The following is a 57,671-nucleotide window of genomic DNA, read 5'->3' as shown; positions in this document are numbered from 1 at the left end:
GTCGAGCAACCCGTTCGGCAAGGCCCTGTTCAACATCCTCACCAAGGACAACCTCTCCGAATCCGACTGGGAGGACGTCGAGGACACGCTGCTGCTCGCCGACGTCGGCGCCGAGGCCTCCGGCCAGCTTGTCGACGATCTGCGCACCGACGCCCGCGTCACCGGCAAGGCGACTCCCGACGAGGTGCGCGCGGCCCTGAAGGAGAAGCTCCTCGATCTGGTCGGCCGTGACATGGATCGTCGACTGAACGCCGACAAGCCCGGCGCGAACAGGCCAAGCGTCATCATCATGGTCGGCGTCAACGGCACCGGCAAGACCACGACCGCCGGCAAGCTCGCCCGACTGTTCGTCTCCGAGGACAAGAAGGTCGTCATGGGTGCGGCCGACACGTTCCGCGCCGCCGCCGCCGATCAGCTCGAGACGTGGGGCGCCCGTGTGAACGTGCCGGTCGTGCGCTCCGACAAGGACGGCGCCGATCCGGCGTCGGTCGCCTTCGAGGCCAGCGCGAAGGCCAAGGAGATGAACGCCGACGTGCTCATCATCGACACCGCCGGACGTCTGCAGAACAAGTCCAACCTGATGGACGAGCTCGGCAAGATCCGCCGCGTCACCGAGAAGAACCTGCCCGTCGACGAGGTCCTGCTTGTCCTCGACGCCACCACCGGCCAGAACGGCATGACCCAGGCCAAGGTGTTTGCCGAGGCGATCGGCATCACCGGCGTGGTCCTCTCGAAGCTCGACGGCTCCGCCAAGGGCGGCATCGTGATCTCCGTACAGAAGGAGCTCGGCGTCCCCGTCAAGCTCGTCGGCCTCGGAGAAGGCCCCGACGACCTCGCCCCCTTCACCCCCGAATCCTTCGTCGACGGCATCCTCGCCTGACCCGATGATCTGACTCGATTAACAATCGCGTAACCTGCCGTAACGAACTCAAAACCAACCGGGCGTTCACTACCGAACTGTTAGCCCCGTTACAGGGGACGGCAATAACGAACAGAGACCCGATCCGTCGTGCGGCAGGCCGTGACATCAAGTCAGGGCGCGGCGCGCGCGGCCAGACCGGGAAGGACAAGAGAGGGAGGTAGACATGGATTCCGGAAACACCGCATGGATTTTGACTTCCGCGTCCCTGGTTTTCCTCATGACGCCGGGTGTGGCGTTCTTCTACGGTGGCATGGTCCGTGCGAAGGCCGTGCTGAACATGCTGATGCTCGAGGCGGCGGCACTGTCGGTCACCATGGTCATCTGGACCCTGTGGGGCTGGTCGATCGCCTACGCCGGCAGTGACATCGGCGGCATCTTCGGCGATCCGGCCTCCGGCTTCCTGCTGAAGGATTCGATGGTCGCCCAGGACGGCGTGTTCACCACGACCGGCCTGAACGCGAACAAGTACCCGGTGTCCGTCGACGTGGCCTTCCAGGCCGCGTTCGCGATGATCACCGTGGGCCTGATCTGCGGCGCCATCGCCGAGCGTGTCAAGTACAGCACGTGGATGATCTTCGTGGCCCTGTGGATCACGTTCGACTACGCTCCGCTGGCGCACATGGTCTGGAACAAGGGCCTGCTGTCCGGCACCGGCGCGATCTCCACCGCCATCGGCGCCGCCGCCCACGATTTCGCAGGTGGTACGGTCGTCCACATCAACGCCGCAGTCGCCGCGCTCGTGATCGTCCTGATCATCGGCAAGCGCAAGGGCTTCGCCGTGCAGCCGTTCCGTCCTCACAACGTTCCGTTCGTGATGCTCGGCGCGTTCCTGCTGTGGTTCGGCTGGTTCGGCTTCAACGCCGGTTCCGCGTTCGCCGCGAACGGCACCGCCGGCTACGCGTGGGTCTCCACCTCCGCCGCCGCGGCCGCCGCCATGCTCTCCTGGGGCTTCACCGAGAAGATCCGTACCGGCCACTACACCGCGATGGGTGCGGGCTCCGGTATGGTCGCCGGCCTGGTCGGCATCACCCCGGCCGCCGATGTGGTCTCCCCGCTGTGGGCGATCGTCCTCGGCGCGATCGTCGGCATCCTGACGTGCCTGGCCTGCGGACTCAAGTTCAAGCTCGGCTACGATGACTCCCTCGATGTCGTCGGCGTCCACGGCGTCGGCGGTCTGACCGGCACCGTCCTCATCGGCTTCTTCGGCGAGGGCACCGGCCTGCTGGCCGGCGGCGACTGGAAGCAGCTGGTCGTCCAGATCGTCATCGCCCTGTGCGCGATCGTCTACTCCGCCGTCATCACCGCGATCATCGCCTTCGCTCTGGAGAAGACGATCGGCTGGCGCGTCACCGAGGCTCAGGAGGTCGGCGGCATCGATCTTGCCGATCAGGGCGAGCGTGCTTACGATTTTGCTGGTACCGCCAGCTCCGTCCTCAAGGAGGTGAGGTGAGATGAAGCTCATCACCGCAATCATTCAGCCCCATAAGCTCGACGACGTCAAGGAGGCCCTCGCGGCCGCCGGCGTGCACGGTCTGACCGTCTCCGAGGCCAACGGCTACGGCCGTCAGCGCGGACACACCGAGGTCTACCGTGGCGCCGAGTACACCGTCGACCTGATTCCGAAGATCCGCATCGAGGTCCTGTCCGACGATGCGGACGCCGAGACCCTCGTCGGCGTGATCGTCAAGGCCGCCGGCACCGGCACCATCGGTGACGGCAAGGTCTGGGTCGCGCCCCTCGATTCCGTCACCCGCGTGCGTACCGGCGAGTCCGGTTCCGCCGCGATCTGACGATTGACAGTCGTCCGGACTTTTGCGTGACTTCGTCCACGGGTTCGGGCCATCAATAGACAGGGAGTCCCCGCACGCTGCTATCGGAGCCGTGCGGGGACTCTTTTGATACACAGGAAAAGAGCTGGCAATGACCTCAGCGGTGGATGGTCTCAAGCAACGATTCATGGAAATAAGCCGTCCGGACGACGACGGCGTGTACCGTAACGGCGCGGCCAAACGCAAGGCCCGCACCGAACTCGCGATGACGAGCCTCAAGGCCCTGTGGGCCGAGGCGACGGCCGCCACAAGCTTCCCCGTCCCCGATCACGGCATCGGATTCGCCGCGGTCGGCTCGCTCGCCCGCGGCCAGATCGGCCCGTCCTCCGACCTCGATCTCGTCATCATCTACGATCCGCATGCGATCAACGACCAGCAGCTCAACGAGCTCGCCAACAAACTGTGGTATCCGCTGTGGGATTCCGGACTCGACCTCGACCATTCGATCCGCACGCGTCAGCAGTGCGAATCGGTCACCGATCATGATCTGCCCGCCGCGATGGGCTGGCTCGACGTCGACCCGATCGCCGGTGACACCGTGCTCATCCGCGAAACCTCCGATTCGATCCTCGAACGCTGGCGCAAGGCTGCGCGCAAACGCCTGCCCGAACTGCTCGACTCCGCGAAGTCGCGTCTCGACGAGTTCGGTCGACTCCAATACCTGAACCAGCCCGACGTCAAGGAGGCGCGCGGCGGCCTGCGCGACTCGGTCCTCGTCTCCGCGCTCGCCGTCTCCTGGCTGGCCGATCGCCCGCACGGCGTCTACGACGAGGCCGTCGACCGTCTGCTCGACGTGCGCGACTGCATCCATCTGGTCGCCAACAAGGACACGAACCTGCTGCTCACCCCCTATCAGGACAAGGTCGCCGCGATGCTCGGCCTCGCCGACCCGACCCTGCCGGCCGGCGGCGAACGTGAGGCCAAGTCGATCGACGACATGCAGACGATGCTCGCACGCATCGGTCGCCGCATCGCGTTCTCGCTCGACTCCACCGCCTCCCGCGCCGAGCATTCGCTCACGCACGAGAAGCCGCGATTCGCGTTCTTCCAGATGTTCTCCCAGCGTGCCGGCGGCCACCGCGAGGCGCCGAAGTTCGACATCCTCGCGCCCGGCGTCGCCGAACACGAGCATGAGGTCGTGCTCGCGCCCGGCGTCGACCCGTCCGCCGACGCGTCGCTCGCCCTGCGCGTCGCGGTCGCGGCCGGACGCCACGGCCTGCCGATCAACCCGGGAACGCTCACCAACCTGCGCCGCTGCCCGATCCACTCGAACCGGTGGGATGATGCCTCGCGTGCGCTGTTCATCGACCTGCTCGCCTGCGGCCCCGCGCTGCTCGACGTGTGGGAGGAGATCGATTTCGCGGACATTCCGGGCAAATGGATGCCCGAATGGCTCGGCATCCGCAATCGCCCGTCCGTGTCGGCCGCGCACCGATACACGATCGACCGCCATACGATCGAGGTCGTGACGCGACTGGGGCGCGAGGTCGGATTCCCGTCGGCCGCCGCGCGGTCGGGCGAGGGGACGAACTCCGGCGAAATCCTCTCCGCCGATGGCACGGTCCGCTACGACGACCGCCACTACGCCGCGCTGCTGCTCGCGGGGCTCCTGCACGACATCGGCAAGCGTTCCGGCATCGCCGACCACGCGGCCGAAGGCGCACGCCACGCGCCGGTCATCGCCCGACGCATGGGCTTCGACGACGACACCGTGCGCATGGTCACGTTCCTCGTGCGCGAACACCTGACGCTGAGCGAATTCGCGACCGGCCGCGATCCCAACGATCCGGCGGTCGGTCGCGAGCTCGCCGATCGCGTGGATCACGATCCGGTCCTGCTCGACATGCTCTACGATCTGACGCGCGCCGACGGCTCGTCGCTCGGCGCGACCCCCGAGGAGACGATCACCAAGCGATACGGCTGGAGCAAGTGGAGGGAGACCCTCGCGCGCCAGATGGTCATGGCGGCCCGCGCGCAGATGTGACTGGCATCGCGACACGCGCGGGGAGGAATGTGGATAGAGAAAATAGTTATCCACATTTCGGGGATAACCTTGGGGATAATCCACTAAGTTATCCACAATATGGGGATAACTTAGTGGATAACTTGGGGATAACTTATCCACAGTGCACAGGCCGCTTGCGCAATCCGAAACGCCGTGGTAATCGAATCTGAACACACGGTGAACTGGACGCCATGATCGAATCGAGGAGACAGGGATGAAGGAAACGAACGCGCGGGAATCCTCGGCATCCTCGGCCCCTTCGGCATCCAGACGCATCCTCGCCCTGGCGCTGCCGACCTTCGGCCAGCTCATCGCCGAACCGACGTTCATCCTCATCGACACCGCCATCGTCGGGCATATCGGCGATGCGGCGCTCGCCGGCCTGTCGATCGGATCGACGATCATCCTCACCGCCGTCGGCCTGTGCATCTTCCTCGCGTACTCGACCACCGCGCAGGTCGCGCATCTTCTCGGCGCGGGCCGTCGCCGCGAAGGCATGCAGGCGGGCATCGACGGCCTGTGGCTGGCGCTCGGCATCGGCGTGATCCTCGCCATCGGCCTGTTCGTGGGCGCCGAACCGCTGTGCCGCGCGCTCGGCGGCCAGAGCGAGGTGCTCGATCAGGCGGTCGCCTACACGCGGGCGATCGTCCTCGGCGCGCCCGGCATGCTGCTCGTCTACGCCGCCAACGGCGTGTTCCGCGGCCTGCAGAAGGTGCGCATCACCCTGATCGCCGCGGTCGGCGGCGCGATACTCAACACCGTGCTCGACGTCCTGTTCGTGATCGTGCTCGGCTGGGGCATCGTCGGCTCCGGCACGGCCACGCTGATCGCGCAATGGTTCATGGGATTGTTCCTTGCGATTCCGGCGATTCTGTGGGCGAAGGCCGACGGTGCGAGCCTCAAACCCCAGCTCTCCGGTCTCGCCCGGGCCGGCGGCGACGCACTGCCGCTGTTCGTCCGCACGCTCGCGATCCGCGCGGCGATGGTCGTGACCGTGGCCTGCGCGGCGCGCATGGGCACGCAGGTGCTCGCCGGATTCCAGGCGGTCAACTCGTCATGGAACTTCGCGATGAACATGCTCGACTCGGTCGGCATCGCAGGCCAGACCCTGGTCGGCGCGGCCCTCGGTGCCGGTGCGGTCGGCCGGGCCCGTCGCCTCACCGGCGCCACCGGGCGTATGGGCCTTGCGGTCGGCGCGATCATCGGATTCGGATTCGCCGTAGTCGGCCTGTTCGCCGGCCGCTTCTTCTCGCCGAGCCCGCAGATCCAGCTACTGGTCGCCGCCGGCATGGTCACGATGGGCGTGTTCTTCCCGTTGCAGGGCTGGATGATGGCCCTCGACGGCATCCTCATCGGCGCGCGCGACTACCGTTACCTCGCCGCGACCTGCCTTGCGACGGCCGGCGTCTACATCGCCGTGGTCATGGCGCTCGCCGATCTCGCCCTGCCGCGCATCCCCGGCGACTTCGCCCGCACGATCATCCTGTGGACCGTATTCAACGTGATCCTCATGGGCGGCCGCGGCCTCGCCAACGGCCTGCGCGCTCGCGGCGACCAGTGGATGCGCGCATAGCGTCCACCATCTACCGCAGTTGCACGATGAACCTATACTTAGGGGCTATGGCTGAGGAACCTTGGGAAGATGCGCGGGCCGACGACGCGTTCGTCGCGGTCGCGGGAGGCGGAGACGACTACGCCGGCGGCGGGTCGCAGAACGGCGGTAGCCGCAACGGCGGCGCCCGCGGCAACCGCAACGGCGGCTACGTACCCGGTGCGACCGGCACCCCCGTGCGCGACGCGCTCTTCGACCGCGTGCCCCCGCACGACGACGACGCGGAGATGGCCGTGCTCGGCGGCATGCTCATGAGCAAGGACGCCATCGGCGAGGTCTCGCAGATGATCGAGGTCACCGACTTCTACCAGCCGAAGCACCAGACCATCTACGAGGCGATCATCAACCTGTTCTCCGCGAGCCAGCCGGTCGACGCGGTGCTCGTCGCCAACGAACTGCTGAAGCACGGCGACCTCGACAAGGTCGGCGGCGCCGACTACCTCCATTCGCTTGTCGCGGCCGTGCCGACCGCCGCGAACGCCACGTACTACGCCGAAATCGTGCATCAGCGCGCGATCCTGCGCAACGTGATCGCCGCCGGCACGAAGATCGCCCAGCTCGGCTACTCCGCGGAGGGCTCGCAGGCCGAGGACGTCGTCAACCTCGCGCAGGCCGAGGTGTACGAGATGTCCGTTGGCAAGGTGCGTCAGGACTATTCCGCGATCTATCCGGTGGTTCGAGACACCCTCGATCAGATCGACAAGCTCCAGCAGGGCCTGGTCAACAAGGGCGTGCCGACCGGATTCCACGACATCGACGACGTGACGCAGGGCCTGCAGCCCGGCCAGATGGTCGTCGTCGCGGGACGCCCGGCCATGGGCAAGTCGACGCTCGGCATCGACTTCGCGCGTGCCGCCGCCCTGCACCACAACCTCACGACGATCGTGTTCAGCCTCGAGATGAGCAAGGTGGAGCTAGCCCAGCGCATCATCTCCGCCGAAACCGATATCCCGCTCGGAGCGCTGCGCCGCGCCGACGAGATCACGCCGGAGCGGTGGAACACGCTCAATTCGTTCTGGACGAAGCTGGAGAGCGCGCCGTTGTTCATCGACGACAGCCCGAACATGAGCCTGATGGAGATCCGCGCGAAATGCCGCCGTCTCAAGCAGACGAACGATCTCAAGCTCGTGGTCATCGACTACCTGCAGCTCATGACCTCGGGCAAGCAGGTCGAAAGCCGTCAGCAGGAGGTCTCCGAGTTCTCGCGTGCGTTGAAGCTGCTCGCCAAGGAGCTTGAGGTGCCGGTCGTGGCCCTTTCGCAGCTCAACCGTGGACCGGAGATGCGCAACGACAAGAAGCCGCAGCTGTCCGATCTGCGTGAATCCGGTTCGATCGAGCAGGACGCCGACGTGGTATTCCTCGTGCATCGCCCGGACTTCTATGATAAGGAGGACAGGCCGGGCGAGGCCGACATCATCATGGCCAAGCACCGTAACGGTCCGACCGAGACGTTCCATCTGGCGTTCCTCGGAGCGATGTCGAAGTTCCAGGACATGCCGCAGGACTACAGCAATCAGGGAGTGTGAGATGACGAATCATAATGTCATGGGCGGTTCGTGGGGTGGCTCAAACGCCCCGAGCGGCCTGTGGTACTCCTTCGCGACGCCGCTGATCGGCAAGGGCGTGCGCTGGGCGTCGCGCATCACGCATCACGGTGGATCCGCGTTGCCCGGCAAGATCGTCGAGACGATCGACCCGACGTTCCTCGCGCGCACGCTCGCGCAGCTGCCGCTCGGTGTCGTGCTCGTGTCCGGCACGAACGGCAAGACCACGACCACGCGCATGGTCGCCTCGATGCTCTCCGATCTTGGCCTGAAGGTGTTCACCAATCCGACCGGATCGAACTTCACGCGCGGCGTCGTCTCCGCGCTGCTGCAGACCGTGCCGCTCACCGGCCGGCTCGACGCCGACATCGCCGTGCTCGAGCTTGACGAGGCGTACGCCGTGCATTTCGTGCGCCAGGTCAAGCCGCGGTACGCATTGCTGCTCAACGTGATGCGCGATCAGCTCGACCGGTTCGGCGAGATCGACAACACCGCCCGACTGCTGGGCCATGTGGCGCAGGCCACCACCGGCACGGTGGTGCTCAACCGCGAGGACCCGCGCATCGCCCGCCTTGCGGGGCTTGCGCCGGTCAGCACGACGGTCAAGTACTTCGGCCTGTCCGACGACTTGAAGCGGTTCTTCCCCTCCGACGACGACATGGCGACGACCGTGTCCGTCGAGGGAGCAGCCAAGGACAAGGGCAAGGCCGATGCGCCGGCGTCCGATAAGCCGAAGACGGTCGCATCCAAGTCCGGTGCGGCGGATGGAACCGACGCCGCGGCCAAGCAGGCCCCGGCAGCCGACCTGTCCGACACGCTCACCCTGCCTCCCGTGAACCCGGAGGCCCTGGCCATCGCCACGCTGCCGGCCGACGTCACCCTGACCGAGGTCGGCGACCACGCCGCCACGTTCCGTCTGTCCGGGGAACCGGGCAAACCGGTCAGGCCCGGCGCGTCCGACAACACTGCCATCGAACGCCACACCAAGGTCAGGCTCGAAGGCGTCTACAACCTCTTCAACGCCGCCGCAGCGCTCGCCGTCGTGCGCGCGGTGATCAGGGACGCGAACAAGGCGGCGGGCTCCGCCATGCTCAAATCGATGACATCGCCGAAATTCCAAGCCTTCCGCACCCGTCTGCAGCGTTTCGCCAACGCGAAGTCCGACGATCTGATCGCCGCCGTCTCCCGCGTCACCCCGGCGTTCGGACGCGGTGAGGTCATCGACGTGAACGGTTCGCCGACCGAACTGCTGCTCGTCAAGAACCCGATGGGCTTCCGCCTCTCGCTCGCGAGCTTCCCGCCCGAGGGCGCCGACACGATGATCGTCATCAACGACGAATACGCCGACGGCCGCGATATGAGCTGGCTGTGGGACGTCGACTTCACGTCGCTCAAGGAGACCGGCGTCGCGCAGGTCTCTGGCGTGCGCGCATGGGACATGGCCCTGCGACTCGGCTACGACCAGGTGAAGGTCGAGGCGGTCGACCCCGATATCGACGCCGCGCTCGCCGCGTTCGTCAAGCGCAATCCGGGGCATCCCAAGCACATCTACTGCACGTACACCGCGATGCTCAAGGTGCGCGCCGCGCTGGGCCGCATCGCCAACGTCGCCGACGCCGGCGTGGGCACGGGCAAATAAGCGGGCAGGTAAGGAAGGAACGATGGGCAAGACAATCGACGTGATGTCCCTCTACCCGAAGGACATGAACATCTACGGCGACTCCGGCAACGTGCTGACGATCCGTCGTCGCCTCGAACTGTACGGCTACGAGCCGGTCATCCACCAGTACAATCAGGGCGACGACTGGCCCGACCACGTCGACCTGATCCTCGGCGGCGGCGGTCAGGACAGCGGGCAGGGCAAGATCATCGACGACTTCTTCCGCCGCGCCGATCTCATCCGCGGACTCGCGTTCCACGGCACCCCGATGCTGATGATCTGCGGCATGTACCAGCTGTTCGGCGAGTACTTCGAAACCGCCGAAGGATCGCGACTCGAGGGCATCGGCGTGATCGGCGCGTACACGGTCGGCCGCAACGTGCGCATGATCGGCAACCTCGTCGAGCATTCCGACGATTTCGGCGACATCATCGGCTACGAGAACCACTCCGGCCAGACGTTCCTGCGTGAAAGCACGACCCCGCTCGGCACGGTCGACGCGGAGGGACGCGGCAACAACGGCAAGGACTACACGGAGGGCGCTCGCGTGTTCAACGTGATCGGCACGTACATGCACGGCTCGCTGCTGCCGAAGAACCCGCTGATCGCCGACTTCCTCATCCGCAACGCCGTCGAGCGCCGATACGGCGCGCTCAACGACGGGCGACTCGCCACGGATGATCAGACCACCGAGCAGGCCGCCGAACTGGACCGCATCGATACGGTCGCCGAACAGGCGCGCAAGGTGGCGGCGGCGCGCCCGCGGTAGCCAACCGTGCGATGCGCGGAGTGTCGACCAATAATCGCGTGCAGCCCGATGGAGTACGCTGGGAAGTACGAGCGCGCGGCATCATACGCCGCGCACCGGCCTCGACATCCGAGAAGGACATCCGATAAGGAGGGGTATCATGGCAGATTTCGATTTGGGTGACGGCCTGCGCAAGGTCGTGCTGGCGGGCATCGGCGCCCTCGCCACCGGCTACGAGAAGGGCAGCGAGCTCGTTGACGATCTCGTCAAGAAGGGCGAGCTGACCGTCGAGCAGGGCAAGAGCCTCAACACCGAGCTCAAGCGCAAGGTGGGGGAGTCCCTGGTCAACGACGCGAACAAGGACGACGAGAAGCGCGCCGCCGCCAAGGCGGAGGGCGAGACCGAGGCGACTGCGGAGGACGCCGAGGACAAGCCTTCCGAGGTCTGATTCACGGGACCTGACCCATCGGTCATTGTCCTGCACCGAACCCCGTCACGGCGTTCACTCGTCGTCCCGGGGTTCGTTTGCGATTACGGAAGGCAAAGGTACATAGGAGGCGAGTATGGAGCAGAACAGTGCGCGCGGAAAGTCCGCGAAGGCCACCACCGAGGACGTCTCGTCACGGTCCGCTGAGTCGGGATCTGCCGCACGTTCCGCCACAGGCACGCCGTCTTCCCCGGCATCGCGTTCCTCCGACCCGATGTACCCGTCGGGCGCCTACCCGGTCTACGCCGAAACCATCGGCCTGTTCGGCCCGCATCGCGACGACTTCTCCCAGCGCTACCACCTGACCCGTTGGGGCAAGGCCAAGCGACTTGCCCACATCACGCGCATCGTCAACCAGTTCGATGCGCTGAAGGGCCTCACCCCGGTCAAGATGCGCCTGATGTTCGAAGCGCTCGGCCCCACCTTCGTCAAGGTCGGTCAGATCCTGTCGATGCGTTCCGAGATCCTGCCGCAGAGCTTCTGCGACGAACTCGCCAAGCTGCGCGCCGACGCCGATCCGATGCCCTACCAGACCGTCATCGACACGCTCGCCGCCGAATACGGCCGGCCGATCGACACGATCTTCGAGCACATCGACCCGCATCCGCTCGGCTCCGCATCCCTCGCACAGGTGCATCGCGCGACGCTGACCACCGGCGAGGACGTTGCCGTCAAGGTCCAGCGACCCGGCGTGCGTGAGACGATGGCACAGGACGTCTCCATCATGCGATCGATCGCCAAGGTAGCCACCAAGGTGATCAGCACCTCGCAGATCGTCGACCTCAAGGGAGTCGTCGAGGAGCTGTGGGACACGTTCGAATCGGAGACCGACTTCCTCGTCGAAGCGCGCAACCTCGCCGAATTCAAGCGATTCGCCGCACCGTTCAAATACATGGACTGCCCCAAGCCCTACCCGGACCTGTGCACCGAGCACGTGGTCGTCATGGAGTACGTGGAGGGCATCTCCGTCTCGCACGCCGGCGAACTGGTCGCCGCCGGCTACGACCTGAAGGACATCGGCACCAAACTCGTCGACAACTACTCCACGCAGATCCTCGACGACGGCTTCTTCCATGCCGACCCGCACCCGGGCAACATCATCATCCGCGGCGGGCAGATCGTCCTGATCGACCTCGGCATGACCGGCCGGCTCGACGCCAAGACGCGCGCGGTCATGAAGGACATGATCTTCGCCGTCGCCAAGCAGGACTCGCCCGCGCTCGCCGACGGCCTACTGCGATTCGCCGGCGGCGAGGCTGATCCCGCTGACTATCCGGCCCTGCTCGCCGATCTCGACGTGATCGTCAAGGAGTACGGTACGGTCGATCTGGCCGATCTCGACATCGCCGCGTTCCTGGCCGCATTGACCTCGCTTGCGCAAAGGCACGGCATCGAGGTGCCGAGCACGATCACGACGGTCGGCCGTGCGCTGGTCACATTGGAGGGACTGCTCGACGAGTTCATCCCGGACGTGAACATGATCGAGATCATCTCCCAGCACATCGCCACCTCGCGCACGCCCGACCAGATGGTCAAGGACGAACTGAAATCGCTGGGTCTTGAGGGGCACGAGGCTCTGCACAGCGCGCTCGGCGCGATGAGCGAGCTCAACGTGGCCGCCCGCATGCTCACGCGCGGCCAACTGCGCATGAACATGGAGCTCGTCGGCTCGCAGGAGCCGTTCCAGCTGCTCTCCGATATGGTCAACCGCCTGACGATGGCGCTGATCGTGGTCGGCCTGTTCATCGGCTCGTCCATCGTCTACTACGCCGGCATGAAGCCGATCATCTTCGGCATCCCGATCGTCGGCTTCATGGGCTACGTCGTCGCCTTCGTCCTCGGCTGCTGGATCGTCCTCGACATCTACCTCAAAGGCCGCAAGTCCAAAAAGCGGTAGTGTATAGCCCCTCCATCGGCCAGCCCGTAGTGCCGGACCAACGTTCGGTCGCCCCGTGGTCAAGGGACGTACGTTGCCATCATCATGTACGTACGTTCCTCGTGGCTAACCGGACCCATCTCCCAATGGTCGTACGCCATTCCCGGCTTGTCCTTGGTTGCAGGATGTAGTTGGTTACGTTCTCCGTGGTTGTAACGGTGCATACCACAATGGGCGTACGCTGCGGTCGCCTCAGCATACGTTCCTCGTGACTATCGAGTCTCTATCACCCGTATTCGTATGCTGACTGACTGGGAGCGTACGAATACGGGTGATTCCATCGCCCAAGCCCCGTTCCTCGTACGCTGAGTCGACCTGAGCGTACGGAGAACGGGGTTCCCTTGTTGCTAGTCCCGATATGCGTACTCACATTCGGGACAGATCATCCACCGTGTTATGCACACTATCCCCATGGCCATCAATCGGTGTGGCGGTCTCACGTCGGACCTCCTACCGTGAAGACATGAAACAGCACAAGGTAGTGAATACGCTGATCCGTGAGTCCGAGGAACAGCGGCGATGTCTGTACGGTGGTGATGACGCGGTACGGCGCGCCCTGCGTCGACGGTATTCGATCGGGGAATTGGTCTCCCCATATCCGAACATCTACTCTCGTCCTGAATACTGGAAGGGACTGAATGCGTGTCAACGCTCCCTGTCTGTGGCGAGAGCATTGCACCTGATGCATCCGAAATGGGTGTTCACCGGTCTGACGGCTCTTGACGCTTACGGCTTCGATCACACATGGCGATTGCACGGCGAGACGGTGATGATCGCGGACAATCGTGGACGTGGCGACAGAGTGATGGCGAATCAGGGCTCCTACACACTGCGACGCGTGTTCGTTCCGACGATCCGGTCGTCCATGATCGCCGGGATTCCAGTCACCGATGCCGGTCGGACACTGGTGGAATGTGCCAGGCGGGTCTCTTTCATCCAGGCCCTGCCGATGTTCGATTCGGCCATCCGCAAGGGAATCGCCATGGATGATGTGCATGCCGCATGCCGTGGGGCCCGGTCCGATCTCACCTCGGTGCTACGGGTGCTGCAATACGCCAATGGCAAGTGCGAAAACGGCGGTGAGTCGATGGTCTACGGGGTGATCGTGTCCGGCGGGTACGCCGTTCCCGAATTCCAGGTGGAGTTCCGCACGGCCGATCGGATGTATCGAGTCGATTTCCTCTGGCGACTCCATGACGGGCGCATCATCGTGTTGGAATACGACGGCATGCGTAAATACTCCGATCCGTCCATGGCCGGCCGTCGATCGGTGAAACAGGTGGTCAGCGACCAGCTGACCCGTGATCAGTCGCTGCGTTCGCTCGGCGTCACGACGATCGTTCATTGCGATTACGACGATGTGGCGGCCCAGAAACCATTATTGCGCAAACTGTCCGACGCCGGAGTCCCGTGGATCGGCCGCCCGTGGTGATCCCGGGATCCCTGTCTGGTCGTGTACGTTCCCGGGGACATCTCAGCCCAAGCTTCCTGTACGCTCCCCGAGGTCATTTCGACCCGACTCCCGGTCCCCGTACGCTGGCCCTTGCTCAGCGTACGTCCCCCGTGGCTACCCGATCTCTATCACCCGTATTCGTACTCTGACCGATTGGAGGCGTACGAATACGGGTGACATCGTCGGCCAAGCCCCGTTCCACGTACACTGATCCGACCTGAGCATACGGAGAACGGGGTTTCCATCGATTATGCCTCGTTCTTCGTACGCCAGAGGTCGGCAGAGGTCGCCAGAAGTCGGCAATGGAGGTTGGATAGCCTCACCAGTCCTCGGCGAGCAGGAATTCGTCGATGCGGCGGTGCTCGATGCCGTTTCGCGGGCGGAGGATCGGGTCCATTGACACCACGGTCTTCGGGTAGTTGTCCGCGATGGAGTCGAACGCTCCGAACTCGCGGTCGATGGTCTTCTGGGACTGCATCAGGTAGGTGACCTGCACGTAGCGTCGGGTGTCGCCCTTGGCGAAGACGAAGTCGACTTCCTTGCCAGCCGTCGCACCGACCGATACACGATATCCGCGGCGCAGCCCCTCCATTGCGACGATGTTCTCCAGCAGCCCCTGCAGCTGGTCCATGCCGTCGCCGACGACCGCTCCACGCAGACCATGGTCGGCGACGTAGTATTTCTGCATCGTCTTAAGCACCTGCTTGCCGGCGATGTCGTATCGCGGCATCTTCTCCAGCAGGAACGCGTCGCAGAAGTAGTCGAGGTAGTTGATGACGGTCTGCACGCCGATGTCCAATCGCTCCGATTTGAGATACGCCGCGATGGCGCTGGCGGAGAACGTGTTGCCGATGTTTTGCATGGCGAACAGGGCGACCCTCTCCAGCAGGGAGACGTCGCGGATGCGATGCCGCCGGACGATGTCCCTCAGCACGACGGACCGGTAGATGTCCGTCAGATAGGTGCGCTGGCTGTCCTCGTCCCAGTCGTGGGTGGCTGCGAACGGCATGCCGCCGATGCGCAGGAAGTCCTCGAACGAATAATGGCCCGTCCCGAGGAGCGTCCGTGCTTCGACGAACTCGGAGTAGCCGAACGGATATACCTCGAATTGCACGTATCTGCCGCCGAGATACGTGGCAAGTTCGCCGGAGAGCAGCGTCGAGTTGGACCCGGTGATGTACACGTCCGCCGGCGTGGTGGCGCGCAGCGAGTTGACGGTCTTCTCGAAGTTCCGTACCTCCTGAACCTCGTCGAGAAAAACGTAGGGTTTGCCGTCAATGCCTTCCAGACGCTTCATCAGATACGGGTACAGTTTGTCCGGGTCGTGCAGGGGAGTGAGTGAGTAGTCCTCGAAGTTCAGCGAGATGAACTGCTCCGGCTTGCGACCTTCCTCGACGAGTCTGCGTTGGATGAGCCGCAGCATGCCCGATTTGCCGCTTCGACGAAGCCCCACCAGCACCTTGACGACGTCTTCGTTGATGAACGGTGCGATGCGATCAAGGTATTGCGGGCGGTTGACCAGTTGTGGTCGGGTTTCTTCCATGCAAGAAAGAATAGCAAAAACGTGGCCAATTTCTTCCATACAAGAAATTGAGGGCGATTTTGGACTGAACTTCTTCCGTGGAAGAAATTGGGTGCGTGCCTCAGTCGAGCGGCAGCGTCGACTCGCGCTGGACGAGTCGGCAGGGGACGTAGTCGACGCCGTGATGCGGGCGGCCGTTGATCGCGTCCATCAGGTAGTGCGCGGCTCGGCGGCCGATGAGCTCGGTCTCGTTGTCGATCGAGGTCAGTGCGGGCCTGGAGCTCTTGGTGAGCACGTCCCAGTTGTCGTGGCCGATGACCGCAACGTCGTCCGGGATCTTCATGCCCTGCTGTTTCAGCGCGTCGATGCATCCGCGCGCGAGCTGGTCGGACTGGCAGACGACCGCGTCGAAGTCGACGCCCTGATCGAGTAGCAGGCGGGTGGCGGCGCGACCCCAGTTCTCGTCCCATCGGCCGTAGCGGATCGGCCCGGCCGGCTCGAGGCCGAATTCGGCCAGTGCCTCGAGTGCGCCTTTGGTGCGGTCGGTGGCCGCGGTGTACGTCTCGTCGCCGCCGATGATCGCGATCCTGTGCCGTCCGCAGGAGATGAGGTGGTTGACGGCGGTGCGTCCGGCCTCCACGTTGTCGCAGGTCACCGAGCAGTCGTTCGGGTCGGTCGAGGGGCCGTACGCATAGACGAGCGGCACACCCCAGTCGTTGCCGAGCGAGGGGCGCGGGTTGGTCTCGCGCTGCACGATGAGCAGTCCGTCAACCTTCAGATCAAGCAGTTTCTCGACGTGCGTGCGTTCCATCGCGGCGTCGCCGCGCGCGTTGGCCAGCAGGACGGAGATCGACTGCGCGCGCAGCTCGTTCTCGGCGCCGATGAGGATCGGGGTGGAGAAGCGGCCTTGCAGGTCGGAGGTCACCAGTCCGATCAGTCCGGATGTGCCGCGGGCGAGCGACTGGGCGAGCTTGTTCGGCACGTAGTTGAGCTGTCGGGCCGCCTCGAGCACCCGCTGGCGGGTCTCCTCGCTGATGCGTGGCTTGTTGTGCAGCGCCTTCGACGCGGTTGCGAGCGATACGCCCGCGGCGGCCGCCACGTCCTCGAGCCGTGCGTTCTGGCGCCTGTCCTCAACCATGGCCGTTCCTTTATGAGAGTCGGTGAAACTGTTGTCGTGCCCGTTCCGACTGCTGCGTCGGAACTGTACTTCAGTATAGTCACGATGCGAAAGTTTTCGCAAATCAGTTTTTCGTGTCACTGGGGTGCGATAATGGTGTTCGATTCTGTGTGAAATGACGTGCGAAAGTTTTTAATCTGTGAGTTTTCGCAGATGGTTGCGTAATCATTTGTAGACACGCCGCAATTTCCGGCGATTTTCGACGGTCAAAACGATTGACGTAACACATGAAGGCATGTATTGAAAGCTGTTTTTCGCCATTTTCCAAGGATTCGCATAGCTTGGCGACATGCTTCGAGAAAAGTGCGAAAGCGGTTTTGCAATCACGGGCGAATGGCGCTATATTGTGAAAAGGCTTTCGCAGAGTTTCGTTCGGCCGAAGGAGGATCGGGCGGAACGCCGCGAGGGACCGGAGGCGGAAAGTCCGCCACCGCCTCTCAGAGATGAGCGGAACATTTTAGAGAAAGAAGCGATTATGGCTTTCAACAAGGTCACCCGTGCACTGGCCGGCATCGCCGCCGCCGCAATGCTCATTCCGCTGGCCGCCTGTGGCGGCGGTTCCGGCAGCACCGGTGCCGCTGACACCTCCGACATCCCGGCGAAGGGCACCGACGACGGCACCACGATCACCATGTGGACCCGCTCCCCGCTGGAGCGTCAGGCCAAGGGCGTCGTCGAGGCGTACAACAAGAGCCACAAGAACCAGGTCAAGCTCGAGATCATCCCGAACGACGACATGGAGGGCAAGGTCGGTGGCGCCACGCAGACCGACTCCCTGCCCGACATCCTCGCCGGAGACGTCGTGCGCATCCCGTACTGGGCTTCCGAGGGCATCTTCGCCGACATCACCAAGCAGATCGATGGACTCGACAACTTGAAGGATCTGCAGCAGGGCCACATCGAGGCCGGCACCGTGGACGGCGCCAAGCACACCCTGCCGTTCATCACCGACGTCTCCGTGATGGTCTGGAACAAGAACCTCTACAAGGAGGCCGGACTTGACCCTGAGCAGGGCCCGAAGTCCATCGCCGACTTCACCGAGCAGGCCAAGAAGGTCGCCGCCCTCAACAAGGACGGCGTCGCGGGCTCCTACCTCGCCGGCCAGTCCGGTGGCGCCCTGGTCTTCGACCTCTTCCCGTCCGTGTGGGCCGACGGTGAGAACGTCATGAACGACGACGGCACCGAAGCCACGCTGGACAACGACTCCATGAAGGCCGTCCTTGACGCCTACAAGGAGCTGGCCAACACCAAGAACGGCCTCGGCGCGGGCTCCAAGGAGGAGACCGGCGCGACGTGGACCGCCCCGTTCGCCAACGGCAAGATCGGCGTCATGCCCTACCCGAACACCTCCCTCAACGACATCTTCGACGCTGAGAAGTCCGGCGGCTTCGAGGTCGGCGTGACCCCGATCCCGGGCACCAAGGAAGGCAAGACCTCCACGTTCCTCGGCGGTGACGCCATGGGCATCTCGAAGGACTCCAAGCACGTCGCCCAGGCCTGGAACTTCCTCTACTGGCTGATGCAGTCCGACACCCAGAAGGAAGTCTTCGCCGACAACGGCTACACCGCCTCCAACATCGAGACCCTGAAGACCGCCTACGACGACGCCGATCCGCGCATTCAGACCATCAACTCCACGATCATCGACGGCAACGGCAAGACCCCGAAGTCCGCCGCCTTCAACGAGGCCTTCAACGCCGCCGGCTCCCCGTGGCAGCTGCTCGTCCAGAACGCCGTCTGGGGTAAGTCCGACCTCAAGGCCGACAACCAGGCCGTCACCGACGTCCTCGCCGGCAACTGATCGCACTGATCGCCTGAGTCAACCGAATAAATCAACCGAATAACTGAACGCACATAACTGAACAACCGGCGGCCGCCCCGTCCTTCACGGGCGGCGGCCGCCGGCCCCACCAACCGAACATATCCGCGCGTATCCTCGCGCATCCCTGACTGTGTTCCGTTGCCGGGGCCGATTCTGCAACCTCCTGGTTCATCTCCTTCCTTTCTCCTTCTTCCGAAACCCGAGGAATCGGCCCTGATAACGGATTGCATTCAATCCGAACAAGCGATCATCGTTCGATCACCATTCACAAATCCCCACAAAGGAGTGAAGCATGTCAAGTGTTTCCAAGTCCGCCGCGGCTGTGCCCGAGCACAAGTCCACGGCCAAGGCTCAGGCGTTCAAGCGGGGCATCCTGTACGCCCTGCCCGATTGGGTCATGATCGTTGTCCTGTTCTTCGTGCCGATCGTGCTGCTCGTCTACATGGCCTTCTCCCGTTGGAGCCTGCTGGGCGGCAACCGCGGCGTCAACTTCCCGGACAACTTCGTCAAGGTGTTTGAGCACAAGCTGTTCTGGCCCTCAATCTGGTTCACGCTGGAATACACTGTGATCGTCACGATCTTCCTGCTGATTCTCGGCCTCGGCATGGCCCTGATCGTGCAGGAGTCGACCAAGTGGAACAACGTGCTGAGGACCTGCTTCCTGCTGCCCTCCGCCACCGGTCTCGCCTCCGCGTCCCTGCTGTTCTACGCCCTGTACTCCCCGCAGGTCGGCCCGCTCACCAAGATCCTGAGTACGCTCGGACTCGTGCAGGAGGGCGGCTCGGTGCTCGCCACCGGCCAATCCGCGCTGTGGGCCACGATCATCGTCATCGTCTGGCGATTCTCCGGCTACTACATGCTGCTCATGATGATCGGCCTTCAGGCCATCCCGGGCGACCTCTACGAGGCGGCCCGCATGGACGGCGCCGGCACCTGGCGCATCTTCCGCTCCATCACCCTGCCGCTGATGAAGCCGACCATCGTGATGTGCCTCGTCTACTGCGTCACCGGTTCGATCCTCGCCTTCGATCAGTTCTTCATCCTGACCAAGGGCGGCCCGAACAACTCCACGATGACCGTCGTCCAGCTCATCTACAACTTCGCGTTCGACTCCAAGAAGGACCTCGGCATGGCCGCGGCGCTGTCGCTGATCGTGCTGATCGCCCTCGTGATCATCAACTCCATCCAGATGCGCGGCATGCGCGACAACACCAAGTGAGAAAGGGGAGGTAACACATCATGACTACCCCGCTGTGGAAGCGCGTCATCGCGCGAGTCCTGGAAGCCCTTCTGGCTATCATCTTCGTCTCCCCGCTGATCTGGGTCGTGATCAGCTCCTTCAGCCCGCAGAAGGGTTCCGCCCAGTCCGAGGGCTGGGGCGTGGCCAACTACCTGACCCTGTGGGGGTATCAGGAGGGCCTGCCCAAGTACCTGTTCAACTCGATCATCGTCTCGCTGGTAGCCGTGGTCTTCTCCGTGGTCGTCTGCACGCTGGCCGGCTACTCGTTCTCCCGCTTCGACTACCCGGGCCGCAACCTCGGCTTCATGGTCACCCTGTCCATCCTCATGGTTCCGTACGCCTCGCTGCTGATCCCGCTGATGGTGTGGTTCAAGGACATCGGCCTCAACGACACCCTGCTCGGCGTCGGCCTCGTCATCACGCTGTTCCAGCTGCCGATGTCGACGTTCATCATGCGCAACGCGTTCGACGCAATCCCGAAGGACATGGAGGAGGCTGCCATGGTCGACGGCTGCAACTCCTTCCAGGCCCTGTTGAGGATCCTCGTGCCGGTCGTCAAGCCCTCGATGGTCACCGTCGGCCTGCTCGCCTTCCTCGAGGCGTGGAACAACTTCATGATCCCGCTGTACTTGAGCTCCTCGGCCAAGTCCACCCTGCCGCTCGCGATGGTGAACATGCGCCAGCAGACCATGGGCGTCATCGACTACGGTGCCACCGAAGCCGGCGTCGTCGTCCTGCTCATCCCCTGCGCCATCCTCTTCCTCGCCCTCCAGAAGTACTACGTCAAGGGCTTTATGGCTGGAGCGGTAAAGGGCTGACGCCCTTTAGGGGAGCCCGGTGGGCTCCCCGGCCGCTCCAGGCTGAGACACGACAGTGTCGAAGCCAGATTGAGTCTCGCCGAAGGCGAGTCCTTAATTGCAGGGCCGGAGGCGGAGCGGTCAAGGGCTGAGGGCTGAATAGCCCGAAGCAATGACAGTCTTCGCGTCAGCGAAGTCCTTATCTACCGGCTGAGTCGTAGAGCAATCAGCCCGGCGCCTCCGCTCCACAAACAGAAGAGCAGAAGAAACCGACTGCATAATCAGTCGCAGTCCCCCAAAGTCCGCTTGGCGTGCGCAGTCGCCCCAAGCGGACGCATCCGAAAGGTACATCATGAAGGTAACGATTACCTCCCCGTTCTGGAAGCAGCGTCGCGACCAGATCGTCGAGTCGGTGATCCCCTATCAGTGGGGAGTGATGAACGACGAGATCGACACCGTCGTCCCCGACGATCCGGCGGGTAACCAGCTGTCCGACAACAAAAGCCACGCGGTCGCCAACCTGAAGGTCGCCGCGGGCGAGCTCGACGACGAGTTCCACGGCATGGTCTTCCAGGATTCCGACGTCTACAAGTGGCTTGAGGAGGCCGCCTACGCGCTCGCCTACCACCCGGATCCGGAGCTCAAGGCCCTGTGCGACCGCACGGTCGACCTGATCGCCCGCGCCCAGCAGCCCGACGGCTATCTCGACACCCCCTACCAGATCAAGTCCGGCGTGTGGGCGCACCGTGAGCGGTTCAGCCTGATCCAGCAGAGCCACGAGATGTACGTGATGGGCCACTACATCGAGGCTGCCGTCGCCTATCACGACGTGACCGGCAACGAGCAGGCCCTCGACGTGGCTCGCAAGATGGCCGATTGCCTCGATGCCAACTTCGGGCCGGAGGAGGGCAAGATCCATGGCGCCGACGGCCACCCCGAGATCGAGCTGGCTCTCGCCAAGCTGTACGACGTGACCGGTGAACGGCGCTATCTTGCGCTCGCCCAGTACCTGATCGACGTGCGCGGTCAGGACCCGCAGTTCTACACCAAGCAGCTCAAGGCGATCGACAACGACAACATCTTCCCGGACCTCGGCTTCTACAAGCCCACGTATTTCCAGGCCGCCGAGCCGGTCCGTCAGCAGCAGACCGCCAACGGCCACGCCGTGCGCGTCGGCTACCTGTGCACCGGCATCGCCCACGTCGCGCGTCTGACCGGCGACGAAGAGCTGATGGACACCGCCAGGCGATTCTGGCGCAACATCGTCACCAAGCGCATGTACGTGACCGGCGGCATCGGTTCCACGCATGTCGGCGAATCGTTCACCTACGACTACGATCTGCCGAACGACACGATGTACGGCGAGACCTGCGCGTCCGTGTCGATGAGCATGTTCGCCCAGCAGATGCTGCTCGCCGAACCGAAGGCCGAATACGCCGACGTGCTCGAGAAGGAGCTGTTCAACGGCTCGATCGCCGGCATCTCCCTCGACGGCAAGCAGTACTACTACGTCAACGCTCTGGAGACCACGCCCGACGGCCTTGACAACCCGGATCGCCACCATGTGCTCTCGCACCGCGTCGACTGGTTCGGCTGCGCTTGCTGCCCGGCCAACATCGCCCGACTCATCGCCTCGGTGGACCGCTACATCTACACCGAGCGCGACGGCGGTCGCACGGTCTTGAGCCACCAGTTCATCGCGAACACCGCGGTCTCCTCGCGCGGGCTTCGCGTCGAGCAGCGTTCGAACTTCCCGTGGGATGGCCATGTCGAGTACACGGTCTCGCTGCCGGGCGTTGCGGGTGATTCCGGTGCCTCGGCCGAGCCCGTCCGCTTCGGCGTGCGCATCCCCGCGTGGTCGCGCGGATCGTACGCGCTCACGGTCAACGGCCAGCCGTTCGCCGGCGATCTCGAGTACGGTTTCGCGTACGTCGATGTCGCCCCCGGCGAAACCGTCGAGATCGCGCTCGACCTCGACATGTCCGTTCGATTCGTGCGCGCCAACTCGCATGTGCGCTCCGACGCCGGGCAGGTCGCCGTCACGCGCGGCCCGCTCGTCTACTGCGCCGAGCAGGCCGACAATGCGGGCGATCTGTGGGATTACCGTCTCGCCGACGGCGTGACCGGCGCCGACGCGACCGTCGCCTTCGAGCCGGACCTGCTGGGCGGCATCGACACGGTCAGTCTGCCGGCCGTGCGTGAGACCGCCGACCCGGACGACGCGCCGCTCTACCTCGACGCCGATGAACCGCGTTCCGCAGACCCCGCCACGCTGAAGCTCATCCCGTACTACGCCTGGGCCAACCGCAGCCTCGGCCAGATGCGCGTCTTCCAGCGCCGCTAGCCGAGAGGTCCCCGTCACACGCTGACGGAAACCTCTCGCCGTCAGCGTCCCAGCGGGCCATGTCCGCCGCATCATGACGGAAACCTCTCGCCAAGGAGGTCCTCCGCGAGACAAATCGGTCACACGACAACCACGGCCTCTCGCTAGGCAGCCGCCAGCGAGAGGCCGCTGCCATGTTCTGACTCAAACCTCTCGCTCGGGGGCGCGTGACCCGACTACGATGGGAGCAAACACGTCAACAGGGCCGATAACGGGGGAGCGCAAGCATGACCGCGTACATGGATCACAAGGATCTGACGAACGACATCATCGACGAGGAACGCGCGCGTCAGATCGCGGACGGCGTCAGGCGAACGATGGACGCCGTCGCCTCAGCCGAGGTCTCATCCGGACGTGAGATCGGCTCGGTCAAGCTGCTCGCCGCGACGAAGACCCGCGACGTCGGCGAGATCATCACCGCGATCGACGCCGGCATCCGCCTGATCGGCGAGAACCGCCCTCAGGAGGTGCAGGCCAAGGCCGGGGGATTGGCGAAACGGCTCCTCGAACGCGGTCTTACGCTCGGCAAGGACGTGCCGTTCCACCTGATCGGCCAGTTGCAGTCCAACAAGATCGGCAAGGTGCTGCCGGTCGTCAACACCATCGAATCGGTCGACTCGATCGAACTTGCCGAGAAGATCGCCCGCCGCGCGGTCATGCGCGACATGACGGTCGGCGTCCTGCTCGAGGTCAACGAGTCGGGCGAGGAGTCGAAGTCCGGCTGCCCGCCGAGCCACGCGATCGACCTCGCCAAGCGCATCGGCGCGATGGGCGGTCTCGAACTGCAGGGTCTCATGACGATTGGCGCGCACGTCGACGACGAACGCACGATCCGCGCCGGCTTCGCGCATCTGCGCCGCACGCGCGACCAGATCCTCGCCTCGGGTGCCGAAGGCGTCGAACACTGCACGGAACTGTCGATGGGCATGACGAACGACATGACGCTCGCCATCGAGGAGGGGTCCACGATCGTGCGCGTCGGCACCGCGATCTTCGGGCCTCGCGCGTTCATCTGACGGGGTCGATCGGGGAATCATGGTCGCGCACAGAGGCAAGGACATCATCCGCATTCACGCCACCATCTCCGGGCTCGTGCAGGGCGTCGGATACCGCTACTTTGCGTATCGTGCCGCACGCAAGGCCGGCGTCACCGGCTGGGTTCGCAACTTGTGGAGCGGCGACGTCGAGGTCGAGGCGCAAGGCTCTCGATCGGCCGTCGCCGCGTTCATCTCACAGTTGAAGGTCGGGCCGCGATGGGGACACGTCGACCGGGTCGTCGTCGACGAGATCGACGTATATCCCCACGAACCCGACTTCCACGTCGAGAACTGACGTCGGGAACTGACGTCGTCCGGAAATCAGTTGCCGAGTGCGTCCTTGATCGCGCCGACGAAGTAGTCCAGATCGTCGGGCTTGCGCGAGGTGATGAGCTTCCAGCCGTTCGCGTCGTCGACCGTGAGCTGGCTGTCGACGTAGCGGCCGCCCGCGTTCTCGATGTCCGCGGCGATGTAGCGGCACGGCGACGCGGTCTTGCCTTCGATCAGGCCCGCGTTGACCAGCAGCCAGGCGCCATGGCAGATTGCCGCGATCGGCTTGCCCTCGTGCGCGAACTCCTGCGCCAGCGTGATCGCGTCCTCGTTCACGCGGATGCGATCGACGTTGCAGGTGCCGCCGGGCACGACCAGCAGGTCGTAGTCGGACGCCTGCACGTCGGACAGTTTCGCGTCGGGCGTAAGCGTCTCGCCCTCGTAGCGGTCGTGCTCGACGGTCTCGCACTTGTCGAGCGTCGTCGCGGCGAGCGTCACGTCGGCGCCCGCGGCCTTGAGATCGTTGAGCGGACGCGTCAGCTCCGTCTCCTCGATGCCCCAGTTGTTGACGATGATCAGCACCTTCGATGCGTTGACTGCCATGGTTCCTCCTCGATCGGATCGGTCGGCATTGCCTGTTGACGGCTTGTCTGCGGACGCTCGCCCACGTCGTTCGGTGGGCGATGCTTCCCACCCCATTATGCGCCGTGCTCTTCCATCCACACGCGTTCTCGCGGTAAGCTGGAGATGAGTTCATCAGCGACATGACGACGAGGAGGGCGCCATGACCAATCCGTTTTCCACCAATCCCGAGGATCCGAACGCACGGCAGCATGATCAGGGCGATCAGAGCGGTCTGAACGAGCCGCCGGCGCAGCCCATTCAGGCCTCCCAGCCGGAGCAGGCTCCGAATCCGTTCAACCCCAATTCCAATCCGGAGGCGTCCGCCAACCCGGTCAACCCGGCATATGAGCCGCAGGGTGATTCCGGACAATACGGCCAGCCCGCGCAGTCCGTGCCGCCGACTCAGCCCGGATACGTCCCGCTGCCGGGGGAGCAGCCGACTCAGGGATACGGCGAACCCTACGGCTATGGCCAGAATCCGAACGACCAGGCTTCGTACGGCCAGAATCCGTACGGGCAGCCCGCCGCCGGATACGCGCCGCAGCCGGGTCAGCCGGGTCAGTACGGTCAGCAGCCATACGGCCAGAACCCCTACGCCCAGCCTGCATATGGCTACCCGGTGCCGCCGCAGAATCAGAGCTGGAACGTGATGGCCGTCGCGGGCTTCATCTGCTCGTTCTTCATCGCGATCGCCGGTCTGATCCTGAGTATCATCGGCCTTAGGCAGATCAAGCGCACCGGCGAGAAGGGCCGCGGTCTCGCGATCGCCGGCATCATCATCAGCGCCGTGCAGATGGTGCTTGTGGTCCTCGTCATCATTCTCGTCGTGATCGGCGCCGCCGCGGGCGCGTTCGACGTCACCTACCACAGCGGCAACGGCGATCACGACTACTACGACACCGATTACGGCTATTACGACGATGCCTCGGCGACCTCGACCTCCGCGGCCGATCGAGCCCGTGCGGCCGTGCCCGGTTCCGAGGCGGCCCACACCGCATCGATCGACGCGATCATCGCCGACACCTACGCCGCCCTGTAACCCAAACCTCTTCCATAAGAGAACCCGCCGCCGCGCATCGCCCGGCGGCGGGTTCTCCCATAATCGCCGCCGTCTACGCCTCCGACGGGTCTAGACTGGACCTATGAGAATCGCACGCTTTTCTTTGAATGACTCGCCGCGCTACGCCTTCGTCCAGACGGACGAATCGGACGGCAAGGACTATCTCGTCGAACTCGACGGCCACCCGCTGCTGGGCGGCCAGGTCACCCCCACCGGCAATCGCTACCCGCTCGATATGGACGGTCTGCGATTGCTCTCCCCGGTCATCCCGTCCAAGGTCTACGGTCTGGCCAAGAACTACGAGGCCCACGCCCAGTTCATGCACGAGGCCGGCCACTCCGAGATCAGCCACGCGCCGGAGGACATGGTCATCTTCACCAAGCCGTCCACCTCGGTGATCGGCCCCGACGATCCGATCGTGTACCCGGAGTGCTCGAAGGACATGAACTTCGAGCCCGAGGTCGCCGTCGTGATGGGTCGCGTCGCCAAGAACGTGCCCGTCGAGAAGGCGATGGACTACGTGCTCGGCTTCACCTGCGTCAACGACGTCACTCTGCGCGATCTGCAGGGCATCGATCCGACGTGGACCCGTGCCAAGGGCTTCGACACCTCCTGCCCGCTCGGCCCGTGGATCGTCGGCCGCGACGACCTCAACTGGCGCGACGCGAAGATCTCATTCACGCTCAACGGCGAGGACGTGCCGATGGCGTCCGGCACCACCGCCAACCTCGTGCATGGCATCCCCGAGCAGATCGCCGCGATCTCCTCGTTCTCGACGCTGCTGCCGGGCGATGTCATCATGACCGGCACGCCGAACGCCTCCGGTCACCTCGATCCCGGCGACGAGACCATCGTCCACGTCGAAGGCATCGGCGACCTGCGCAACGTGATCGTGCGCGCCTGAAATGCAAAACTTGAGTCGATGAAGCTCAAGTTTTGGGAATAGAATGGCTTCTAGGTCTGTTGAGCCTGTCAGAACATGACAGCAATGCCTTGGACTGGCCGGCCGATACGTCGAACGAAACGGATCGACGGATCGGCCAGCCCGCCCAAGGCGAATGACAGACTTGGAGGACATTCATTATGGAACAGAAGTTCACCACCATGGCCCAGGAGGCCATCGGCGACGCCATCCAGAGTGCGTCCGCCGCGGGCAACGCGCAGGTCGAGACCCTGCACGTCATTGATGCGCTGCTGCGCCAGGAACAGGGAGTCGTGCGCGGCCTCATCCAGGCGGCCGGCGGCGATCCGCAGGCCATCGGCGCGGCCGTGCGCAACGCGCTGGTCGGACTGCCGAGCGCGTCCGGCTCGACCACCTCGCAGCCGCAGGCCAGCCGTCAGCTGACCGCCGCGCTCGCGCAAGCCGAGAAGGAGATGCAGCAGATGGGAGACGAATACGTCTCCACCGAGCATCTGCTCATCGGCATCGCCGCAAGCACGCCGAACCAGTCGGCCGACATCCTCAAGAAGTACGGAGTCACCCCGGAGGCACTGCGCAAGGCCGTGCCGAGCGTGCGTGGCGGCGCGAAGGTCACCAGCCCGGACGCGGAGGGCAGCTACAAGGCGTTGGAGAAGTACTCCACCGACCTGACCGCCGCCGCGAAGGAAGGCAAGCTCGACCCGGTGATCGGCCGTGATCAGGAGATCCGCCGCGTCATCCAGATCCTCTCGCGTCGTACCAAGAACAACCCGGTGCTGATCGGCGAGCCCGGCGTCGGCAAGACCGCCGTCGTCGAAGGTCTCGCCCAGCGCATCGTCGCCGGCGACGTGCCGACCACGCTGCAGGGCAAGAAGCTCATCAGCCTTGATCTGGGTTCGATGGTGGCCGGTTCGAAGTACCGTGGCGAGTTCGAGGAACGCCTGAAGAGCGTCCTCAACGAGATCAAGAGCGCGAACGGCCAGATCATCACGTTCATCGACGAGATCCACACGATCGTCGGCGCCGGTGCGGCCGAAGGCTCGATGGACGCCGGCAACATGTTGAAGCCTATGCTCGCCCGCGGCGAACTGCGTCTGATCGGCGCGACCACGCTGGACGAGTACCGCGAGAACATCGAGAAGGACCCGGCGCTGGAGCGTCGTTTCCAGCAGGTGTTCGTCGGCGAGCCGAGCGTGGAGGACACCATCGCGATTCTGCGTGGCTTGAAGCAGCGTTACGAGGCGCACCACAAGGTCACGATCGGCGATGACGCGCTCGTCGCCGCCGCGACCCTGTCCAACCGGTACATCTCCGGCCGCCAGCTGCCGGACAAGGCCATCGATCTGGTCGACGAGGCCGCCGCGCACCTGCGTATGGAGCTCGATTCCTCCCCGGAGGAGATCGATGAGCTCCAGCGCAAGGTCACGCGCTACGAGATGGAGGAGATGCAGCTCAAGAAGGCCGAGGACCCGGCCTCCAAGGAGCGCTTGGAGAAGCTGCAGGCCGAAATGGCCGACGCCCGCGAGAAGCTCTCGGGATTGAAGGCCCGCTGGGATGCGGAGAAGGCCGGCCACAACAAGGTCGGCGATCTGCGCGCCAAGCTCGACGCCCTGCGCGTCCAGGCCGACAAGTTCACCCGCGAGGGCAACCTCGCCGAGGCCAGCCGCATCCTGTACGGCGAGATGCCGGCCATCCAGAAGCAGCTCGCCGCCGCCGAGAAGGCCGACGCCGAGTCCGCCGAGGAAGGCCAGAACAAGCCCGAGCCGATGGTCCCGGACCATGTCGACGCCGATTCCGTCGCCGAGATCGTCTCCGACTGGACCGGCATCCCCGTCGGCCGCCTGATGCAGGGCGAGAACGAGAAGCTCCTGCACATGGAGGACTACCTCGGCAAGCGCGTGATCGGCCAGAAGGAGGCCATCACCGCCGTGTCCGACGCCGTGCGCCGCTCGCGTGCCGGCATCTCCGACCCGAACCGCCCGACCGGCTCGTTCCTGTTCCTCGGCCCCACCGGTGTGGGCAAGACCGAACTCGCGAAGGCGCTCGCCGACTTCCTGTTCGACGACGAGAAGGCGATGGTCCGCATCGACATGTCCGAGTACATGGAGAAGGCCTCCGTGTCCCGCCTGATCGGCGCGGCCCCCGGCTACGTCGGCTACGAGCAGGGCGGCCAGCTCACCGAGGCCGTGCGTCGTCGCCCGTACTCCGTCGTCCTGTTCGACGAGGTCGAGAAGGCGAACCCGGAGATCTTCGACGTGCTGCTGCAGGTGCTCGACGACGGCCGTCTGACCGACGGCCAGGGCAGGACCGTGGACTTCAAGAACACGATCCTCATCATGACCTCCAACCTCGGCTCCCAGTTCCTCGTCAACGAGGACATGGACGCCGACGCCAAGAAGAACGCCGTGATGAACGCCGTGCACATGAACTTCAAGCCGGAGTTCCTCAACCGTCTCGACGACATCGTGATGTTCCACCCGCTCACCCGCGAGGAGCTCGGCGGCATCGTCGACATTCAGGTCCACTCGGTCGCCCAGCGCCTCACCGATCGCCGCATTACGCTCGACGTGACTAGCGCCGCACGCGAATGGCTCGCCAACATGGGTTACGATCCGGCCTACGGTGCGCGTCCGCTGCGTCGTCTGGTCCAGACCGAGGTCGGCGATCAGCTGGCCCGCATGCTGCTGGCGGGTAAGGTCCACGATGGCGACACCGTGCTCGTCGACCAGACCGGTGGAGAGCACCTGGAGCTCACCGACATGCCGGAGGACCCGCTCGCCGGTGACCACGGCACTCCGTCCGATGACCCCGACGTCAACGTCGAAGACGTCAAGACCGACGAGTGAGATAGTCCATCTCACGCGGTATCACGATTCGTGGCGATCATGGATCAGCGCGCAGCAACCGCGCTGCCCTGAACCTAACCCATGATCGTCACTCGCAAAGCCCGATGCGCATTCCCGCGCACCGGGCTTTTGTCGTTCTCCTATGTCGGCTCCCCTTGTCAGGGGAGCTGGCCCGCGAAGCGGGTCTGAGGGGTAGTCTTTACGCCTCCAGCGCCTCAGCCAGCCACCTCGGCATCGCCGGATCATCCGGCTTGAGCGCCCGATCGGCCGGATCCACCCGCAACACGCCCCACCCGTGCTCGGCGAACAGCGGCAGCAGATCGGCCGCTGCGCACGGCTCCGGCCGGTCGATGAGGCGCAGCAGCCACGCGCAGCAGCCGATGACCTCCTCGGCTTCCACCCCGCGGGCGCGCAGCGCCCCCATATCGAGCGACCGCTCGCGCTTGGCGAGACGGCGTCCGGCAGCGTTGTCGATCAGCGGGATATGCGTGTAGCGCATATGCGCAGGCGCCTCGACCAGACACTCGCGAATATAGATCTGCAACGCAGTGGACCGCAGCAGGTCGCGCCCGCGCACGATGGAGTCGACGCCCATCAGCAGATCATCTACGGTGACGACGAACTGATAGGCGAACAGCCCATCGGACCGGCGAATCACCGAGTCACCGATCTCGCGCGCAAGATCATAGGTCTGCGGCCCGAAGATCTCATCCACAAAGCGGACAGTACCGCCGGCAGCGCCATGCCCGGTCTCAGGCATCGCAATGCGCAGGGAATGCCGATCCCCATGTGCGAGCCTCGCCGCAACGGTCTCGGGGTGATCGCGTATCAGACGCCGGCAGGTGCCCGGGTAGATCTGGAAACCATCGCCTTCCTGCGGCGCGGAGGCGGCGCGGATGTCCGCACGCGAGCAGAAACACGGATAGATCAAGGCGGGTCGAAAATCCCGCAGCGCCGCAAGAGCCTCCTCATATATGTCGAGCCGTCGCGACTGGTACACGGGTTCTCCGTCCCAATCAAGCCCAAGCCAGGCCAGATCATCCATGATCCAGCGGTCCGCGTCCGGCAGCACGCGTGGGGTGTCGATGTCCTCGATGCGCAGCAGCATGCGGCCATTCCCGTTGGTTCCGTCGGTTCCGTTCCGGATGCCGCCGGCGCGGGCATCAAGCCACGCCGCGAGCATCGCGGTGATATTGCCGATGTGCATGCGCCCGGAGGGAGTCGGCGCGAATCGTCCTGTCATGCCCTCTAGCGTAATACGCGCGAATTCACCTGCCGTTCGTAAGAGTATGAGAACAACTGGTATTTTATGATGTTGTTGTTTTCTTGACCCGCGTATCGGTTTTGGCTTTCGCTTTGGCCGACGTCGGGGAGCCGTACTCCGGGCGGCGTGACGGGCAGTGTGATCTGTCCGGGCATCGCTGGGCGTGCTCTTTGCGGAGTCTGCTCAGGATGGTGTGTCTGCCGATCCATCGCCAGTCTTCGGGGCGGGAACGTCTCGCCTTGATGTTGGTGGCGGCGACGATGTCGGCGTTGCATGCGTATCCGCAGCATTCGCAGCGGAAGTGTTCCCGGTCGGGCCTGTTCCGGGGAGAGGTCCACCCGCATCGGGGGCATTCCTGGCTGGTGTACGCGGGGTTGACCCGGGTGATGGTGATGCCTTTGAGCGCGTGAAGCCGTTCGAGCTTGGCGCGTACCGCGTTGCGGCCGGCGCGGGTGACGATGCGGTTGAGCCGTTTCGACAGTCCGCCGTGGCGGAAGTCGAGGTCCTCGACGACGAGCTCCCTGACCCGATCGTCCGCGATCAGGTCGAGGACGCGGTTGACCTCGTTGGTCACATGGTCGTGGATGCGTTTGTTGAGGCGGCGGAAGCGCTTCGAATCACGGTATCCGACGTTGGAGCGGGCGAGGTCGCGGGTCAGCGCGAGAAGCTCCTCGTCACGTTGTTGGAGCCATGCGAACAGGCGCAGACCGTAGAGGCGCCCCTCGGAGGTGGCGAACAGGCTGGACAGGCCCCAGTCCAGTCCGATGACATCGCCCTGGACGCGTGGCTCGGCCTTGTCCTGCGTGGTCATGAGACGGACGGTCATGCCGCCGTCCTCGTCGAACCGGATCTGAAGGTGGTTGGCGAGCGTCTCCGGATCCCGGGGGTCGAGATGCGGGTTGAGATCGGAGTGGATGTCGAGGGGCGCGTGGATCGGACGACCCTTGTCGAGGGTGGAGATGCGCGCCCAGTAGGGGAACGTGCCGCCCATGGCGGAGGGTTGGATTTCGGCGATCTTGCCGTCCATGCTCAGCGTGCGGCATCGCATGGGATTGGGGAACCGGTGGCGTTTGCGCAGATGCTTCATGATGCGGCGCGCCATCCTATGGGCCTCGTCATCGACCGGCTCCCACCATGCGTGGCGCAGGTTGATGCGCCACAGTTCGCGTTTCATGTCGTCATCGAGACTGGAATGGGATACGATCGACCGGAAGTCGATGACGCGCAATTCGATCCACGAGTCCATCATGGCCCGGGCCTGCCGGGTGATGGAGTCCCACTGCCTTTGGCTGAATCCCTCCCACTGTTTGGCGTCCACGTACCGGGGGAGCCTCTCGCCTCGGATGAGCCTGTCCTCGAGCAGAAGCAGCGTGCGCCGCAATCCCAGTCTCCACGGCCGCAGCATGACGCGCAGACGCATGGCCTTGCCCCGGTTCAGGGGCATGGACACCGCGTACGAGCGGTACGCCTTACCTGGTTTGGCCGGCATGATCCGCCTCCTCTCCCTCCAGGAGGACGCGTGTCATGGCCATGGCGCGCTTGGACCGGCGCTGTCCGTAGAGTCGCGCGCTGAACGAGTGGATGATGGATACGAGATCCTGCACGAGGTCCGCACGGTCGTCGCCGGTCTCGTTGATGACGATGATGCGCCGACCCTGCGATTCGAGGAACAGGGTGAACCAGTTGAAGCCGAAACGGGTGAGGCGATCCCTGTGCTCGACGATGAGCGTGCCCCAGTCGGTTCGTTTGAGCAGGGTCGTGAGCCTGCGCCGCGTGTCGTTCACGCCGGAGCCGACCTCCGCGACGGAGGCGACGATATGGTAGCCATTGGCCACGGCCCAGTCCTCGACGCGCTTTCGTTGCGCCGGCAACTGGGTTTTCCTCTTGGAGGGGTCGGACACGCGCGCGTAGACGGCCGCGTCGTTGAGCGAGAACCCCTTCGACTCGTCGGGCACGATGATCGCCCCCACCTCGTCCCGATACGCGCCCGGAATCCGGCCGGCCTTGAAACGATTCCAAGCCGCCCGATACTGAATCCCATGCAGACGCGCATACTCGGACAACTTCATACCCACCAGCATACCATAAAGGAGTAGAAAATACTACTCTTCAAGCAACCAATTGTAAGACCCCGTTTCCCCGTATAGGCCCTCGGCGGTAATCTGATAACCAACATTGCGGGGGCCGGCGACTGACCGCGACCCCGCGTCACGGAAGGATCAAGGACCGTCATGTCGAAATACCTCAGGAACGCACTGATCGGAGGCGCAGCGCTCGCCGGCGCGGCAGCATGGGCGCTCGCCCCGCGTTCGTTCAACGACAAGCGTCGTAACTTCGTGCCCGTCATCCCCGACGTTTGGTATGCGCATCGCGGCCTGCACGACGCCGGATCGGGTCTGGTCGGTGTCACCGACATTCCCGATTACGGCGGCGATAACCCGGTCAGCGCCCAGGCGGACACGGCCGATGCGTCCATCGCCGAGAACGCCGATTATGTGGCGCTCGCCCGGCGCATGGCACTGAAGGCCGGCTACGGCACGCCCGATGTGACCGGTCCGCTCGCCCCGGAGAACTCGCTCGCCGCCTTCGCCGCCGCCTGCGAGGCCGGCTACGGCATCGAACTCGACCTGCAGCTGACGCTCGATGGACAGGTCGTCGTCGTCCACGATGCCGACCTGCTGCGTGTGGCCGGCGATCCTCGCCGCATCGAGGATCTCACCTATGACGAGCTCACGCGCATCCCGCTGTTCCCCGCGGCCAACGGCTCCAAGCCGGGCGATCTCAAGGCCGCCCCGCTGCCGGGCGCCGAGGAGAAGGTGCCTCTGGTGGTCACGCCGCCCACCGCGCCCACGGGCTACTACCAGCATGTGCCGCTGTTCTCCGACGTGCTCAAGGTCGTCGCCGGCCGCGCGCCGCTCATCGTCGAGTACAAGTTCTCCAACAATCAGGCGTGGGGTGAGCGCGAGGTGGAGTTGATGGAGAAGGGCCACGCCCTGCTCGAGGCGTACAGCGGCCCGTATGTGATCGAATCCTTCCACCCGGGTGCCGTCAACTGGTACAAGGAGCATCACCCGGACGTCTGCCGCGGACAGCTGAGCTGGCCCGCCAAGCTTGGCAAGAACGGTCCGGCCGAATGGGCTGCCGGTCTGCTGGCCTTCGACTGGCTGTCCCGCCCCGACTTCATCGCCTACGACTGGACGGGCGGTTCCTCGCCGCAGGTGCGTCTCGCCCGTGCGATGGGCGCGATCACGGTGTCGTGGACGGTGCGCTCCAGCGCCGAACTGGCCGACTGTGACCAGTTCTTCGATCACCACATCTTCGAGGCGTTCGTCCCCGACGACATCCGCTGATCGCGGGGCCGCCGCATCGTCTGCCGGATTGCCGAGAGATGACGGTCCGGCAGACGATGTCAGGTATCGGACAACCGACCTCGTCGCCATATGGTTCGCGGGATTCCGGGTATGTTCCAAGACCTCAAAGATTCCCGGGATACCGGCGATTCCCGGGGCGTTTCCAGCCCCGGTCCTCCATCACCTACTTGTGATACGGCTCCCCGGCGTTGATCTTGTAGGCGCGGTAGATCTGCTCGAGCAGAATCACGCGCATGAGCTGATGCGGGAACGTCATCTTCGAAAAACTCAGACGGAAGTCGGCGCGGCGCAGGATCGCATCATCCAGTCCGATCGACCCGCCGATGACGAGCTGGATGTGACTGACGCCGTGCAGTCCCCAGTCCGAGATCCTCGCCGCCAGCTCCTCGCTGGATAGCTGCTTGCCGTCGATCGCCAGAGCGATGACGAACGCATTGTCGCGCAGATGCTTCGCGATGCGTTCGCCCTCCTTCTCCTTGATCTGCCGCTCGGCGCCTTCGGAGGCATGCTCCGGCGTCTTCTCGTCCGCGACTTCGATGATGTTCAGCCGGCAGTAGCGCGACAGTCGTTTCGAGTACTCGTCGATCGCGTCACGCAGGTAGCGTTCCTTCACGCGCCCCGGCGCGATGATGTCGATCTGCATGTGGTCCTCATTCCGATTCGGTCTGATTCGGTTCGTACGTTCATGGTGGCGATCAGACTCCTAGCCCCGCAAATCGTACGATGAGATGCAGTCAGCGTACGGCGATTGGGGCCTGATCAACAACATCCCCCGCTTTCGTGCGCTGACCTGTCTTCAGCATACGAAAACGGGGGATTGATCGGCGATAGCCTCGTTGTCCGTACACTGACCGGCGCGCAGTGTACGGACAACAAGGCTAGGTCCCCGATAGTCACCGGGAACGTACGGATGTTGGTACGGGAGGATCAGTCGATCACGCCGTAGAGGCGGTCGCCGGCGTCGCCGAGGCCCGGCACGATGTAGCACTTGTCGTTGAGCTTCTCGTCGACCGCGCACACCACGACCTTGAAGTCGATGGACGGGTCGATGTGCTCCTCGACGTACTTGATGCCTTCGGGGGCGGCGATGATGTTGATCGCGGTGACGTCCTTCGCGCCGCGCTCGGCCAGATAGTGCGTGGCGGCGACGAGCGTGCCGCCGGTGGCGAGCATCGGGTCGATGAGGAAGCACTGACGGCCGGAGAGGTCATCGGGCAGGCGGTTCGCGTAGGTGATCTGCTGGGTGGGATGCTCCTCGTCGCGCTTCATGCCGAGGAATCCGACTTCGGCGGTCGGCAGCAGGCGGGTCATGCCGTCGAGCATGCCCAGGCCGGCGCGCAGCACCGGCACGATGATCGGGCGGGGTTCGGCCAGCTTCTTGCCGGTCATCGGGGCGACCGGCGTCTCGATCGGCGTGGCCACGACGGACAGGTCTCGGGTCGCCTCGTACGCTTCGAGCATGACCAGCTCGGAGACGAGCTCACGGAAGGTGGAGGACGGGGTGTTCTTGTCTCGGAGCACGGTCAGCTTGTGCTCGACGAGCGGGTGATTCAAAACATGCAGTTCCATGGTTTCTAGACTACCTCGTTATCGGGGGTATAGGAGCTCGCCCGCGTCGGCGCATCAGGAGTGACCAGTGGTTAGAGGCCAGAGACCAACAAAGAGCAATAAAGAACAACAAAGAGTGAAGCGCCGAACCGTGAAAGCGCCTGTCGGCGCAAAGGCCGCTCGCAGCGGCAAAAAATGGAGCCCGGGGCTTAAGCACGGCCCGACGCGCCTAACAGTATACCTGTGCGAAAACCCGTGCCACGCCGGCCCGGCGAATCCATATTTTTGGCCCCGTTTACTCCCGACTATTCGAGCTTGCCGCGCCTCCACAGGTTCGCCGCGTGGTGGAAGTCCTTCGCGGTCGCCATGAGATTCGCCCCGTTGTGCAGCATCTGCGCCGCCTTGGTCCGAATCGTCTTGGCATCCGCGGCATCCTCCCGATGCGCGGCAGCAGCGTTCAGCTTTCCCGCCTCCACGCGCAATCCGAGCGCCACCACGTCGGTGAACGCCGCCGCTCGCTCCATCGCCACCGCGAAATCGCCGGTGAACGCGCCGGAGAGGATCGAGTCGGCGAGACGCGCGATGTCGTCCTCGGTCGGCGCCTGATCGACGCCCGCGATGGCCGACGCGCTGGTCGCGACCGGCTCGCCGACGCGCCACAGGCGCGCGATGTCGTCGCGCCGCGAACGCATCCATGTGCGCAGCATGTACAGTCGCCACAGCACGCCCGGCAGCGAGTCGGACGGCGACGAGCTCCACAGTTCCGCGATGTCGTCCACGCCGTCGCGTTCGACGACGGTCAGCACGCGGGCGACCACGCTCGGATCCTCGCTGTGGCGCACGCGGTCGAGCAGCGATGCGGCGGAGGAGTGCGCGATCTCGTTGACCATGCCGGGATCGGAGCCGCCGGCCATCTGGTCGAGCAATGCGGGAGCGAGCTGACCCGGGCGGGACGGGCGCGTGCCGCGTCCCGGGGTCGGCACGAATCCCGAGTGGGAGGAGCGGACCGACCCGGATCCGGAGTTGGTGAAGCCGTCGGTGAGGGAATAGCTAGTAGACAAGCGGTGTGACCTTCTGAATGTCGATGATGCGTGGACCGTCGGGCGTGGGCGTGATGAACAGCGCCATCGCGTTGCCTGTGGGCATGTAGGGCGACTTGGCGATCAGGCGCTTGGCGAGCAGCGGCGAGACGCACAAGGTGCGCAGATGCTCGAATATACCACCGATGACCGGCCGGTGCATGCATACGGCCGTGGGTAGCTTGTGGTCGAGCGCGTACTGGATCTCGCTGAGCATGCACTCCCATGCCCCCTCCGGATCGCGTGCGAATGCGTCCTCGGTGAGTGCAGGCAGGTTGACCATGTCACGGTGCGTCTGCCACGCGAACATCTCGATGGTCTCCTGACAGCGGATCCACGGCGAGGTGGACAGTCGAATCGGGTTGAAGCATGCCAGTTCGTAGCTCAATGCGAACGCGGCCGCCGCGCCCAGAGGCGTAATCGGACGATTGGCGTCGGTGCCGCGCCATGATTTGCGCGCCTCCGCCTTGCCGTGACGCACGATGAGGAACGGCACCGCGTCGGCCGCGCCCTCCTCGAGGCGATCGATGAACAGGGCGAGGATCTCCTTGTCGGTCGAGTGGCTGAGCTTCTTGCGCGCCTGATCCGGGGTGAGCCAGATGATCTCGTCGATCTCGTCCTTGTCGGCGCGATGCACCGGTCCCAACGCGCCGGTGCGTTTGAGGCTTTCGATCGGTGAGATCTGCGTCGCCATCCAGAACAGGATGTGCTTCGTATCCACGGTGCGATCCTTGGTGTGGCGCAGCTTGCTGCCCTCCTCCGACTGCGGGTATTCGATTTCGCCCAGATATGGCCCCAATGCCACCGGCAGACCCGTCTCCTCGCCGATCTCGCGCACGGCTGCGTGGCGATGCGATTCGTTCGGATCCAGCTTGCCCTTCGGCCAGCTCCAGTCATCGTATTTCGGGCGATGCACGAGACACAGTTCGATGTCGTTGAACAGTGGCGTGCGATGCGGTGCGACGCCGCCGTTCATGTCGGATTCGCCCTCCGCATTGGTATCCGCAACGTCGCGGGCGGGGGGATCTGGGGTGGTACCCGCCACGATGCCGTCATCGAGCGGGCCGGCCGTGGCGACTGCATCGATTCCAATCCCGTGCACGGTGTCTTCCTGCGGTTGACGTCGTCGGTACAGGATGCCTCCGGCGGCCTCGACGATCTTTCTCACTCTGCTACCCACCCTTCAATGATACGTGCCGCATGTGTGCGCTCTACGTAGTTTTGCGCCTGAATACGCGAAGGCCGGCCCATTGCTGGGCCGGCCTTCGAACGACATGCAGTTATCGTGTTGTGCTACGGACGATTATACGCCGTAAGGCGGTGGCTATCCGTCCGCACGCCGACCGGAACCAGTCACGTAACCGGCTCCGGCCAGGTGTTCAGCTGTGCGCGCCGCGACGACGCGTGTGCTTGCGGATCAGGTACTCCTGGCAATCGACCAGCGGGCGACCCTCCTCGTCCTTCGAATGACGCTCGTAGGAGCCGTCCGGCAGCATGTGCCAGCTGGAGGTGGAGTCGGCCATCTGCAGGTCGATGTAGTCGAGCAGGGACTGGATCTGCTCCGGGGCAGTGATGCGCACGAGCGCCTCGACTCGACGATCGAGGTTGCGGTGCATCAGATCGGCCGAACCGATCCACACCTCCGGCCCGGACATCGGGCCCTCGCCGATCTGCGGGCCGTCGGAGTTGCAGAACGCGTAGATGCGGCTGTGCTCCAGGAAGCGGCCGAGGATCGAACGCACGCGGATGTTCTCGGACAGGCCCGGAACGCCCGGCTTGAGCGAGCAGATGCCGCGCTCGACGATGTCGATCTTCACACCGGCCTGCGAGGCGCGGTACAGGGCGTCGATCGTCTTCTCGTCCACCACGGAGTTGACCTTGATCTTGATCCAGGCCTCCTTGCCGGCGCGGGCGGCGTCCTCCTCACGGCGGATGCGCTGGATGAGACCGGAGCGGATGGTGCGCGGCGCGACGAGCAGACGGTGGAAGCTCGACTTCGGTGCGTAACCGGACAGCTGGTTGAACAGGCGGGTGAGATCCTGTCCGACCACCGGGTCGCAGGTCAGCAGGCCGAGATCGGTGTAGATGCGGGCGGTCTTCGGGTTGTAGTTACCGGTGCCCACGTGGCAGTAGCGGCGAAGGCCGTCGGCCTCCTGACGCACCACTTCGATGAGCTTGCAGTGGGTCTTGAGGCCCACGATGCCGTAGACGACGTGCACGCCGGCGCGTTCGAGCTTGCGGGCCCACGCGATGTTGGCGTCCTCGTCGAAACGAGCCTTGATCTCGACCAGCGCCAGCACCTGCTTGCCGGCGTGAGCCGCATCGATCAGCGCGTCGATGATCGGCGAGTTGGAGCTGGTGCGGTACAGCGTCTGCTTGATGGCCAGCACCTTCGGATCGGCGGCGGCCTGCGCCAGGAAGGCCTGCACGGAGGTGGAGAAGGAGTCGTAGGGGTGGTGCAGCAGGATGTCGCGCTCGCGGATGGCGGCGAAGATGTCCTGCGCACGGCTCGACTCGACCTCGGCGATCTGACGGTTCGTCGTCGGAATGAACGGGCGGTTCTTCAGGTCCGGACGGTCGATGCCGCCGAGCTCGAAGAGCACGGTCATGTCCAGCGGGGCCGGCAGACGGTAGACCTCGTCCGGGCTGACGCCGAGCTGGTCGGCGAGCAGCTGGGAGAGGAACGGGCTGGTCTGATCGGAGATCTCGAGGCGGATCGGCGGTCCGAAGCGACGACGCAGCAGTTCCTTCTCCATCGCGTTGAGCAGGTTCTCGGCGTCATCCTCTTCGACGTCGATGTCCTCGTTACGCGTGACGCGGAAGGAGCGGGCCTCCTTGATGATCATGCCCGGGAACAGGGATTCCAGGTGGGCGATGATGAGGTTCTCCATCGTGATGAAGCCGTAACGCTCCTCCTTGGACTCCTCATCGGTCATGTCGTCGACCGGAACCAGACGGTTCAGGTTGCCCGGGATCTTCACGCGGGCGAAGTGCGACTTACCGGAGGCCGGGTTCTCGACGATCACGGCAAGGTTGATGGAGCCGCCGGAGATGTACGGGAACGGGTGGGCCGGATCCACGGCGAGCGGCGTCAGAACCGGGAAGACCTGCTGACGGTAGTAGCGCGACAGGCGCTCCTGCTCGGCGGTGGTGAGCTTGTCCCAGCTCAGCAGCACGATACGCTGCTCGGCCAGCGCCGGGAAGATGTGGTCGATCACGTAGTGGGCGTGCTCGTTCTGCAGCGCGTGTGCCTGCTCGCCGATCGCGCGCAGCAGCTGGCGCGGGCTCAGACCGGCCGCGGACGGCACGGCGATGCCGGAGTCGATGCGGCGCTTCAGGCCGGCCACGCGGACCATGAAGAACTCGTCGAGGTTGTTGGCGAAGATAGCCGCGAAGCTCGCGCGCTCGAGCAGCGGGATGTCCTCATCCTCGGCCAGCTCGAGAACGCGCTTGTTGAACTTCAGCCAGCTCAGCTCACGGTCGAAAAAGCGGTCGGTGGGCAGCGGAGCCTCACCTTCCAGAGTTTCGCGCCGGTCGGTCTTATCGGTTTCGGCGATGTGCTCTGCGATTTGGCTTCGCAGGATCGCTTTCGATGGTGCGTCAAATATCTGTGCCATACTTCTCATCCTAGGCGTTGGAACGGTTCTCATGCAGTGAACTCGCCAAAGTTCAACGCGAGTTCACATTGTTCTCCCGTTTTGACTACGTCGTTACGTGTTCGTGCGGGTCGCTTTATCACGCGCCCATCGCCGCCATCATCGACGCGATCCCCGGCACGATGCCGATCATCACGAACGCCGGCAGGAAGCACAGCGCCGATGGCAGCAGCAGCTTCACGGACAGTTTCGCCGCCTCCTGCTCGATCGCCGACAATTCCTCGCGATCGTATTCGCGCGCCGCGAGCGCAAGCCGTTCGGTGGGGGATGCGCCGTGATTCCACGCCTCGCCGAGACACTCGCAGACCACCATCATGGACGGGTGCAGCGCGGCCAGTCCGATGACGCGCTCGGCATCCTCCTCGTCGTCGTCCGTATCTCCTCGTTCGGTCAGTACGGCGGCGTTGGCGCTCAGCCACGCCTCCTTCCAGCCGGCGCCACGGGTGAGGGCCCGCCCTGCCTCGACGAGACTGCGTGCCAACGGCTTCCATTCGCTCGTGCCGTTGCGGCCGGATTTTCCGGAACCGCCGAATCGTCTCGAGCGCACTCGCCCGTCCGCTGTGTCCGCCTCGGTCAGCACCGTTCCCACGGCGATCATGGCGCTCGGTATCGATGAGCCCTGACCGAGCGCCGCGCGCAGCATCTCCAACGCGATCGGCAGATTGTCGTCGATGCCTTCGCGGCGGCCGAAGGCGCGGAGCATACGGTTCGTCCACAGCATGCCGGCGCCGTACCAGACCATGCCGATGGCGAGACACACCCATCCCGCCACGCTGGTGAACAGGAACCGGAACGAGTGCATGCCCATCAGCTCTCCCGCGAGGATGGTGAGCAGCGGCAGGAACGACAGCAGCCTGATGGTGGCCTTGGGGCCGGCGAACGCCTGCTGTTTCAGGTCGTATGCCCTGCTTTCGCGGCGATGGTCGATCCCTACCGCCTCAAGGCACAGCGACACCGCGCATCCGAGCCGTTCGCTCAATCGGCAGGCGGCCGCCAGATGCCGTGCGGTGCGTTCGATGTCCTCTTCCGGATCGCGTTTGCCGGCGCGCGCCCGCAATACGGCTGCGGCACGCGCGGCGCTGACCTGGGGCGTCGCGAACCGTATGCCCCCCTGATCCTCGAAGGCCTCGACCACGTTGCCGCCGCCCTTCGTGCGCGCCACGATGGCGGCGATCGTCGCATCGATGCCGGTCTTCGCCGGGCCGTCCGCATCGCCGTCCGGACTGGCCGCGATGCCGTTGACTCCCCAGCCGTACGGAGCGGCGGTCGGCTCATGCCACAGGAAGAGCGCGCCGACGCCGAGTATCGCCATCAGTGCGATGAGGACGGTCGCGGAGGCAGGCATGGCGATGCTCCTTTCCATTCATGTTTCCTCTCGTGACGTGTCATGGCCACGGTCGCAGCCGTTGCCCCGGCGTTCTCGTGCGTATCCTCGTACGGCTTCGCCGGTGCCGCATGCCTCGCTCTGGTTCGTTGCGGCGTTGGCCGCGGCGGCAGCGCCACGGACATCATGCCGCCGGTCGGGGTCGATTCCGCGGTGTCCGCAGTGCCCCTGCTGCTGTTGGTGTCATGCGTTCGTCTGCCTTCCACCGTGGCCGTTGACGTGGAGGCGTCGGTGCTTCCGCCGTCGCTCCTGTCATCTGAAGCGACGCTCCACCGCTCGACGAATGCCTCCCATCCGGCATCCAGCTTCGGCGGGGAGACCCCGTCCCATATGCACAGCGGCTGGCCGTCCAGATCGCCGTGCCGGTCGACGAGCCGGCCGATCTGCGCGATATGTCGTCCGTTCGTGGTGCGTTCCACGTGGATCACGACATCGAAGGCGTCGTGCGAGAGCATCGTCATCGCCTGCGGTTCCAGCCCCGCGAGCAGCCCCAGCGAGATCAGTCGCGAGGGCACGCGGGCGACGCTGTCCGCGTGCAGTGTGGTCATGCCGCCGTGATGGCCGGAATTGTAGGCGCGCAGCAGATCGGCGATCTCCTCGCCTCGGCATTCGCCCAACACCACGCGATCGGGGCGCATGCGCAGCGTCGCCTTGACGAGATCCGGCAGTCCGATCGCGCCCGACCCCTCCACGTTCGACTCCCTCGTGGCGAGCGAGACGCGATTGGTCAGCGGCAGCGCACCCAGCTCGCGCACCTCCTCCACGGTGATGACCCGTTCGGTCGGTCCGCATTCGCCGAGCAGCGCCTTGAGCAGCGTGGTCTTGCCCGCGCCGGTGCCTCCCGTGATGAGCACCGTGGCATGGTTCGCGACGAATCCGCGCATCAACGGCAGCCAGGCGAGGGGAAACAGCCCTTTGGCGCCTAATGCCGACAGCGGCGAGAACATGCGGTCGGGCAGTCGGATCGAGATGGATGCGCCCTGCGGCACCAGCGGCGCGATCACCGCGTGGATGCGCACGCCCTCCTCGCTCGACGCGTCGGCGATCGGCTGGGCGTCGTCGAGTCGGCGTCCGAGCTGCGCGCACAGCTGGACCGCGTAGTCGCGTACCACCTGCGGGGAACGGAACGGGATGCGTGCACTGTATTCGCACATGCCCTCGCCCTGATCCGCCCACACCTTGCCGTCGCAGGTGACCGCCACATCGGTCACGCGCGGATTGCGGACGATCTCCTCGAGAGGGCCGAAAATCAGATCGGTCATGGGTGTTGTGCCTCCTTACGTTGTGCTGTCATGAGCGGGATCTACGCGTCTTGGTCTTCGGCGCGCGATGACGTGCCGCGCGCGGCTGAGGGGCCGGGGCGACGATCCGATCGGCCAGTTCGTCGACCACCTGTCTGGCCGATTTCGGCACCGAGCGGATGCCCAGTCCGTTCATGATGTCCGCGCACAGGGCGGGATCGCAGCGCAAAGGCCCCAACGCCTCGTCGCCGAACCGTTCGATCGCCTCCCGCAGAGCCACGGATGACGACGCGGACCGCTTCGTCGCGCCGCGTGGCTCCACGCCGACGACCAACGGCGGATCGTCGCCGGCGATCCCGGTGCCTGCGTGATCGCCGTCTGAGGCCGATTGAGGATTCAGCGCCCGATTCCGCGCCTGCGAGAGCAGCGCAAGATGCGATCTCGCCCGGGCCATCCCCAGCGCGGACAGTTCGACGGCGACGACCTGACGAGCCATGGCCAGTTCGGGGATGGTGCGCAACGCATCGCCGCGTCCCGCGTCGACCAGCACCAGATCGTTCGATTCGCACAGGGCCTTGACGGCCGCCTGCAGCTCCCACTCGTCGGGATCCTCGCCGAGCCAGGGCGCGTGCGCAAGAACCCGCATATCCTCCCACTGAGGCAGTTCATGATTGAGCGCATTGCCTTCGATATGCCCCAGCGGGGCGTTGAGATCCTGCAGCGTCAATCCGGGCTCGTGTTCGATGCCGAGCATCACGCCGAGCCCGCCGCCGCGCAGATCGGCATCCATCAGTGCGCAGGAGATCCCACGCTTGCTTGCGGTCAGCCCGCACATTGCCATCAGGGTGGTCAGTCCGACGCCGCCGCCGGGGGAGGTGAACGCGACGAGATTGCCGCGGCTTCTGACGGTTGCGGCGGCGTCGATGCCGCCGAAGGGAACGCCTGATGGGGAGGCGCTCTGTGGGGTCGGGGCAGCTGGCGGCGTCATTGCCGGTGGTGCTGACGGAGGCATCGGCGGGGGAGCTGGTGGTGGTGCGCTCGGAGACGGCACTGGCGGTGTCGGGTAGGGCGGTGTCGGGGCATGCCGTACCGGTGGGGCGGGAGCTGGCGCGGCCGGTGTGCAGGTCCCCGGCATCGGTGCCGGCTCGGCGGGGAGAGGAACGTTGCCGCGTTGTCTGCCGAAGGACGGGATTCTCGGTTGTTTCGTCGATGTGATCATGCGGCCGATTGAACCGGGTGATGTCCGGCAGAGGCAACCGATCCCGGCCAATGTGGACGAAACCCCTCGACTTGTCTTCGTGTGATTGCTTCATTGCTTCCGTTGAGGGCTCGAGTACCTCGAGTGAGTGCCCCGTCAGTCTGTCCGTTGGCTCCCAGTTCGCGGCTTCCTGCGCAACAGAAAGGGCCCGCCGAAGCGGGCCCTTTCGTAACAAGTCCAACTGCGAGCAGAATCTCAACACAACATCATCGTTGCAACGGTAAGTCTTTCCAATGCCCGTCCAACGTATTAGTCCTTTGACCATTACTTTTTGTGGGCTCTGCTCTGTTCAGTTGTTCTTGTAGTTCATAATCTAGGCGCGCCGCCGCCCTCGCGCAACCTGCAACGGCCCCTTGTTCGATTCTTTGCGCAAATGGTCATATGTGCGTGCCGACAACGTAGAAATGAATCGACCTGTGCGATTCAAAACGTTTGACTGTGCTGTTGTGTTCTCTTTGGGTATCCGATCGGCGTGTCGCGATCGATCGCGGTCGGTGATGCGATCGGTTATCCACAATGGGGCTCCCCATCCACAATGGCTGTGGATGACACGCCGGCGATGTGGATAACCCGGGGGTTTCGTCCACATGCCCCGGATTTTCCGTGTTCGTCGGATCGATCGGCGGCACAGTGGTCACACCCGGTTCGACAGGGTTCCAACGTCGGAGCCGCCGGCCGAAACGGGGAAACCAGGAAACCAATAACGACATGATGAAGGAGTCATGATGAACACCAAGATCAACAACATGCTGACCAGCGCCAAGGCTCGTCTCTACATGCTTGACGCCAGGATCCGCACCCTGACCGCCGAGCCCGAAGAGGGCGCGGCGACCGTCGAGTATGCGGCCGTCACCGTTGCGGCCGTAAGCCTCGGCGGTATCCTTTGGACGATCCTGAAGTCCAAGGAATTCAAGGCCTTGGTCCATAAGGTCTTCACCACCATTTTCGAGGCGGTCACCACGGGAACGTTCGCCGCTTGATTCCCCGTGAGTCGAGCCTGATCGCAATCGGACGCCACCGATGAAACCGTACGTAAAGCGTCGTGCACGTCGTCCGCCGGCAACGATCTCCGCCGTTGCCGGCGGACGGCATCAGTCGCCGAACCAATCGCCATCTCTTCCCTCGTCGGCCCGTTCAGGGCCGACGCCCCCGATCCATAAACGCAGCCGCGATAATCGTGTCTTCAACCTTCGGGGACGGTTGCCCGCAGTACTCACATGGATGTCCCGTTCCGACGCCGGCGCGGTCACCGCCGAATTCGCCAGCGTACTGCCTTCCGTGATGGTGATGATCATCCTGCTGGCTGCGCTCGCCCGCGGAGTGGTGGTGTCCATGACCTGTCAGGACGCCGCATCCGCCGCCGCCCGCGCCGTCGTCTCCTCCGGAGGGGACGCGGATTCCGAGGCCGCCGCTCAGGCGGTCGCCGGGAAGGATGTCGACGTCGACATCGATGTCGACGCCGAAGCCGGGACTGTCACCGTCATCACACATTGCCCGGTGGTTCCCGATCCGATGGGCGTGTTGCCGTCACTGGCATCGGGCAAAGCGGTGGGAGTGCTGACATGAGGGACATGAGTAAGCAAAACGACAGGCGCCTCGGCCGCCGCGGGCGATTCGACCGATTCGCCGCCACCGCAACCGCATGCGATGAAGGCGCCGGCACCATACTCGGCATCATCATGATCACCGTCGCCACGGTCATGATCGTCGTGGCGGTGGGCGTCGGCCAGATACTGGTTGGCCGTTCCCGTGCGGCAACGGCCGCGGATATGTCGGCGCTTTCCGCGGCCAACGCCCTGTGGTCCGGCGGTGAGCCATGCGAGGTGGCAGCCAGGGCCGCCGAAGGCCAGGGCGCGCATCTGATCTCCTGCGACGTCGGCGGTGACACCGGCGAGGACGTGCTGGTTCAGGTGGGCGTGGACGTCGGGATGCCGTTCCTGCCCGATATGATCCAGTCCGCTCGGGCAGGGCCGACGGTCTGCGAATAGACTGCTGGCGCGTCAGCCGGCCTCCCGGTTATCGTGTTGCGTATGACCGAGAGCCAGAAGCATACGACCGTCGCCATGGTCGGCAATCCCGTATCCGACAAGGGCAGAGGCGCCAGGATCGGAACGCAGGTATTCGACATGCTGACCGAAGCCGGCCGCCATCATGGATTCGATGTGCTCGATCTGACCGGAAACAGTTTCGACGACTCCCTTGCCAAGGTGCGCGGTCGCATGAACGACTACGACCATCTGGTCGTGGTGGGCGGTGACGGCATGATCGCCCTCGGCGCGAATGCTGTCGGTTCCAGCGGCAAGCCGCTGGGCATCGTGGCGACCGGATCGGGCAACGACTTCGCCCGCGGTCTCTCACTGCCGGTCAACAAGATCCCCACGGCGGTCGAGGGCATCGTCGGAGCGATCGTACGCGGATCGTATATCGACGTCGACATGGGCCGGGTCACGGCGTTGCCGGGATTTGTCGCCGTTGATCCCACCACCGGCAAGGAGCTTGCCGATGGTGGGATCAACGGCGACCGGTACTACGCGGGCATGTTGTCCTGTGGATTGGATGCGAGCATCAACGACCGGGCCAACCATTCGCGATTGCCGGGAGGATCGCTGCGATACTTCGCGGCGGTGCTCGTCGAGGTGGCGCATCTCAAACGGTACGGGTACCACATCAGGGCCACGCTTGCGGATGGCACGATCGAGGAGCATGATCTCATCACGCCGATGGTGACCGTCGCCAATTCGCGGCACATCGGTGGCGGGCTGGAGGTGTCTCCGTACTCGCGGTTCGATGACGGGCTGCTCGACCTGATCTGGATCGATCACATGCCTGGTCCGTTGGAGATCGCCGATGCGATCTCCAAGGCCTACAACGGTAAACTGCTCGCCTCCCGCATCTTCGGGTGGAAACGGGTGCGTGCCGTCGAGATCACCCGGGCTGCGGTGGGTGACGAGCCGCCGGTGCTGATGGCGGACGGCGAGTACATCGGTCGACTGCCGGTGGTCGTACGGGCGTGCGATCGTTCGCTGCGCGTGCTGGTGCCGCCGGCCGTGGTCGGCTGGCATGAACGAGCGCGAGGCGAACAGGCGGTGCTGGACGCCATACGCCGCGACGGACGCGATCCGATCACCGGCGCATTCGTCTGATTCGACTGGTGGTTCGGTTCGACGGTCGCCCGGTTCAGCTGGCCGTAGCCGTTGCCGCCGGCGATGAACGGAGGTAGTCGGTCAGATGCAGCGTCTGTGCGATCAGCGACTTCAGCGTCGCGTCGGTGACGTTCGCATGCGATCGGATCAGGGAGATCAGCCCGACGATGAGCGTGAAGAACGTCTCGTGCACGTTCGTGATCGGCATGCCGTGCAGGAGCGCGAAATCGCGCACGACGGTGCGTTCCAGCAGGTCGGCGATACGATCGGCGATGCGGTCGATGAACCGGATGTACAGCTCCGCATTGCCCTCATGGATCATGCGGGCCGAGAACGGACCCTCATTCGCGATGAGGGCGCGGATCAGCCGTACCATGTCGTCGAGCGCCTTGTCGATGTTGCCGGTCTCGCGGGATGCGTTCCACGCCTCGAGCTTGGAGAGGATCTCGCCCACCACGTCGTCGAGCACGGCGTCGGCGACCGCGTCCTTATCGGGGAAGTAGTGGTAGAACAATGATCTGGTCATGTGCACCCGCGAGGCGATGTCGCTCACGGTGATCCTGGAGAAGCCCTTCTCCAGACAGATCTCTCTCGCTGCGCGCACGATCGCCGCGCGCCTGGCGTCTCCTTTGCCCGTCGCCGTCATCGTCGCTGTTGACGTCGTGTCAATACTGCTCATGGCAACAGTGTAGGTGATTGCGGTGGTGCGCACGACGGTTGTGCGCGTTTCGTCAACATCCATCGCCATCGATGGGTAGTCGGTTTGAGGTAGGTTGGAACATATGGCACTTGCACTGTATCGACGTTATCGCCCGGACACGTTCGAGGGAGTAATCGGGCAGGATCAGGTCACCGTACCGCTGATGCGGGCGCTGGACGAGGGCAAGCTCACTCACGCGTACCTGTTCTCCGGTCCGCGAGGTTGCGGCAAGACCAGCTCCGCCCGTATTCTCGCCCGATGCGTGAACTGCGAGAAGGGACCGACCTCGCATCCGTGCGGCGAGTGCGAGTCCTGCAAGGATCTCGCCACCGGCGGCCCGGGGTCGATCGATGTGGTCGAGATCGACGCGGCGTCGCACAACGGTGTCGACGATGCGCGCGAACTGCGTGAACGCGCAGGATTCGCCCCCGCACGCGACCGGTACAAGATCTTCATCCTCGACGAGGCCCATATGGTCACGCCGCAGGGATTCAACGCGCTGCTCAAGATCGTCGAGGAGCCGCCCGAGCATGTGATGTTCATTTTCGCCACCACCGAGCCCGACAAGGTGATCGGCACCATCCGCTCGCGCACCCACCACTATCCGTTCAGGCTCGTTCCGGCTGAGATCATGGGGCCGTACCTTGAGAAGATCTGCGATGAGGAGCACATCAAGCCCGAACCGGGTGTGCTTCGGCTTGCGATGCGCGCCGGCGGCGGATCGGTGCGAGACACACTGTCCGTATTGGATCAGCTCATGGTCGGCTCGGTCGACGGCGTGATCACGCACGACGCCTCCGTGGCGCTGCTCGGCTTCACGCCCGAGGCGCTCATCGGCGAGGCGATCGACGCGGTGATCGACAGGAACGGCAAGGACCTGTACGGCGTCATCCAGAAGGTCGTGGTCGGCGGCTTCGATCCGCGCCGATTCGTCGAGGACCTGCTCGCCCGCGTGCGGGACCTGCTGGTGCTCACGTTGGCGGGGGATCGGGCGGAAAGCGTGCTGTCCGACACCGCCGAGGCTGAGGAGATGGGCGATCTGCATCGTCAGGCGGCCGCGCTGGGGCTCGGCGCGCTCACCGCCATGGCCGACATCATCAACGACACGCTGGGTGCGATGACCGGTGCGATATCGCCGCGCATGCGTCTGGAGCTGCTGGCGGCGAGACTGCTCGCCGGAGCGGAGACCGGATTCGCGGCTCCGGCCCCCGCCGCGATCGGCAGCGGCGCGGGCAACGGCATGGGAGGTGCGCAGGCGTCGGCTGGTGCCGGAACAGCCGGTGCCGGGACTACCGGCGGATTCGCCGGCAATTCCGGAGCCGGGAACGCGGTCGGCTCGGGTCATGGCAGCTTCGCCGGTGCGGCGCGTAACGCCGGAGGCGCTCGCGGCAATGCCGGCGGCGTCGGTGGTGGTTTCGCCGGTGCCGCGCGCAATCAGCAGGCTGTTGCCGGTGCCGGTTTCGCTGTTTCATCCGCTGCTGCGGGCGATGCAGGCAATGCCGGCGTCTCGGGAGCGGGAATCTCGCATGGTGACGGCTTCGTGAACGCTGCGGTTTCCGTTGCGGCGGCGGCCTCTACCTCAGGGGCCGGAGCATCCGCCGCTGGGTCCGCGGCCGCGTCGACGGCAGCCGGCGATAACACCTCGCAGGTCACTGGTGGCACTGCCGCCCCCGCTGCTTCCGACAATCGCACGCCCGACCAGAAGTGGGATGCTCTGGTCGCGTCGTTGCCCGACGACGTACGCCGATACGTCACCCGCGACAAGGTGCTGCGCATCAGCCTGCGTCCGTACAAGCAGACCGGTCGGATGAGGCTGTGGCTGAAGTTCGACAAGCCCCTCAGCAAGTACGCCTTCGCGCTGGCCGTGGCATCCGAAGAGGTCGACGGCAGCAACAAGGTCGTGTCCATCCTGCGCTCCGAAGTGCGCAAGGTGTTCGGCGAGCAGACCGAGATCGCTCCGACCCCCACCACCGACGACGGTCAGAAGACGCCGGCCTTCAGCAAACTGCCGATGGGTGAGCAGCAGCGCATCAAGGCGCAGCTGCTGCAGGAGAACCTCAAGGCGGCGGCAAGCCTGTCCGCCACGGCCGAGTCCGCTGCCTCGTCGGGGAACGGCGGTCAGGAGTCGAGCCGTGAGCACGCAGCCCAGAGCGCGCACACGGCCAGTGCCTCGTCGGACGATGACGAAGCTCACCGAGCTCGGTCCGCCGCGCTGTCGGCGTTGGATGACGACGACCCGTGGGCGCATCCGACGCTGACGAAGCCCGCTGCATCGGCGGTTGGAATCGGCGGCAATGGTCCACGAGACAATGCCGGTGAATCCGGGGCGGACGAGCACCATCACAAGCACGTGGCGGTCCCCGATCTGAGCGATGGCATCGACCCGTGGGCGCAGCCCGCGGCCATGCCGAAGCCCGGAAACATCGGAGCCGGGCACGGCGTCGGTGATCATTCATCCACTTCTGGGCAGCCGGGACAATCCGGACAGCACGGACAGCCGGAACCGTCGGGAACCGGTGCCGGCGGCGACGATCGGATGATCGGACGCCCGACTGTCGCCTCATCTGCTCCGGCCGGTCAGAATGGACGGAGCGCCTACGGCGATCCATGGAACCAGCCCGCTCGACCGGCAGGGCCGGGAGCCGGAGCTCCCGATGCGTGGTTGGCGCCGTCGGCCGGTAGTGCCCCGACACAGCCGAATCGCCCTTCCGGGACGCCCGGCCCCGGGTCGCAGCGTCCGGTTCCAAACGAGCCGGACGACCCATGGAAGGACGTGCCACCGCCCAGCGAGCCGGACGATCCGTGGAATACACCCTCGGATGTTTCACGTGAAACACCGGCGAAGCCCGCCGGCACCGCAGGTGTAGGCGTTGGCGGCGGGGCGGTCGTTGGCGCGGGATCTCCGGCTGATCCTTGGAACGTCGCCCGGTCGCAGTCGCCCGCGTCCGCAAGGCCGCAGGTCTCCGCGGATGAGGACGAGTACTCGATGGACGACCAGTCGCTCGGCGAGGCCACCGCAATGGATCGGAACGAGCTGCTGCGGATGTTCGAAGTGAAGAAGGTCGAACAGTTCGCCGCCGACGATCCGCACAACCCGCGCAACGCCCATCCGGCACCCAAGCATGACGACGAGTGACGGGGGCGGCGCGAATGGTGCGGAACGGCACTCGAGCGCGCGCATGAAGACACGGAATGAACACGTGACAAGGAGGAACGGGCATGGCATTGGCCTATGACGGCGCGATCCAACGGCTCATCGACGCATTCAACAAACTGCCCGGCATCGGGCCGAAAGGCGCACAGCGCATCGCATTCTACCTGCTGAGCGCCGACGAGCAGGAGGCGGCGGCGCTCGCCGACGCCATCACCGAAGTCAAGGCGAAGGTGCGCTTCTGCGACATATGCGGCAACGTGTGCGAGACCAGCCCGTGTCCGATCTGCTCCGATCCGCGACGCGACCACACGCTGATCTGCGTCGTCGAGGAGCCAAAGGACGTGATGAGCATCGAGCGCACGCGCGAATACCGCGGCATGTACCACGTGCTCGGTGGGGCCATCAACCCGATGGCCAACGTCGGACCGAGTGATCTGCACATCGCAGGACTGCTCGAACGGCTCAAGGACGACAGCGTCAAGGAGATCATCCTCGCGCTCGACCCGAACATCGAAGGAGAGGCGACCACCACGTACCTGAGCCGCCTGATCAGCCCGCTCGGCATCAAGGTCACGCGCCTCGCCAGCGGACTGCCGGTCGGCTCGGACCTCGAATACGCCGACGAGATCACGCTCGGCCGTGCGCTCGCCGGCCGCCGCGAGGCATAGGAGGAATCCGCCTCCGTTCCCTCCGCTGTCTCCTTGACATCTCCCGCCGTCCGCATGTTGGGTGAGCGGATGGGGTTCGGGCCGCGAAATCCTTATAATCGTGCCGCTTACGTAGAATAAGCGGACGGAATATCGAGGGGCGCATGCCCCGAAACCCCCAAGAGAGAAATGGACAGCAGTGGCTCTCATCGTACAGAAGTACGGCGGCTCGTCGGTCGCCGATACGGAATCGATCAAACGTGTGGCCAAGCGCGTCGTCGAGACCAAGAAGAAAGGCAACAAGGTCGCCGTGGTGGTATCCGCAATGGGAGACACCACCGATGATCTCATCGATCAGGCGCTGAGCATCGACTCGAACCCGCCCGAGCGCGAGATGGACATGCTCATGACCGCCGGCGAACGCATCTCGATGAGTCTGCTTGCCATGGCCATTCATGCGGAAGGCAGTCGCGCCCACTCCTTCACCGGACAGCAGGCCGGCTTCTTTACCGACGCACGCTATGGCGCGGCCCACATCAAGGCCGTCAAGCCCGACCGCGTGAAGAACGCGCTGTCGCTGGGAGACGTCGCGATCGTCGCCGGATTCCAGGGCATCAACGCGAAGGGCGATGCCACCACGCTCGGCCGCGGCGGCTCCGACACCTCCGCCGTTGCGCTCGCCGTTGCACTCGGCGCCGACATCTGCGAGATCTACACCGACGTGGACGGCATCTTCACCGCCGATCCGCGCATCGTGCCGACCGCACGCCGCATCCCCTACGTCGGCTACGACGCGATCCTCGAAATGGCATCCTGCGGTTCGAAGGTGCTCGCGCTGCGCTGCGTCGAATACGCGCAGCGATTCAACATGCCTCTGCATGTGCGCAGCTCCTTCTCCCACCGCCCTGGCACGCTGGTCGTTCCCGAGGGAGTCGACCCGCGCACGCTGCCGAACATCGACTGATCGGTCGAGATCACGTCGACGGCATCGCGCCGACGGTATTGACAACACGTTTACGAAGCAAGACAAGGCAAGACAATGAGCGACAACAACAACGAAAAATCGATGGGCGATCTGTTCCCGGACCTCGGCCCCGAGGCTCCGGTCATCTCCGGCGTGGCGCATGACCGCAGCGAGGCGCTGGCCACCGTGCGTGGCGTGCCGAACGAGCCGGGCATGGCAGCGAAGGTGTTCACCGAGCTGGCGGCCGCCGGCATCAACGTGGACATGATCGTGCAGGCCGGCTCCTCCGCGGGCCTCGCCGACATCTCCTTCACCGTGCCGGAGTCGTCCGTCAAGGCGGTGGAGAACGCCCTGATCGACAAGCACGAGGAACTGGGCTACCGTGCCTTCGACGTGGATACCAAGGTCGGCAAGGTCGCCGTCGTCGGCGTGGGCATGAAGACCCACTCCGGCCTCGCCGCCAAGTTCTTCCAGGCGCTGAGCGATCACGGCATCAACGTGCTGATGATCTCCACCTCCGAGATCCGCATCGCCGCGCTCGTGCCGCTCGACCAGCTCAACGATGCCGTGCGCGCCCTGCACACCGCCTACGGTCTCGACGCCACGCAGGTGGAGGCCGTCGTCTACGGCGGCACCGGTCGCTGAGCGATCACGCCGATAGGATAATGGGGCGGGCACGGTTTTCTGCCACTCAACGAACATCAACCGATTGACCTGCGCTGAGTGGCAGACTCGTCACGCATCCATCCCCCGATCCGCCCCCCGATCGCCGTATTGGACCCCACGTAATCGAACGTCTTCGCGATCCCACGAGCTCCCATAACGTCGGACCCTATGGGATCGGCCGACAGACGGGCTGACAAGACGCGCGCGTAGCGTGTCCATAATTGCAGGACGAGGCGGCCCACGAAGCGGGTCTGAGGGGCAGTCAATTCAACAATGAATTCACACCGCAGGATACTGCCGGGGCAAGCAAACCAGCCGGTGGCAAGTCTATTGCCAATTCAATATGTGGTATGAAAAGCCGGGTATCGCGGAACCACGTGGGAACCGCGATACCCGGCTGGGGCTAGTGTTGATTGGCTGTTACTTCTTGGTGATGTAGCCGAGCGCCTTGAGCATCTCGGCGCATTCGAGGGCGCCGCCGGCGGCGCCGCGCAGCGTGTTGTGGGCGAGTCCGACGAACTTCCAGTCGAAGATCGAATCCTCACGCAGACGGCCGATCGACACGCCCATGCCGCCCTCGTAGTCGACGTCCAGCTTGACCTGCGGGCGGTCGTCCTCGGTCAGGTACTGGATGAAGTGCTTCGGCGCGTGAGGCAGCCCCAGTTCCGCGGCACGGGAGGTGTAGTTGACCAGACGGTCGATCAGCTCCTCCTTCGTGGCCTTCTTGCCGAAGTTGATGAACACGGTGGCGGTGTGACCGTCGAGTACGGGCACGCGGATGCACTGCGAGGTGATGCGCAGCGGGCCGTCGAACGGCACGATCTCGCCCTTCTCGTCATCCACGTGACCGAAGACCTTGAGCGGCTCCTTCTCGCTCTTGGCCTCCTCGCCGGAGATGAACGGGATGATGTTGCCCACCATCTCGGGCCAGTCCTTGAACGTCTTGCCCGCGCCGGAGATCGCCTGATAGGTGCTCACGACCACCTCGTGCGGCTCGAACTCCTTCCACGCGGCCAGCGCCGGCGTGTACGCCTGGATCGAGCAGTTCGGCTTGACGGCGATGAAGCCGCGCGTGGTGCCGAGACGCTTGCGCTGGTGCTCGATCACGGCGAAATGCTCCGGGTTGATCTCCGGCACGACCATCGGCACGTCCGCAGTCCAGCGGTGGGCGCTGTTGTTGGAGACGACCGGGGTCTCGGTCTTCGCGTAGCGTTCCTCGATCGCGCGGATCTGATCCTTCGGCATGTTCACGGCGGAGAACATGAAGTCCACTCCGGCAGCGACCTTCTCGGCGTCATCGCTGTCGACCACCGGCATGTGCTTGACGTACTCGGGCATCGGCGCTTCCATCTTCCAACGGTCGCCGACCGCCTCCTCGTACGTCTTGCCGGCGCTGTGCGCGGATGCGGCGAGCGTGGTCACCTCGAACCACGGGTGGTTCTCAAGCAGCGTGATGAAGCGCTGGCCGACCATACCGGTGGCGCCGAGGACGCCGACCTTGAGTTTCTCGGACATAACAACCTCTTGGAATAGATGGGTGGATACAACGTGACGTAACCGTCAAGTCTACGGAACGGCCGGCGCGTCCGCCCCCGTTTGCCCGCATGGTGACTGGTTCGCTGGTTCCCGGCACGGCGGTAGGCTGTAAGCATGTCGATTGCATCGGAAGAAGCGAAGAACCAGCTCGATCGGATCGTAGCGTTGGGATACCCGGATGTGGCGGATATGAGCGCGGCGGCGTTCCGTTCCCTCGCGCGCCCGCTGATCGAGGCGCTCGAGCAGTCCGATCTCGGCGCGGACATCCTGCTGGTGCCGACGCGTGAGCTGGTTTCGCCCGAATCGCTGATCGCCCGAACCTCGATCAACCGCATGGCGGGATTCACGACGATGCCGCCGCGCGACATCGCCAGTTTCCTGCCGCAGGACGGCTTCGAGCCGCCGGAGGGACCGTTCTACCTCGTCGTCGAACCTCATACCGGCACCTGCTACATCAATCGTGAGCCTGACGTGGCGCGCAAGCTCATCGACTCCGACGAGCGCATGCCGCTCACGCTGGAGGAGGGTCTGGCGATCGCCACGCAGCACCCCGAATGGCTGCTGGAGAAGAACGGCTTCAACCTGCTCGGATCGCGTTCGGCCGATGGGCGCGTGCCGAGCATCTGGATGAGCCAGAACGCGCCGAGGCTCGGCGCCGTATGGCCGAACTCGCGTCACACATGGCTTGGCAACGCCTACTGCATCGCCCGCCGAGGAGTGAGTCTGTTTCGATAGATAGCTGCGGCTCGGTCTTTCACCCCCCCCCAGCCATCTGGCCCCTTATCGGGGGTCGGGGGCGGATATGGGTCAGCGACGCCGCAGGAGGTGACGCAGGGGGAGAGTGATGGCGTAGAGCAGGGCGCCGGCGAGGGCTGCGGTGGTGGCGAAGACGGCGGGGCGGCGCAGCTGGTCGCGGGCGCTGACGCCGTCGGTGATGCAGTGGTCCTCGAACCAGACGCGCAGTTCGTTATGCGAATAGCGGCCGACCAGTTCGCCCCACGTGAGCATGCGCGTGGTGTACGTGGCCGGGTGATCCTCGTGGAACTCGAACAGGCGGATGCCGCGCAGTCGCGACTTCGGGCCGTAGCATTCGAATCCGCAGGTGGGCGCGTATCCCAGATCGATGCCGTCGTCGTGCCCGACGAACGAGTTCTTGTGATCATGGCCGCAGAACAGGGCGAAGTAGCCGCCGGCATCGCGCATCGCGTCGACCTCGCCCACGTTCTCGTCGGCGCATCCGATGCCCTCGCCGAGGCGGGAGCCCGGACGACACTTCGATTCATCAAGCACGAAGCATCGCCCGGAGAAGGTGCGCGATCCCTCCACGGCGTTCGGCGTCCACGCCGGAACCTCCTTCAGCACGTCGTAGAACTCCTGCGGCGGAATGTGCTGGAAGGCGATGGCTGGCACCGGCTTGCCGTCGCCGTTGCGCGCGGCCAGCTCGTGCTGCACGTCCGCCAGCCAGGCGATCGCCTCGGGGGAGGGCGTGCCGTAGCCGTCGGAGTCGGCCAGGTCGAGGCCGCGGGGGTTCGTCGCGTACAGCGGATACTGCGCGTCGCGTTCGGCGGGGGTGTCCTTGTCCGCGTAATCGCCCGAATTGACCATCATCACGCTCATCGCGATATGACCGGAACCGTCGGAGGATTCGACCGGCATCGCGAACGTGCCCGGCTCGAAGGCGAGCGGATCGGGGCGCGGCGCGTCGGGCTCGTCGGAGGCGGGCGCCGGCGGGTTGAGGCAGCCGGGGAATTCTCGGTAGATGTCGTCCTGCTCCTCGGCGAGGATGCCGCACTGGAAGTCGTGGTTGCCGTAGGTCGCGGCGAACGGCACGCCGGCGTCGATAACCGGTCCGAGGAACGCGGCGAACGTGCGGCGCACCTTGGCGCGCGTCTCGTCCATCAGATCGGCGGCCGTGATGACGTCGTCGACCGGCGGCACGTCGGGGTTGCGGCGTTCGGCGATACGGCGCTTGACGCCCCGCAGCTTCGCCTCGATCTCGGTGACGACGCGCACGCGCGCGCCCGGCTGCTCGCCGCGGCGGCGTAGGAACGTGTCGATGTATGCGGGATCGTAACCGCGGATCTGGTCGCCGGTCAGCACCACCAGATCGGGATCCGCCTTGCGGATCGCCTCGCGGATCAGACGGATCGTGTCGGGATCGACCTCG

The 57,671-nt window shown here is 64.8% G+C and carries 46 protein-coding genes and 1 pseudogene (2 of these 47 cut by a window edge); 30 read left to right on the top strand and 17 right to left on the bottom strand.

Going from position 1 to position 57,671, the window contains the following annotated elements:
- The 11 genes from ftsY to EMB92_RS06005 all read left to right on the top strand — a co-directional run.
- Nucleotides 1-880: the 3' portion of a signal recognition particle-docking protein FtsY gene (gene ftsY, locus EMB92_RS06055; RefSeq protein ID WP_395951903.1), read on the top strand. 464 nt of this gene lie to the left of the window's left edge; 880 of the gene's 1,344 nt are visible here — the last part of the coding sequence; its start codon lies off the left edge, out of view; it ends in the stop codon at nt 878-880.
- A 205-nt stretch (nt 881-1,085) separates the two neighbouring features.
- The gene (locus tag EMB92_RS06050) at nt 1,086-2,372 is read left to right on the top strand and encodes an ammonium transporter (protein WP_150394134.1); all 1,287 of its coding nucleotides are present in this window, start codon (nt 1,086-1,088) and stop codon (nt 2,370-2,372) included.
- Nucleotide 2,373: 1 nt separating this feature from the next.
- Complete coding sequence (locus EMB92_RS06045; RefSeq protein ID WP_043165676.1) at nt 2,374-2,712, top strand: P-II family nitrogen regulator; 339 nt, start codon at nt 2,374-2,376, stop codon at nt 2,710-2,712.
- Between the two features lie 130 nt (nt 2,713-2,842).
- Nucleotides 2,843-4,735: a [protein-PII] uridylyltransferase family protein gene (locus tag EMB92_RS06040; protein WP_150394133.1), complete on the top strand. Its 1,893-nt coding sequence runs from the start codon at nt 2,843-2,845 to the stop codon at nt 4,733-4,735.
- A gap of 235 nt (nt 4,736-4,970) precedes the next feature.
- Nucleotides 4,971-6,329 (top strand): MATE family efflux transporter, encoded by a 1,359-nt coding sequence (locus EMB92_RS06035; protein WP_150394132.1) that lies wholly within the window; start codon nt 4,971-4,973, stop codon nt 6,327-6,329.
- 26 nt (nt 6,330-6,355) lie between these two features.
- Nucleotides 6,356-7,894: a replicative DNA helicase gene (dnaB, locus tag EMB92_RS06030; RefSeq protein ID WP_395951842.1), complete on the top strand. Its 1,539-nt coding sequence runs from the start codon at nt 6,356-6,358 to the stop codon at nt 7,892-7,894.
- Nucleotides 7,895-7,913: 19 nt separating this feature from the next.
- Complete coding sequence (locus tag EMB92_RS06025) at nt 7,914-9,551, top strand: Mur ligase family protein (RefSeq protein WP_190973602.1); 1,638 nt, start codon at nt 7,914-7,916, stop codon at nt 9,549-9,551.
- 22 nt (nt 9,552-9,573) lie between these two features.
- On the top strand, nt 9,574-10,341 hold the full coding sequence (locus EMB92_RS06020) for a type 1 glutamine amidotransferase (protein WP_150394130.1): 768 nt from the start codon (nt 9,574-9,576) through the stop codon (nt 10,339-10,341).
- 139 nt (nt 10,342-10,480) lie between these two features.
- Nucleotides 10,481-10,768, top strand: coding sequence for a hypothetical protein (locus tag EMB92_RS06015; RefSeq protein ID WP_043165667.1), 288 nt, complete (start codon nt 10,481-10,483; stop codon nt 10,766-10,768).
- Nucleotides 10,769-10,883: 115 nt separating this feature from the next.
- On the top strand, nt 10,884-12,704 hold the full coding sequence (locus tag EMB92_RS06010) for an ABC1 kinase family protein (RefSeq protein WP_190973573.1): 1,821 nt from the start codon (nt 10,884-10,886) through the stop codon (nt 12,702-12,704).
- Nucleotides 12,705-13,206: 502 nt separating this feature from the next.
- Nucleotides 13,207-14,175 carry a hypothetical protein gene (locus EMB92_RS06005; RefSeq protein WP_150394129.1) on the top strand — a complete coding sequence of 323 codons (969 nt, stop codon included), beginning with the start codon at nt 13,207-13,209 and terminating at the stop codon, nt 14,173-14,175.
- Between the two features lie 340 nt (nt 14,176-14,515).
- On the opposite strand, the gene EMB92_RS06000 is transcribed toward EMB92_RS06005, so the two are convergent.
- The gene (locus EMB92_RS06000; RefSeq protein WP_223847596.1) at nt 14,516-15,739 is read right to left on the bottom strand and encodes an ATP-binding protein; all 1,224 of its coding nucleotides are present in this window, start codon (nt 15,737-15,739) and stop codon (nt 14,516-14,518) included.
- 100 nt (nt 15,740-15,839) lie between these two features.
- Nucleotides 15,840-16,856, bottom strand: coding sequence for a LacI family DNA-binding transcriptional regulator (locus EMB92_RS05995; protein WP_150394128.1), 1,017 nt, complete (start codon nt 16,854-16,856; stop codon nt 15,840-15,842).
- Between the two features lie 511 nt (nt 16,857-17,367).
- Between EMB92_RS05995 and EMB92_RS05990 the strand changes: the two genes are divergently transcribed.
- The 6 genes from EMB92_RS05990 (at nt 17,368) to EMB92_RS05965 (ending at nt 24,469) form a co-directional block, all read left to right on the top strand.
- Nucleotides 17,368-18,696: an ABC transporter substrate-binding protein gene (locus EMB92_RS05990; RefSeq protein ID WP_150394294.1), complete on the top strand. Its 1,329-nt coding sequence runs from the start codon at nt 17,368-17,370 to the stop codon at nt 18,694-18,696.
- A gap of 313 nt (nt 18,697-19,009) precedes the next feature.
- A complete protein-coding gene (locus EMB92_RS05985; protein ID WP_150394127.1) occupies nt 19,010-19,936 on the top strand; it encodes a carbohydrate ABC transporter permease in 927 nt (308 codons plus the stop codon).
- A 20-nt stretch (nt 19,937-19,956) separates the two neighbouring features.
- The gene (locus tag EMB92_RS05980; RefSeq protein ID WP_150394126.1) at nt 19,957-20,775 is read left to right on the top strand and encodes a carbohydrate ABC transporter permease; all 819 of its coding nucleotides are present in this window, start codon (nt 19,957-19,959) and stop codon (nt 20,773-20,775) included.
- 331 nt (nt 20,776-21,106) lie between these two features.
- Nucleotides 21,107-23,098 (top strand): glycoside hydrolase family 127 protein, encoded by a 1,992-nt coding sequence (locus EMB92_RS05975; protein WP_150394125.1) that lies wholly within the window; start codon nt 21,107-21,109, stop codon nt 23,096-23,098.
- 266 nt (nt 23,099-23,364) lie between these two features.
- Nucleotides 23,365-24,153: a YggS family pyridoxal phosphate-dependent enzyme gene (locus EMB92_RS05970; RefSeq protein WP_150394124.1), complete on the top strand. Its 789-nt coding sequence runs from the start codon at nt 23,365-23,367 to the stop codon at nt 24,151-24,153.
- Nucleotides 24,154-24,172: 19 nt separating this feature from the next.
- Nucleotides 24,173-24,469, top strand: a complete 297-nt coding sequence (locus EMB92_RS05965) for an acylphosphatase (RefSeq protein ID WP_150394123.1) — start codon at nt 24,173-24,175, stop codon at nt 24,467-24,469.
- 26 nt (nt 24,470-24,495) lie between these two features.
- Here the strand turns inward: EMB92_RS05965 and EMB92_RS05960 are convergent, their stop codons facing one another.
- The gene (locus EMB92_RS05960) at nt 24,496-25,047 is read right to left on the bottom strand and encodes a type 1 glutamine amidotransferase domain-containing protein (RefSeq protein WP_150394122.1); all 552 of its coding nucleotides are present in this window, start codon (nt 25,045-25,047) and stop codon (nt 24,496-24,498) included.
- A gap of 181 nt (nt 25,048-25,228) precedes the next feature.
- Here EMB92_RS05960 and EMB92_RS05955 point away from each other — a divergent pair, with 181 nt between their 5' ends.
- From EMB92_RS05955 to clpB, 3 genes are all read left to right on the top strand, one after another.
- Nucleotides 25,229-26,107, top strand: a complete 879-nt coding sequence (locus EMB92_RS05955; protein ID WP_150394121.1) for a DUF4190 domain-containing protein — start codon at nt 25,229-25,231, stop codon at nt 26,105-26,107.
- Between the two features lie 103 nt (nt 26,108-26,210).
- A complete protein-coding gene (locus tag EMB92_RS05950) occupies nt 26,211-27,032 on the top strand; it encodes a fumarylacetoacetate hydrolase family protein (protein ID WP_150394120.1) in 822 nt (273 codons plus the stop codon).
- Between the two features lie 179 nt (nt 27,033-27,211).
- The gene (gene clpB / locus EMB92_RS05945; protein ID WP_150394119.1) at nt 27,212-29,893 is read left to right on the top strand and encodes an ATP-dependent chaperone ClpB; all 2,682 of its coding nucleotides are present in this window, start codon (nt 27,212-27,214) and stop codon (nt 29,891-29,893) included.
- 199 nt (nt 29,894-30,092) lie between these two features.
- On the opposite strand, the gene EMB92_RS05940 is transcribed toward clpB, so the two are convergent.
- From EMB92_RS05940 to EMB92_RS05930, 3 genes are all read right to left on the bottom strand, one after another.
- Nucleotides 30,093-31,136, bottom strand: a complete 1,044-nt coding sequence (locus EMB92_RS05940) for a glutamyl-Q tRNA(Asp) synthetase (RefSeq protein ID WP_150394118.1) — start codon at nt 31,134-31,136, stop codon at nt 30,093-30,095.
- A gap of 64 nt (nt 31,137-31,200) precedes the next feature.
- On the bottom strand, nt 31,201-32,646 hold the full coding sequence (locus EMB92_RS05935; RefSeq protein WP_150394117.1) for a zinc ribbon domain-containing protein: 1,446 nt from the start codon (nt 32,644-32,646) through the stop codon (nt 31,201-31,203).
- Nucleotides 32,627-33,232, bottom strand: coding sequence for an IS607 family transposase (locus tag EMB92_RS05930; RefSeq protein ID WP_395951836.1), 606 nt, complete (start codon nt 33,230-33,232; stop codon nt 32,627-32,629). Before EMB92_RS05930 ends, EMB92_RS05935 begins: the two co-directional genes overlap by 20 nt.
- Before the next feature lie 156 nt (nt 33,233-33,388).
- Here EMB92_RS05930 and EMB92_RS05925 point away from each other — a divergent pair, with 156 nt between their 5' ends.
- Nucleotides 33,389-34,507, top strand: coding sequence for a glycerophosphodiester phosphodiesterase family protein (locus tag EMB92_RS05925; protein WP_150394115.1), 1,119 nt, complete (start codon nt 33,389-33,391; stop codon nt 34,505-34,507).
- 184 nt (nt 34,508-34,691) lie between these two features.
- Here EMB92_RS05925 and rlmH read toward each other — a convergent pair whose 3' ends face one another.
- From rlmH to EMB92_RS05885, 8 genes and pseudogenes are all read right to left on the bottom strand, one after another.
- The gene (rlmH, locus tag EMB92_RS05920; RefSeq protein WP_150394114.1) at nt 34,692-35,171 is read right to left on the bottom strand and encodes a 23S rRNA (pseudouridine(1915)-N(3))-methyltransferase RlmH; all 480 of its coding nucleotides are present in this window, start codon (nt 35,169-35,171) and stop codon (nt 34,692-34,694) included.
- Between the two features lie 284 nt (nt 35,172-35,455).
- The gene (gene upp / locus EMB92_RS05915) at nt 35,456-36,097 is read right to left on the bottom strand and encodes a uracil phosphoribosyltransferase (protein ID WP_043165636.1); all 642 of its coding nucleotides are present in this window, start codon (nt 36,095-36,097) and stop codon (nt 35,456-35,458) included.
- A 284-nt stretch (nt 36,098-36,381) separates the two neighbouring features.
- Nucleotides 36,382-36,990 carry a hypothetical protein gene (locus EMB92_RS05910; protein WP_043165717.1) on the bottom strand — a complete coding sequence of 203 codons (609 nt, stop codon included), beginning with the start codon at nt 36,988-36,990 and terminating at the stop codon, nt 36,382-36,384.
- 136 nt (nt 36,991-37,126) lie between these two features.
- The gene (locus tag EMB92_RS05905) at nt 37,127-38,131 is read right to left on the bottom strand and encodes an NUDIX hydrolase (RefSeq protein WP_150394293.1); all 1,005 of its coding nucleotides are present in this window, start codon (nt 38,129-38,131) and stop codon (nt 37,127-37,129) included.
- A gap of 403 nt (nt 38,132-38,534) precedes the next feature.
- A complete protein-coding gene (locus EMB92_RS05900; protein WP_150394113.1) occupies nt 38,535-40,772 on the bottom strand; it encodes an RNA degradosome polyphosphate kinase in 2,238 nt (745 codons plus the stop codon).
- A gap of 118 nt (nt 40,773-40,890) precedes the next feature.
- A complete protein-coding gene (locus tag EMB92_RS05895; protein ID WP_150394112.1) occupies nt 40,891-42,174 on the bottom strand; it encodes a hypothetical protein in 1,284 nt (427 codons plus the stop codon).
- A 260-nt stretch (nt 42,175-42,434) separates the two neighbouring features.
- Nucleotides 42,435-43,457 (bottom strand): annotated as a pseudogene (locus EMB92_RS05890) (CpaF family protein); the annotation flags it as partial.
- A gap of 28 nt (nt 43,458-43,485) precedes the next feature.
- Nucleotides 43,486-44,424: a CpaE-like family protein gene (locus EMB92_RS05885; protein ID WP_150394110.1), complete on the bottom strand. Its 939-nt coding sequence runs from the start codon at nt 44,422-44,424 to the stop codon at nt 43,486-43,488.
- A 992-nt stretch (nt 44,425-45,416) separates the two neighbouring features.
- Here EMB92_RS05885 and EMB92_RS05880 point away from each other — a divergent pair.
- The 4 genes from EMB92_RS05880 (at nt 45,417) to EMB92_RS05865 (ending at nt 47,837) form a co-directional block, all read left to right on the top strand.
- Entirely contained in the window at nt 45,417-45,674 is a 258-nt protein-coding gene (locus EMB92_RS05880; RefSeq protein WP_150394109.1) for a DUF4244 domain-containing protein, read from the top strand.
- Between the two features lie 241 nt (nt 45,675-45,915).
- Entirely contained in the window at nt 45,916-46,260 is a 345-nt protein-coding gene (locus tag EMB92_RS05875) for a TadE family type IV pilus minor pilin (protein WP_150394108.1), read from the top strand.
- A gap of 5 nt (nt 46,261-46,265) precedes the next feature.
- Nucleotides 46,266-46,682, top strand: coding sequence for an Rv3654c family TadE-like protein (locus EMB92_RS05870; protein WP_190973572.1), 417 nt, complete (start codon nt 46,266-46,268; stop codon nt 46,680-46,682).
- A 42-nt stretch (nt 46,683-46,724) separates the two neighbouring features.
- Nucleotides 46,725-47,837, top strand: a complete 1,113-nt coding sequence (locus EMB92_RS05865) for a diacylglycerol/lipid kinase family protein (RefSeq protein WP_150394106.1) — start codon at nt 46,725-46,727, stop codon at nt 47,835-47,837.
- A 34-nt stretch (nt 47,838-47,871) separates the two neighbouring features.
- Here the strand turns inward: EMB92_RS05865 and EMB92_RS05860 are convergent, their stop codons facing one another.
- Nucleotides 47,872-48,516 (bottom strand): TetR/AcrR family transcriptional regulator, encoded by a 645-nt coding sequence (locus EMB92_RS05860; protein WP_223847594.1) that lies wholly within the window; start codon nt 48,514-48,516, stop codon nt 47,872-47,874.
- A 103-nt stretch (nt 48,517-48,619) separates the two neighbouring features.
- Between EMB92_RS05860 and dnaX the strand changes: the two genes are divergently transcribed.
- The 4 genes from dnaX (at nt 48,620) to EMB92_RS05840 (ending at nt 53,947) form a co-directional block, all read left to right on the top strand.
- Complete coding sequence (gene dnaX / locus EMB92_RS05855) at nt 48,620-51,673, top strand: DNA polymerase III subunit gamma/tau (RefSeq protein ID WP_150394105.1); 3,054 nt, start codon at nt 48,620-48,622, stop codon at nt 51,671-51,673.
- Nucleotides 51,674-51,756: 83 nt separating this feature from the next.
- Nucleotides 51,757-52,359, top strand: coding sequence for a recombination mediator RecR (recR, locus tag EMB92_RS05850; protein ID WP_043165625.1), 603 nt, complete (start codon nt 51,757-51,759; stop codon nt 52,357-52,359).
- Nucleotides 52,360-52,537: 178 nt separating this feature from the next.
- Entirely contained in the window at nt 52,538-53,302 is a 765-nt protein-coding gene (locus tag EMB92_RS05845; RefSeq protein WP_043165623.1) for an aspartate kinase, read from the top strand.
- Nucleotides 53,303-53,377: 75 nt separating this feature from the next.
- The gene (locus EMB92_RS05840; RefSeq protein ID WP_150394104.1) at nt 53,378-53,947 is read left to right on the top strand and encodes an ACT domain-containing protein; all 570 of its coding nucleotides are present in this window, start codon (nt 53,378-53,380) and stop codon (nt 53,945-53,947) included.
- Between the two features lie 441 nt (nt 53,948-54,388).
- Here the strand turns inward: EMB92_RS05840 and asd are convergent, their stop codons facing one another.
- A complete protein-coding gene (asd, locus tag EMB92_RS05835) occupies nt 54,389-55,483 on the bottom strand; it encodes an aspartate-semialdehyde dehydrogenase (protein ID WP_150394103.1) in 1,095 nt (364 codons plus the stop codon).
- A gap of 135 nt (nt 55,484-55,618) precedes the next feature.
- On the opposite strand from asd, the gene EMB92_RS05830 reads away from it, so the two are divergent.
- Nucleotides 55,619-56,239: a DUF5701 family protein gene (locus EMB92_RS05830; protein WP_043165613.1), complete on the top strand. Its 621-nt coding sequence runs from the start codon at nt 55,619-55,621 to the stop codon at nt 56,237-56,239.
- Nucleotides 56,240-56,311: 72 nt separating this feature from the next.
- Here the strand turns inward: EMB92_RS05830 and EMB92_RS05825 are convergent, their stop codons facing one another.
- On the bottom strand, nt 56,312-57,671 hold the 3' portion of the coding sequence (locus EMB92_RS05825) for a metallophosphoesterase family protein (protein ID WP_190973571.1). It continues 68 nt past the right edge of the window; 1,360 of the gene's 1,428 nt are visible here — the last part of the coding sequence; its start codon lies off the right edge, out of view; it ends in the stop codon at nt 56,312-56,314.

The sequence above is a fragment of the Bifidobacterium callitrichos genome (assembly GCF_008698085.1).
Classification (GTDB): domain Bacteria; phylum Actinomycetota; class Actinomycetes; order Actinomycetales; family Bifidobacteriaceae; genus Bifidobacterium; species Bifidobacterium callitrichos.
Note: the sequence above shows the minus strand (reverse complement) of the source record. Positions and strands in the feature narration are given on the sequence as shown.

What these genes read in the sequence shown, in the direction of transcription:
- EMB92_RS06050 (WP_150394134.1), top strand. Translation starts at nt 1,086, where the DNA reads ATGGATTCCGGAAACACCGCATGGATTTTGACTTCCGCGTCCCTGGTT.
- EMB92_RS06045 (WP_043165676.1), top strand. Translation starts at nt 2,374, where the DNA reads ATGAAGCTCATCACCGCAATCATTCAGCCCCATAAGCTCGACGACGTC.
- EMB92_RS06040 (WP_150394133.1), top strand. Translation starts at nt 2,843, where the DNA reads ATGACCTCAGCGGTGGATGGTCTCAAGCAACGATTCATGGAAATAAGC.
- EMB92_RS06035 (WP_150394132.1), top strand. Translation starts at nt 4,971, where the DNA reads ATGAAGGAAACGAACGCGCGGGAATCCTCGGCATCCTCGGCCCCTTCG.
- dnaB (WP_395951842.1), top strand. Translation starts at nt 6,356, where the DNA reads ATGAACCTATACTTAGGGGCTATGGCTGAGGAACCTTGGGAAGATGCG.
- EMB92_RS06025 (WP_190973602.1), top strand. Translation starts at nt 7,914, where the DNA reads ATGGGCGGTTCGTGGGGTGGCTCAAACGCCCCGAGCGGCCTGTGGTAC.
- EMB92_RS06020 (WP_150394130.1), top strand. Translation starts at nt 9,574, where the DNA reads ATGGGCAAGACAATCGACGTGATGTCCCTCTACCCGAAGGACATGAAC.
- EMB92_RS06015 (WP_043165667.1), top strand. Translation starts at nt 10,481, where the DNA reads ATGGCAGATTTCGATTTGGGTGACGGCCTGCGCAAGGTCGTGCTGGCG.
- EMB92_RS06010 (WP_190973573.1), top strand. Translation starts at nt 10,884, where the DNA reads ATGGAGCAGAACAGTGCGCGCGGAAAGTCCGCGAAGGCCACCACCGAG.
- EMB92_RS06005 (WP_150394129.1), top strand. Translation starts at nt 13,207, where the DNA reads ATGAAACAGCACAAGGTAGTGAATACGCTGATCCGTGAGTCCGAGGAA.
- EMB92_RS06000 (WP_223847596.1), bottom strand. Translation starts at nt 15,739, where the DNA reads ATGGAAGAAACCCGACCACAACTGGTCAACCGCCCGCAATACCTTGAT.
- EMB92_RS05995 (WP_150394128.1), bottom strand. Translation starts at nt 16,856, where the DNA reads ATGGTTGAGGACAGGCGCCAGAACGCACGGCTCGAGGACGTGGCGGCC.
- EMB92_RS05985 (WP_150394127.1), top strand. Translation starts at nt 19,010, where the DNA reads ATGTCAAGTGTTTCCAAGTCCGCCGCGGCTGTGCCCGAGCACAAGTCC.
- EMB92_RS05980 (WP_150394126.1), top strand. Translation starts at nt 19,957, where the DNA reads ATGACTACCCCGCTGTGGAAGCGCGTCATCGCGCGAGTCCTGGAAGCC.
- EMB92_RS05975 (WP_150394125.1), top strand. Translation starts at nt 21,107, where the DNA reads ATGAAGGTAACGATTACCTCCCCGTTCTGGAAGCAGCGTCGCGACCAG.
- EMB92_RS05970 (WP_150394124.1), top strand. Translation starts at nt 23,365, where the DNA reads ATGACCGCGTACATGGATCACAAGGATCTGACGAACGACATCATCGAC.
- EMB92_RS05965 (WP_150394123.1), top strand. Translation starts at nt 24,173, where the DNA reads ATGGTCGCGCACAGAGGCAAGGACATCATCCGCATTCACGCCACCATC.
- EMB92_RS05960 (WP_150394122.1), bottom strand. Translation starts at nt 25,047, where the DNA reads ATGGCAGTCAACGCATCGAAGGTGCTGATCATCGTCAACAACTGGGGC.
- EMB92_RS05955 (WP_150394121.1), top strand. Translation starts at nt 25,229, where the DNA reads ATGACCAATCCGTTTTCCACCAATCCCGAGGATCCGAACGCACGGCAG.
- EMB92_RS05950 (WP_150394120.1), top strand. Translation starts at nt 26,211, where the DNA reads ATGAGAATCGCACGCTTTTCTTTGAATGACTCGCCGCGCTACGCCTTC.
- clpB (WP_150394119.1), top strand. Translation starts at nt 27,212, where the DNA reads ATGGAACAGAAGTTCACCACCATGGCCCAGGAGGCCATCGGCGACGCC.
- EMB92_RS05940 (WP_150394118.1), bottom strand. Translation starts at nt 31,136, where the DNA reads ATGACAGGACGATTCGCGCCGACTCCCTCCGGGCGCATGCACATCGGC.
- EMB92_RS05935 (WP_150394117.1), bottom strand. Translation starts at nt 32,646, where the DNA reads ATGCCGGCCAAACCAGGTAAGGCGTACCGCTCGTACGCGGTGTCCATG.
- EMB92_RS05925 (WP_150394115.1), top strand. Translation starts at nt 33,389, where the DNA reads ATGTCGAAATACCTCAGGAACGCACTGATCGGAGGCGCAGCGCTCGCC.
- rlmH (WP_150394114.1), bottom strand. Translation starts at nt 35,171, where the DNA reads ATGCAGATCGACATCATCGCGCCGGGGCGCGTGAAGGAACGCTACCTG.
- upp (WP_043165636.1), bottom strand. Translation starts at nt 36,097, where the DNA reads ATGGAACTGCATGTTTTGAATCACCCGCTCGTCGAGCACAAGCTGACC.
- EMB92_RS05910 (WP_043165717.1), bottom strand. Translation starts at nt 36,990, where the DNA reads ATGGCCGGCGGCTCCGATCCCGGCATGGTCAACGAGATCGCGCACTCC.
- EMB92_RS05905 (WP_150394293.1), bottom strand. Translation starts at nt 38,131, where the DNA reads ATGAACGGCGGCGTCGCACCGCATCGCACGCCACTGTTCAACGACATC.
- EMB92_RS05900 (WP_150394113.1), bottom strand. Translation starts at nt 40,772, where the DNA reads ATGGCACAGATATTTGACGCACCATCGAAAGCGATCCTGCGAAGCCAA.
- EMB92_RS05895 (WP_150394112.1), bottom strand. Translation starts at nt 42,174, where the DNA reads ATGGAAAGGAGCATCGCCATGCCTGCCTCCGCGACCGTCCTCATCGCA.
- EMB92_RS05885 (WP_150394110.1), bottom strand. Translation starts at nt 44,424, where the DNA reads ATGACGCCGCCAGCTGCCCCGACCCCACAGAGCGCCTCCCCATCAGGC.
- EMB92_RS05880 (WP_150394109.1), top strand. Translation starts at nt 45,417, where the DNA reads ATGATGAACACCAAGATCAACAACATGCTGACCAGCGCCAAGGCTCGT.
- EMB92_RS05875 (WP_150394108.1), top strand. Translation starts at nt 45,916, where the DNA reads ATGTCCCGTTCCGACGCCGGCGCGGTCACCGCCGAATTCGCCAGCGTA.
- EMB92_RS05870 (WP_190973572.1), top strand. Translation starts at nt 46,266, where the DNA reads ATGAGTAAGCAAAACGACAGGCGCCTCGGCCGCCGCGGGCGATTCGAC.
- EMB92_RS05865 (WP_150394106.1), top strand. Translation starts at nt 46,725, where the DNA reads ATGACCGAGAGCCAGAAGCATACGACCGTCGCCATGGTCGGCAATCCC.
- EMB92_RS05860 (WP_223847594.1), bottom strand. Translation starts at nt 48,516, where the DNA reads ATGAGCAGTATTGACACGACGTCAACAGCGACGATGACGGCGACGGGC.
- dnaX (WP_150394105.1), top strand. Translation starts at nt 48,620, where the DNA reads ATGGCACTTGCACTGTATCGACGTTATCGCCCGGACACGTTCGAGGGA.
- recR (WP_043165625.1), top strand. Translation starts at nt 51,757, where the DNA reads ATGGCATTGGCCTATGACGGCGCGATCCAACGGCTCATCGACGCATTC.
- EMB92_RS05840 (WP_150394104.1), top strand. Translation starts at nt 53,378, where the DNA reads ATGAGCGACAACAACAACGAAAAATCGATGGGCGATCTGTTCCCGGAC.
- asd (WP_150394103.1), bottom strand. Translation starts at nt 55,483, where the DNA reads ATGTCCGAGAAACTCAAGGTCGGCGTCCTCGGCGCCACCGGTATGGTC.
- EMB92_RS05830 (WP_043165613.1), top strand. Translation starts at nt 55,619, where the DNA reads ATGTCGATTGCATCGGAAGAAGCGAAGAACCAGCTCGATCGGATCGTA.